Source organism: Pseudomonas sp. URIL14HWK12:I5 (assembly GCF_900176445.1).
Classification (GTDB): Bacteria; Pseudomonadota; Gammaproteobacteria; order Pseudomonadales; family Pseudomonadaceae; genus Aquipseudomonas; species Aquipseudomonas monteilii.
Map to the genome: position 1 here is coordinate 334,673 of NZ_FWXQ01000001.1, position 56,402 is coordinate 391,074.

The 56,402-nt window shown below is 62.7% G+C and carries 53 protein-coding genes and 1 other RNA gene (2 of these 54 running past the window's edge); 40 read left to right on the forward strand and 14 right to left on the reverse strand.

All coding sequences use genetic code 11. The features are described 5' to 3' along the window. The 4 genes from B9A31_RS01595 to B9A31_RS01610 form a co-directional block, all read right to left on the reverse strand. On the reverse strand, positions 1-522 hold the 5' portion of the coding sequence (locus tag B9A31_RS01595; RefSeq protein ID WP_025752146.1) for a 5-formyltetrahydrofolate cyclo-ligase. 87 nt of this gene lie to the left of the window's left edge; the window shows 522 of its 609 coding nt (coding positions 1-522); the start codon lies at positions 520-522; the stop codon falls past the left edge of the window. Positions 523-603: 81 nt separating this feature from the next. Further along, positions 604-783: non-coding RNA, 6S RNA (ssrS, locus tag B9A31_RS01600), on the reverse strand. A 17-nt stretch (positions 784-800) separates the two neighbouring features. Continuing rightward, complete coding sequence (locus B9A31_RS01605) at positions 801-1,121, reverse strand: cell division protein ZapA (protein WP_019098106.1); 321 nt, start codon at positions 1,119-1,121, stop codon at positions 801-803. Then, positions 1,118-1,300, reverse strand: coding sequence for a TIGR02449 family protein (locus B9A31_RS01610; RefSeq protein ID WP_029886233.1), 183 nt, complete (start codon positions 1,298-1,300; stop codon positions 1,118-1,120). Before B9A31_RS01610 ends, B9A31_RS01605 begins: the two co-directional genes overlap by 4 nt. Positions 1,301-1,481: 181 nt before the next feature. Between B9A31_RS01610 and B9A31_RS01615 the strand changes: the two genes are divergently transcribed. The 10 genes from B9A31_RS01615 (at position 1,482) to gcvP (ending at position 13,905) form a co-directional block, all read left to right on the forward strand. After that, positions 1,482-2,036, forward strand: coding sequence for a YecA/YgfB family protein (locus tag B9A31_RS01615; RefSeq protein ID WP_019098105.1), 555 nt, complete (start codon positions 1,482-1,484; stop codon positions 2,034-2,036). A 21-nt stretch (positions 2,037-2,057) separates the two neighbouring features. Continuing rightward, on the forward strand, positions 2,058-3,392 hold the full coding sequence (pepP, locus tag B9A31_RS01620; RefSeq protein WP_019098104.1) for a Xaa-Pro aminopeptidase: 1,335 nt from the start codon (positions 2,058-2,060) through the stop codon (positions 3,390-3,392). After that, entirely contained in the window at positions 3,389-4,588 is a 1,200-nt protein-coding gene (gene ubiH, locus B9A31_RS01625) for a 2-octaprenyl-6-methoxyphenyl hydroxylase (protein WP_019098103.1), read from the forward strand. Before pepP ends, ubiH begins: the two co-directional genes overlap by 4 nt. After that, positions 4,585-5,067 carry a DUF4442 domain-containing protein gene (locus tag B9A31_RS01630; protein ID WP_019098102.1) on the forward strand — a complete coding sequence of 161 codons (483 nt, stop codon included), beginning with the start codon at positions 4,585-4,587 and terminating at the stop codon, positions 5,065-5,067. Before ubiH ends, B9A31_RS01630 begins: the two co-directional genes overlap by 4 nt. A 9-nt stretch (positions 5,068-5,076) precedes the next feature. Then, complete coding sequence (locus tag B9A31_RS01635; protein ID WP_174244656.1) at positions 5,077-6,294, forward strand: 2-octaprenyl-3-methyl-6-methoxy-1,4-benzoquinol hydroxylase; 1,218 nt, start codon at positions 5,077-5,079, stop codon at positions 6,292-6,294. A 117-nt stretch (positions 6,295-6,411) separates the two neighbouring features. Then, positions 6,412-7,413 (forward strand): extracellular solute-binding protein, encoded by a 1,002-nt coding sequence (locus B9A31_RS01640; protein WP_025752158.1) that lies wholly within the window; start codon positions 6,412-6,414, stop codon positions 7,411-7,413. Positions 7,414-7,575: 162 nt separating this feature from the next. After that, positions 7,576-9,198 carry an ABC transporter permease gene (locus B9A31_RS01645; RefSeq protein ID WP_025752160.1) on the forward strand — a complete coding sequence of 541 codons (1,623 nt, stop codon included), beginning with the start codon at positions 7,576-7,578 and terminating at the stop codon, positions 9,196-9,198. Positions 9,199-9,321: 123 nt separating this feature from the next. Beyond that, positions 9,322-10,404, forward strand: coding sequence for a glycine cleavage system aminomethyltransferase GcvT (gene gcvT, locus B9A31_RS01650; protein ID WP_025752162.1), 1,083 nt, complete (start codon positions 9,322-9,324; stop codon positions 10,402-10,404). Between the two features lie 51 nt (positions 10,405-10,455). Next, positions 10,456-10,839 carry a glycine cleavage system protein GcvH gene (gene gcvH / locus B9A31_RS01655; RefSeq protein WP_084296612.1) on the forward strand — a complete coding sequence of 128 codons (384 nt, stop codon included), beginning with the start codon at positions 10,456-10,458 and terminating at the stop codon, positions 10,837-10,839. A 192-nt stretch (positions 10,840-11,031) separates the two neighbouring features. After that, positions 11,032-13,905: an aminomethyl-transferring glycine dehydrogenase gene (gcvP, locus tag B9A31_RS01660; protein WP_027609988.1), complete on the forward strand. Its 2,874-nt coding sequence runs from the start codon at positions 11,032-11,034 to the stop codon at positions 13,903-13,905. 94 nt (positions 13,906-13,999) lie between these two features. Here gcvP and B9A31_RS01665 read toward each other — a convergent pair whose 3' ends face one another. From B9A31_RS01665 to B9A31_RS01675, 3 genes are all read right to left on the reverse strand, one after another. Continuing rightward, positions 14,000-14,314, reverse strand: coding sequence for a DUF2388 domain-containing protein (locus B9A31_RS01665; RefSeq protein WP_019098663.1), 315 nt, complete (start codon positions 14,312-14,314; stop codon positions 14,000-14,002). Between the two features lie 88 nt (positions 14,315-14,402). Then, complete coding sequence (locus B9A31_RS01670) at positions 14,403-16,076, reverse strand: GspE/PulE family protein (protein WP_084296613.1); 1,674 nt, start codon at positions 16,074-16,076, stop codon at positions 14,403-14,405. Between the two features lie 96 nt (positions 16,077-16,172). After that, positions 16,173-16,478: a hypothetical protein gene (locus B9A31_RS01675; RefSeq protein ID WP_016712599.1), complete on the reverse strand. Its 306-nt coding sequence runs from the start codon at positions 16,476-16,478 to the stop codon at positions 16,173-16,175. Between the two features lie 126 nt (positions 16,479-16,604). On the opposite strand from B9A31_RS01675, the gene B9A31_RS01680 reads away from it, so the two are divergent. Then, on the forward strand, positions 16,605-17,075 hold the full coding sequence (locus B9A31_RS01680; RefSeq protein ID WP_019098661.1) for an Lrp/AsnC family transcriptional regulator: 471 nt from the start codon (positions 16,605-16,607) through the stop codon (positions 17,073-17,075). Positions 17,076-17,176: 101 nt separating this feature from the next. Here B9A31_RS01680 and B9A31_RS01685 read toward each other — a convergent pair whose 3' ends face one another. After that, positions 17,177-18,544: a CYTH domain-containing protein gene (locus tag B9A31_RS01685; protein WP_019098660.1), complete on the reverse strand. Its 1,368-nt coding sequence runs from the start codon at positions 18,542-18,544 to the stop codon at positions 17,177-17,179. A 114-nt stretch (positions 18,545-18,658) separates the two neighbouring features. On the opposite strand from B9A31_RS01685, the gene argE reads away from it, so the two are divergent. Together argE and argA are read left to right on the forward strand one after the other, a co-directional pair. Beyond that, positions 18,659-19,801 carry an acetylornithine deacetylase gene (gene argE, locus B9A31_RS01690; RefSeq protein ID WP_084296614.1) on the forward strand — a complete coding sequence of 381 codons (1,143 nt, stop codon included), beginning with the start codon at positions 18,659-18,661 and terminating at the stop codon, positions 19,799-19,801. Between the two features lie 123 nt (positions 19,802-19,924). Then, on the forward strand, positions 19,925-21,223 hold the full coding sequence (gene argA, locus B9A31_RS01695) for an amino-acid N-acetyltransferase (RefSeq protein WP_013974710.1): 1,299 nt from the start codon (positions 19,925-19,927) through the stop codon (positions 21,221-21,223). A gap of 89 nt (positions 21,224-21,312) precedes the next feature. Here the strand turns inward: argA and B9A31_RS01700 are convergent, their stop codons facing one another. After that, positions 21,313-22,689 (reverse strand): glutamine synthetase family protein, encoded by a 1,377-nt coding sequence (locus B9A31_RS01700; protein WP_016712594.1) that lies wholly within the window; start codon positions 22,687-22,689, stop codon positions 21,313-21,315. Between the two features lie 574 nt (positions 22,690-23,263). Between B9A31_RS01700 and B9A31_RS01710 the strand changes: the two genes are divergently transcribed. The 7 genes from B9A31_RS01710 (at position 23,264) to B9A31_RS01740 (ending at position 31,571) form a co-directional block, all read left to right on the forward strand. Continuing rightward, on the forward strand, positions 23,264-24,622 hold the full coding sequence (locus tag B9A31_RS01710) for a glutamine synthetase family protein (protein ID WP_019098657.1): 1,359 nt from the start codon (positions 23,264-23,266) through the stop codon (positions 24,620-24,622). A 46-nt stretch (positions 24,623-24,668) separates the two neighbouring features. Beyond that, on the forward strand, positions 24,669-26,030 hold the full coding sequence (locus B9A31_RS01715) for an aspartate aminotransferase family protein (RefSeq protein WP_019098656.1): 1,362 nt from the start codon (positions 24,669-24,671) through the stop codon (positions 26,028-26,030). A gap of 170 nt (positions 26,031-26,200) precedes the next feature. Next, entirely contained in the window at positions 26,201-27,298 is a 1,098-nt protein-coding gene (locus tag B9A31_RS01720; RefSeq protein WP_019098655.1) for a polyamine ABC transporter substrate-binding protein, read from the forward strand. Positions 27,299-27,456: 158 nt separating this feature from the next. Further along, positions 27,457-28,551, forward strand: a complete 1,095-nt coding sequence (locus tag B9A31_RS01725) for a polyamine ABC transporter substrate-binding protein (protein WP_019098654.1) — start codon at positions 27,457-27,459, stop codon at positions 28,549-28,551. A 70-nt stretch (positions 28,552-28,621) separates the two neighbouring features. Beyond that, on the forward strand, positions 28,622-29,764 hold the full coding sequence (gene potA / locus B9A31_RS01730; RefSeq protein WP_016392438.1) for a polyamine ABC transporter ATP-binding protein: 1,143 nt from the start codon (positions 28,622-28,624) through the stop codon (positions 29,762-29,764). A 35-nt stretch (positions 29,765-29,799) separates the two neighbouring features. Beyond that, positions 29,800-30,681: an ABC transporter permease subunit gene (locus B9A31_RS01735; protein WP_174244686.1), complete on the forward strand. Its 882-nt coding sequence runs from the start codon at positions 29,800-29,802 to the stop codon at positions 30,679-30,681. Beyond that, positions 30,678-31,571: an ABC transporter permease subunit gene (locus B9A31_RS01740; protein WP_019098651.1), complete on the forward strand. Its 894-nt coding sequence runs from the start codon at positions 30,678-30,680 to the stop codon at positions 31,569-31,571. The genes B9A31_RS01735 and B9A31_RS01740 overlap by 4 nt, the downstream gene beginning before the upstream one ends. 106 nt (positions 31,572-31,677) lie before the next feature. Here B9A31_RS01740 and B9A31_RS01745 read toward each other — a convergent pair whose 3' ends face one another. Next, positions 31,678-32,133 (reverse strand): REP-associated tyrosine transposase, encoded by a 456-nt coding sequence (locus B9A31_RS01745; RefSeq protein WP_019098650.1) that lies wholly within the window; start codon positions 32,131-32,133, stop codon positions 31,678-31,680. 523 nt (positions 32,134-32,656) lie between these two features. On the opposite strand from B9A31_RS01745, the gene B9A31_RS01750 reads away from it, so the two are divergent. The 19 genes from B9A31_RS01750 to B9A31_RS01840 all read left to right on the forward strand — a co-directional run bounded on the left by B9A31_RS01750 (position 32,657) and on the right by B9A31_RS01840 (position 50,673). Further along, complete coding sequence (locus B9A31_RS01750) at positions 32,657-32,935, forward strand: DUF3077 domain-containing protein (protein WP_050547871.1); 279 nt, start codon at positions 32,657-32,659, stop codon at positions 32,933-32,935. Positions 32,936-33,149: 214 nt separating this feature from the next. Then, positions 33,150-34,238 carry an efflux RND transporter periplasmic adaptor subunit gene (locus tag B9A31_RS01755; protein ID WP_019098648.1) on the forward strand — a complete coding sequence of 363 codons (1,089 nt, stop codon included), beginning with the start codon at positions 33,150-33,152 and terminating at the stop codon, positions 34,236-34,238. Next, positions 34,235-35,302: an efflux RND transporter periplasmic adaptor subunit gene (locus tag B9A31_RS01760; protein ID WP_019098647.1), complete on the forward strand. Its 1,068-nt coding sequence runs from the start codon at positions 34,235-34,237 to the stop codon at positions 35,300-35,302. The genes B9A31_RS01755 and B9A31_RS01760 overlap by 4 nt, the downstream gene beginning before the upstream one ends. After that, a complete protein-coding gene (locus B9A31_RS01765; RefSeq protein WP_019098646.1) occupies positions 35,299-38,361 on the forward strand; it encodes an efflux RND transporter permease subunit in 3,063 nt (1,020 codons plus the stop codon). The genes B9A31_RS01760 and B9A31_RS01765 overlap by 4 nt, the downstream gene beginning before the upstream one ends. A 193-nt stretch (positions 38,362-38,554) precedes the next feature. After that, positions 38,555-38,737, forward strand: a complete 183-nt coding sequence (gene oscA, locus B9A31_RS01770) for a sulfur starvation response protein OscA (RefSeq protein WP_016489716.1) — start codon at positions 38,555-38,557, stop codon at positions 38,735-38,737. Positions 38,738-38,786: 49 nt separating this feature from the next. Further along, complete coding sequence (locus B9A31_RS01775) at positions 38,787-39,794, forward strand: sulfate ABC transporter substrate-binding protein (protein WP_019098645.1); 1,008 nt, start codon at positions 38,787-38,789, stop codon at positions 39,792-39,794. 100 nt (positions 39,795-39,894) lie between these two features. Next, on the forward strand, positions 39,895-40,713 hold the full coding sequence (gene cysT / locus B9A31_RS01780) for a sulfate ABC transporter permease subunit CysT (RefSeq protein WP_012274724.1): 819 nt from the start codon (positions 39,895-39,897) through the stop codon (positions 40,711-40,713). A gap of 11 nt (positions 40,714-40,724) precedes the next feature. Then, entirely contained in the window at positions 40,725-41,597 is an 873-nt protein-coding gene (gene cysW, locus B9A31_RS01785; protein ID WP_004575843.1) for a sulfate ABC transporter permease subunit CysW, read from the forward strand. A gap of 3 nt (positions 41,598-41,600) precedes the next feature. Next, a complete protein-coding gene (locus B9A31_RS01790) occupies positions 41,601-42,590 on the forward strand; it encodes a sulfate/molybdate ABC transporter ATP-binding protein (protein WP_019098644.1) in 990 nt (329 codons plus the stop codon). A gap of 299 nt (positions 42,591-42,889) precedes the next feature. After that, positions 42,890-43,690 (forward strand): energy transducer TonB, encoded by an 801-nt coding sequence (locus B9A31_RS01795; RefSeq protein ID WP_025752181.1) that lies wholly within the window; start codon positions 42,890-42,892, stop codon positions 43,688-43,690. A gap of 29 nt (positions 43,691-43,719) precedes the next feature. Next, entirely contained in the window at positions 43,720-44,439 is a 720-nt protein-coding gene (locus B9A31_RS01800; protein WP_016712577.1) for a MotA/TolQ/ExbB proton channel family protein, read from the forward strand. A 1-nt stretch (position 44,440) separates the two neighbouring features. Continuing rightward, a complete protein-coding gene (locus B9A31_RS01805; protein ID WP_016712576.1) occupies positions 44,441-44,842 on the forward strand; it encodes an ExbD/TolR family protein in 402 nt (133 codons plus the stop codon). Between the two features lie 249 nt (positions 44,843-45,091). Next, the gene (locus B9A31_RS01810) at positions 45,092-45,673 is read left to right on the forward strand and encodes an alpha/beta hydrolase (protein ID WP_019097334.1); all 582 of its coding nucleotides are present in this window, start codon (positions 45,092-45,094) and stop codon (positions 45,671-45,673) included. Between the two features lie 57 nt (positions 45,674-45,730). After that, the gene (locus B9A31_RS01815; RefSeq protein WP_025752184.1) at positions 45,731-46,561 is read left to right on the forward strand and encodes a sigma 54-interacting transcriptional regulator; all 831 of its coding nucleotides are present in this window, start codon (positions 45,731-45,733) and stop codon (positions 46,559-46,561) included. Positions 46,562-46,736: 175 nt separating this feature from the next. Further along, complete coding sequence (locus B9A31_RS01820; RefSeq protein ID WP_019097332.1) at positions 46,737-47,522, forward strand: MetQ/NlpA family ABC transporter substrate-binding protein; 786 nt, start codon at positions 46,737-46,739, stop codon at positions 47,520-47,522. A 206-nt stretch (positions 47,523-47,728) separates the two neighbouring features. After that, positions 47,729-48,394: an amino acid ABC transporter permease gene (locus B9A31_RS01825; RefSeq protein WP_027609996.1), complete on the forward strand. Its 666-nt coding sequence runs from the start codon at positions 47,729-47,731 to the stop codon at positions 48,392-48,394. After that, positions 48,375-49,034 carry an amino acid ABC transporter permease gene (locus B9A31_RS01830; protein ID WP_027609997.1) on the forward strand — a complete coding sequence of 220 codons (660 nt, stop codon included), beginning with the start codon at positions 48,375-48,377 and terminating at the stop codon, positions 49,032-49,034. Before B9A31_RS01825 ends, B9A31_RS01830 begins: the two co-directional genes overlap by 20 nt. Beyond that, on the forward strand, positions 49,031-49,804 hold the full coding sequence (locus B9A31_RS01835) for an amino acid ABC transporter ATP-binding protein (protein ID WP_027609998.1): 774 nt from the start codon (positions 49,031-49,033) through the stop codon (positions 49,802-49,804). Before B9A31_RS01830 ends, B9A31_RS01835 begins: the two co-directional genes overlap by 4 nt. Continuing rightward, positions 49,801-50,673, forward strand: coding sequence for a transporter substrate-binding domain-containing protein (locus B9A31_RS01840; RefSeq protein WP_027609999.1), 873 nt, complete (start codon positions 49,801-49,803; stop codon positions 50,671-50,673). The genes B9A31_RS01835 and B9A31_RS01840 overlap by 4 nt, the downstream gene beginning before the upstream one ends. Positions 50,674-50,798: 125 nt before the next feature. On the opposite strand, the gene B9A31_RS01845 is transcribed toward B9A31_RS01840, so the two are convergent. After that, the gene (locus B9A31_RS01845) at positions 50,799-53,162 is read right to left on the reverse strand and encodes a penicillin acylase family protein (protein WP_027610000.1); all 2,364 of its coding nucleotides are present in this window, start codon (positions 53,160-53,162) and stop codon (positions 50,799-50,801) included. An 86-nt stretch (positions 53,163-53,248) separates the two neighbouring features. On the opposite strand from B9A31_RS01845, the gene B9A31_RS01850 reads away from it, so the two are divergent. Further along, positions 53,249-53,800, forward strand: coding sequence for a sugar O-acetyltransferase (locus B9A31_RS01850; protein WP_084296615.1), 552 nt, complete (start codon positions 53,249-53,251; stop codon positions 53,798-53,800). 38 nt (positions 53,801-53,838) lie between these two features. Here B9A31_RS01850 and B9A31_RS01855 read toward each other — a convergent pair whose 3' ends face one another. The 3 genes from B9A31_RS01855 to B9A31_RS01865 form a co-directional block, all read right to left on the reverse strand. After that, on the reverse strand, positions 53,839-54,114 hold the full coding sequence (locus tag B9A31_RS01855; protein ID WP_019097329.1) for a bacteriocin immunity protein: 276 nt from the start codon (positions 54,112-54,114) through the stop codon (positions 53,839-53,841). Further along, positions 54,114-56,288, reverse strand: a complete 2,175-nt coding sequence (locus B9A31_RS01860) for an S-type pyocin domain-containing protein (RefSeq protein WP_084296616.1) — start codon at positions 56,286-56,288, stop codon at positions 54,114-54,116. Before B9A31_RS01860 ends, B9A31_RS01855 begins: the two co-directional genes overlap by 1 nt. A gap of 85 nt (positions 56,289-56,373) precedes the next feature. Further along, positions 56,374-56,402, reverse strand: the final stretch of a protein-coding gene (locus B9A31_RS01865) for a DUF6436 domain-containing protein (RefSeq protein ID WP_084296617.1). The gene runs 535 nt beyond the window's last position; 29 of the gene's 564 nt are visible here — the last part of the coding sequence; its start codon lies off the right edge, out of view; its stop codon occupies positions 56,374-56,376.

The following is a 56,402-nucleotide window of genomic DNA, read 5'->3' on the forward strand; positions in this document are numbered from 1 at the left end:
CTGGCATTCATGCGCCAGCCCCAGCAGCAAAGGCTTCTTCCAGGTTTTGCGACGCCCCTGGTAGGCCAGGCTGCGATCATAAAAGCCGCCACCCATGCCCAGGCGCCCGCCCACTTCATCGAAACCGACCAGCGGCAGCAGGATCAGGTCCAGCGCCCAGATCGGCCGTTGGCGCTTGCGGTCGGTGACCGGTTCGGGAATACGAAAGCGGTTGGGCCTGAGCTTTTCGCCCTGCTCGAAACGCTGGAACACCATGCGTGTACGTGGCCAGGCGTGCAGCACCGGCAGGTAGGTGTGCTTGCCGCGGCGTTGAGCTTCCCGCAGCAGCAGCCCGGGGTCGATTTCGCCGTCGTTGGGCAAATACAAGGCAATGTGCCGGGCGCGGCGGAACAGCGGGTGTTGCGCCAGTTGGCGGTACAGGCCGAGGGTGGCCTGGCGTTGCTGGGCAGGGGTAAGGGCGCGGCGGGCGTTGCGAAGCAGGCGACGGAGCTGGGGGCGGGTGAGCGGCGCGGTGTCGGTCATGGCACGGGCGATCCCAGAAGTGATGGCCGACATTGTTGGCCAAAACGAATTGCCCGCCAGAAGGGGCGGGCAAGAAAATTCAGGCTCCCCGATAAGACCGCTATCGGTGTAGCCCTTGAACCCGAAAGTTCAAGGTGGAGATTGCAGGGGGCGTTAAGGCTTTCCGTCGGGCGGACATGCACACCGGCCCCAGCGTGCAACCCCCGTGGTTGTGCGTATCGGCTCAGGGACATAACCGACTGGCGCATCCCCCAGGGAGTGGCGCCAGTATACCAATGTCAGCCGATTTTGGTACCCGTGTCGTCGGACAGCGCCTGATCGACCCGCTCCAGCAGGTCGCGTACCTGTTCGCGGGTGGTGCCGCCGGCCGGCGCTTCATTGCGGTCTTCCTGGCGGTGCAGCATCTCGTGGGTAATGTTCAAGGCCGCCATCACCGCGATACGGTCGGCGCCAATCACCTTGCCGCTGCTGCGGATCTCGCGCATTTTGCCGTCCAGGTAGCGGGCGGCGCTGACCAGGTTGTTGCGCTCTTCCGGCGGGCAGATGATCGAGTATTCCTTGTCGAGGATCTGCACGGTGACGCTATTGCTTGAACTCATGAGTCTTGCTCCAGAGCCTTGAGGCGTAAAATCATCGACTCGACTTTGCGCTTGGCGATCTCGTTCTTTTCGATGAGGTGGGCGCGCTCTTCGCGCCAGGATTTCTCCTGCGCTACTAGGAGTGCATTTTGCCGTTTTAGTTGCTCGACGCGTTCGATCAGCAACTCGAATCGGCTCATCAGTGCCTGCAGGTCGTTCTCTTGCGTGGGTTGCACTCGATTCGCTCCGTCGTTGAGTCACCTGGCGATGATGCCTCTCCCTGGGCGGCGACGGCCAGTGCCGATGGTCTTGGCGCGCCTGCCGGTGCTAGGATACAAGGTCTCCATTCTAGTCATTGCGCCGTCTGGCGCCTAGCTGCCCATGCCCAATACCCAATCGCCCTACATCGCCTTCGCCATGCTGCTTTCGAGCAATGGCCACCCTGTTACCCCGGCCGAGCTGCACGGCCTGCTGATCGGCCGCAGCTGCGCCGGTGCCGGCTTTGACGCCGACGGCTGGCTGGCAGATGCCGCCCAGCTGCTGGAAACCGAGCCCGGTGATACCGTGCGCAATGCCCTGGTCGGCCTGCAGGAAATGGTCAAGGGCGAGCTCACCAGCGACGACATGGCCATTGTCCTGCTGTTGCCTTCCGACGACGCCGCACTGGGCGACCGCGCCACCGCACTGGGCCAGTGGTGCCAGGGCTTCATCACCGGTTTTGGCCTGAATGCCGGTGGCAAGGACCTGTCCGACGAAGCCAAGGACGTGCTGCAGGACCTGGTGGCCATTTCCCAGGTGCAGGAAGCGCTCGAAGAGTCCGAAGATGGCGAGAGCGACTACATGGAAGTCATGGAATACCTGCGCGTGGCACCGCTGTTGCTGTTCTCCGAGCTGGCCAAGCCGGCCGCACCCGCGCCCAAGCCATCGCTGCACTGATCAACCGGGGGTAGTCTGCCCATGAGCCACATTCCCAAGGCCGAGTATGCCCGTCGGCGCAAGGCGCTGATGGCGCAGATGGTCCCCAACAGCATCGCCATCCTGCCCGCCGCCGCAGTTGCCATCCGCAACCGCGACGTCGAGCACGTGTACCGCCAGGACAGCGATTTCCAGTACCTCAGCGGCTTCCCGGAGCCTGAGGCAGTGATTGCGTTGATCCCCGGGCGTGAGCACGGCGAGTACGTGCTGTTTTGCCGTGAACGCAACCCCGAGCGCGAGCTGTGGGACGGCCTGCGGGCCGGCCAGGAAGGCGCCGTGCGCGATTTTGGCGCCGACGATGCCTTCCCCATTACCGACATCGACGAGATTCTGCCGGGCCTGATCGAAGGCCGCGAGCGGGTGTACAGCGCCATGGGCAGCAATGCCGAGTTCGACCGCCGGCTGATGGACTGGATCAACGTGATCCGCTCCAAGGCCCGCCTGGGCGCGCAGCCGCCGAACGAGTTCGTTGCGCTGGATCATCTGCTGCACGACATGCGTCTGTATAAATCGGCGGCGGAAGTAAAAGTGATGCGCGCGGCGGCAGACATTTCTGCACGGGCCCATGTGCGGGCCATGCAGGCCTGCCGGGCCGGGCTGCACGAATACAGCCTGGAAGCCGAGCTGGATTACGAATTCCGCAAGGGCGGGGCGAAGATGCCGGCCTATGGCTCGATCGTCGCAGCCGGGCGCAATGGCTGCATCCTGCACTATCAGCAGAACGACGCCCTGCTCAAGGATGGCGACCTGGTGCTGATCGATGCCGGCTGCGAAATCGACTGCTACGCCAGCGACATCACCCGCACCTTCCCGGTTAGCGGGCGTTTTTCGCCCGAGCAGAAGGCCATCTACGAGCTGGTGCTCAAGGCCCAGGCGGCGGCCTTTGCCGAAATTGCCCCCGGCAAGCACTGGAACCACGCGCATGAGGCGACCGTGCGGGTGATTACCGAAGGCCTGGTGGAATTGGGCCTGCTTACCGGTGAGGTACAGGCGCTGATCGACAGTGAGGCCTACCGCGCCTTCTACATGCACCGTGCCGGGCACTGGCTGGGCATGGATGTGCACGATGTGGGCGAGTACAAGGTGGGGGGCGAGTGGCGAGTGCTTGAGCCCGGCATGGCGCTGACCGTCGAGCCGGGCATCTACATTGGCGCCGACAATCAGGCCGTGGCCAGGAAGTGGCGCGGCATTGGTGTAAGGATCGAGGACGACGTGGTGGTGACCAGGCAAGGTTGTGAAATCCTGACTTCGGGCGTGCCGCGCACGGTTGCCGAGATCGAGGCGCTGATGCAGGCCGCCCGCAAGGACGCGGCATGAACCGGGTGAACCTGGCGATCATCGGCGGTGGTCTGGTTGGTGCAAGCCTGGCTCTGGCCCTGCAAGCCGGGGCCAAGGCGCGTGGCTGGAAGATCCTGCTGATCGAACCGTTCGCCCCCGGCGACAGCTTCCAGCCCAGCTACGATGCGCGTTCTTCGGCGTTGTCGTTCGGCACCCGGCAGATCTACCAGCAGCTGGGCCTGTGGCAGGCCATTGGTCACCGTGCAGAGCCGATCCGTCAGATTCACGTGTCCGACCGTGGCCGCTTTGGCGCCACTCGCCTGGATGCCCTGGAAGAGGGCGTTCCAGCGTTGGGCTACGTGGTGGAAAACGCCTGGCTGGGCCAATGCCTGTGGCAGGGGTTGGACAGTGAGGTGGTGAGCTGGCGCTGCCCGGCGGAAGTCACCTCCATGCAGGCGATCGAAGGTGGTTACCGCCTGCGCTTGAATGACGATACCCAGCTTGAATGCGACCTGGCGGTACTGGCCGACGGCGGCCGTTCGGGTCTGCGCGAGCAGCTGGGTATTCACGTACGCCACACGCCTTACCAACAGAGCGCCTTGATCGCCAACATCACCCCGGGTGAAGCCCACGGCGGCCAGGCGTTCGAGCGTTTCACAGAAGAAGGCCCCATGGCCCTGCTGCCGCTGCCGGAAAACCGCTGCGCGCTGGTTTGGACACGCCAAGGCATGGATGCACGGCGTCTGGCCGACATCGACGAGCGCAGCTTCCTGCGTGAACTGCAGGGCGTGTTTGGCTATCGCCTGGGCGCGTTGCGCCAGGTTGGCGCGCGTCACCTGTACCCGCTGTCGCTGATCGAGGCCCAGGAGCAGGTGCGGCCGCACCTGGTGGTACTGGGCAATGCCGCGCACAGCCTGCACCCCATTGCCGGCCAGGGTTTCAACCTGTCGCTGCGCGATGTGCAATCGCTTGCCGACGCGCTGCTGGCCGGACCGCAGCAGCCTGGCGACCTGACCACGCTGCAGGCCTATCACCAGCGCCAGCGTCTGGACCAAGCCATGACCATCGGCTTTTCCGACCAGGTCACGCGCCTGTTCGGCAGCAACCAGCCGTTGCTGGCCGCCGGGCGTAACCTCGGCCTGCTCGGGCTAGACCTGCTGCCGCCGGCCAAAAGCTGGTTTGCCCGCCAGGCCATGGGCCTGGGTACCCGACCCGATCCGCGGGGCCAGGCATGAGCAACCCGCGTAAACTGGCGCGCCGGGCGCGCATGCTGCGCTGGCTGCTGAACCTCTACCCACCTTACCTGGGCGCCGGGATCCGTGTGCAGCACATCAGCCCGGACATGCGCAGCGTCAAGGTGGCGATGAAGCTGACCCGCTGGAACCGCAATTATGTCGGTACGCAGTTCGGCGGCAGCCTGTATTCGATGGTCGACCCGTTCTACATGTTGCTGCTGATCGAGCAGCTGGGCCGCGACTACATCGTCTGGGACAAAGCCGCCAGCATCGATTTCATCTCGCCGGGCAAAGGGCCGGTGTATGCCGAATTCCACGTCGATGACGCGCTGCTGGCCGACATTCGCCAGCAGACCGCCACTGGCAAGAAGTGCCTGCCGCGTTTGCAGGTCGATATCCGCGATGGTGCCGGGGAACTGGTGGCGCGGGTCGATAAAACCCTATACGTGCGGCTCAAGCCGCAAGCGAGGCTGGCGTAAGGCATGGAAATGCGTGCAGATCTGTTGATTGTCGGTGCCGGTATGGTCGGCAGCGCCCTGGCCCTGGCATTGCGCCACAGTGGCCTGCAAATCCTCTTGCTCGATGGCGGGCCGCTCACGGTCAAGCCATTCGATGCGCAAGCCCCGTTCGAGCCGCGTGTCAGTGCGCTTTCGGCGGCCAGCCAGCGTATTCTCGAACGCCTTGGCGCCTGGGACGGCATTGCCCAACGGCGTGCCACACCGTATTCCGACATGCATGTGTGGGACGGCAGTGGCACTGGGCAGATCCACTTCTCGGCCGCCAGTGTGCATGCACAGGTGCTCGGCCATATCGTCGAGAACCGGGTGGTGCAGGACGGCCTGCTGGAGCGCCTGCACGACAGTGACATAGGCCTGTTGCCCAACGCGCGTCTGGAGCAACTTCGACGCTCGGGTGACGAATGGCTGCTGACCCTGGCTGATGGCCGTCAGCTGCGTGCGCCGCTGGTGATCGCGGCCGACGGCGCCAATTCGGCCGTGCGGCGCCTGGCCGGCTGCGAAACCCGCGAGTGGGATTACCTGCACCATGCCATCGTGACAAGCGTGCGTTGCAGCGCCGGGCACCAGGGCACGGCCTGGCAGCGCTTCACCGATGAAGGGCCATTGGCGTTCCTGCCGTTGACCCGCAACGGCCAGCACGACTGGTGCTCGATTGTGTGGTCGACCACGCCAGAGCATGCCGAGCAGTTGATGGCGCTGGATGAAGCGGCCTTCTTGCAGGCCCTTGAGCGCGCCTTCGAGGGGCGCCTGGGTGATGTACTGCAGGGCGACCCTCGGGTGTGCGTGCCGCTGCGCCAGCGCCACGCCAAGCGCTATGTGGATGAAGGCCTGGCATTGATCGGCGATGCCGCGCACACCATTCACCCGCTGGCCGGGCAGGGTGTGAACCTGGGCTTCCTGGATGCTGCGGTGCTGGCCGAGGTGCTGGTCAATGCCTGCGAGCGTGGTGAACGGCTGGCAGATGTGAAGGTGTTGAGCCGCTACGAGCGGCGGCGCATGCCGCACAACCTGGCGTTGATGGCGGCCATGGAAGGTTTCGAGCGGTTGTTCCAGGCTGATCCGCTGCCGTTGCGTTGGTTGCGAAATAGCGGGTTGAAGCTGGTGGAGAAGATGCCAGAGGCCAAAGCGGTGTTTGTGCGGCAAGCGTTGGGGCTTTCCGGGGACCTGCCGGAACTGGCCAAGGCTTGAGATTGTTGGGGCCGCAAAGCGGCCCCTCTGCAACATCCGGTAACGGCTAGGTAGATGAGCCAGAAAATGGGATTCACTACCATTTGCACCTCTCAAACGATCCGAGGAGTGCTTCACATGTTGCCACGCAAGCCCCTACTGGCCGCCCTGGCCCTGACCCTGTTCGGCGGCGCCGCCCAGGCGGCGGACGAAGTGGTGGTGTACTCCTCGCGCATCGACGAGCTGATCAAGCCGGTGTTCGATGCCTACACCGCCAAGACCGGGGTCAAGATCAAGTTCATCACCGACAAGGAAGCCCCGCTGATGCAGCGCATCAAGGCCGAGGGCGAAAACGGCGTGGCCGACCTGCTGCTGACCGTCGACGCCGGCAACCTGTGGCAGGCTGAGCAGATGGGCATCCTGCAGCCGATCAAGTCCGACATCATCGACCAGAACATCCCGTCGCAGTACCGCGCCTCGTCCCATGACTGGACTGGCCTGAGCCTGCGCGCGCGCACCATCATCTACTCCACCGAGCGGGTCAAACCCGAAGAGCTGAGCACCTACGAAGCCCTGGCCGACAAACAGTGGGAAGGCCGCCTGTGCCTGCGCACGGCGAAGAAGGTGTACAACCAGTCGCTCACCGCCACCCTGATCGAAACCCATGGCGAGCCCAAGACCGAGCAAATCGTCAAAGGCTGGGTCAACAACCTGTCTACCGACGTGTTCTCCGACGACAACGCGGTGATCCAGGCCATCGAGGCCGGCCAGTGCGACGTGGGGGTGGTCAACACCTACTACTACGGCCGCCTGCACAAGCAGAACCCGAAGTTGCCGGTGAAGATCTTCTGGCCCAACCAGGGAGACCGTGGTGTGCATGTGAACCTGTCGGGTATCGGCCTGACCAAGCACGCGCCGCACCCGGAGGCCGCGAAAAAGCTGGTGGAATGGATGACCGGCGAAGAGGCGCAGAAACTGTTCGCCGACATCAACCAGGAATTCCCGGCCAACCCGAAGGTGAAGCCATCGGAGGAAGTGGCCGCTTGGGGCAGCTTCAAGGCCGATACCATTCCTGTGGAAATCGCCGGCAAGCGCCAGGCTGAAGCCATTCGTTTGATGGATCGCGCTGGCTACAACTAAGCGCCAGGCCTTATCCTTCCGGGGCCTGCGAGGGCCCTTTCGCGGGCAAGCCCGCTCCCACAGGAACTGCACAGAGTCCAGACCTTGTGCGGTCCGTGTGGGAGCGGGCTTGCCCGCGAACGACCGCAAAGCGGTCGCAAATCAGCCACAGAGACAGTCAACTTGCCCCACACCCTCCAACGCCGCTGGTACCTCCCGGTCTCCCTGATCGCCGCCCTGGTGCTGTTGCCCTTGAGCGTGCTGCTGCTGTCCTGGCAGTCGATCGATACGCAAATCTGGTCGCACCTGCTCGACACCCAGATGGCCCGTCTGCTCAGCAACACGCTGACGCTGGTGGTGGGCGTCGGCATCGGCGTCACCGTGCTGGGCGTCAGCCTCGCCTGGCTCACCAGCCTCTGCGAGTTCCCCGGCCGGCGCTGGCTGGACTGGGCGCTGATGTTGCCATTCGCCATCCCGGCCTACGTGCTGGCGTTCGTCTTCGTCGGCCTGCTGGATTTCGCCGGCCCGGTGCAAAGCGCCCTGCGCGAGGTATTCGGGCCCATGCGCCTGCCACGGGTGCGCTCCACTGGCGGGGTGATCATCGTCCTGGTGCTGGTGTTCTACCCCTACGTCTACCTGCTGGCGCGCACGGCCTTCCTGGCCCAAGGCAAGGGCCTGATGGAAGCGGCACGGGTATTGGGGCTGTCACCGGTGCAAGCGTTCTGGCGCGTGGCCCTGCCCATGGCGCGGCCAGCCATCGGTGCCGGCGTCGCCCTGGCCCTGATGGAAACGTTGGCCGACTTCGGCGCGGTGGCGGTGTTCAACTTCGACACCTTCACCACCGCGATCTACAAGACCTGGTACGGCTTCTTCAGCCTTTCCAGTGCCGCCCAACTGGCCAGCCTGCTGTTGCTCGCGGTCATGCTGGTGCTGTACGGCGAGCGCCGTGCCCGCGGTGCCAGCCGCAGCGGCAACGAACGTCCGCGCGCGCAGGCGCTGTATCACCTACGTGGGTTCAAGGCACTGCTGGCCAGCGGCTGGTGTCTGCTGGTGTTCGCTTGCGCCTTCGTCATCCCGCTGCTGCAGCTGCTGGCGTGGTTCTGGCTGCGTGGCCGACACGACCTGGACGAGCGTTATGTCGGCTTGGTGCTGCACACCCTGTACCTGGGTGGCATGGCAGCGCTGGTGACGGTGTGCGTGGCGCTGCTGCTGGCCTTTGCCCGCCGCCAGGCACCGACCGGTGGCATTCGCGCCGGGGTCGGCCTGGCCAACCTGGGCTATGCCTTGCCAGGCTCGGTGCTGGCCGTGTCGATCATGCTGGCCTTCAGTTACCTCGATAACCACCTGGTGATCCCGCTGTCCAGTTGGTTGGGCGGGGCCGGTAAGCCGCTGTTGCTGGGCAGCCTCTCGGCGCTGCTGCTGGCCTACCTGGTGCGTTTCATCGCAGTGGCCTACGGGCCGCTTGAGAGCAGCCTGGAACGTATTCGCCCGTCACTGCCCGAGGCCTCCCGCAGCCTGGGCGTCGGTGGCGCGAGATTGTTTTTCAGGGTGTATCTACCGTTGCTGGTCCCGGGCGCGCTCAGTGCCGCGCTGCTGGTGTTCGTCGATGTGCTCAAGGAAATGCCGGCCACCTTGCTGATGCGACCGTTCGGCTGGGACACCCTTGCCGTTCGGGTATTCGAGATGACCAGCGAGGGCGAGTGGGCGCGCGCCTCGCTGCCAGCATTGACGCTGGTGCTGGTGGGCCTGCTGCCGGTCATCGGCCTGATCCGCCGTTCGGCGCGTCGACCCGGTCACAGTCACTGAGGGTGCCAGCTTGCGACCTTGCGGCTACAATGCGCGGCATTCGCGCGGCGGGTCCTTACAACAAGAGCTGACGACCAACGTCATCGACCGCCGCCGCTTCGCCACGCCCGGAAGGAGAAACCCATGGGACAGCGCACGCTTTTGTATGACCTGCACCTGGCGCTAGGCGCCAAAACGGTCGATTTCGGTGGCTGGGACATGCCCCTGCACTATGGCTCGCAGGTCGAGGAGCACCACCAGGTGCGCAGTGACTGCGGCGTTTTCGATGTTTCCCACATGACCGTGATCGATGTCGACGGCAGCGACGCCACCGCTTGGCTGCAGCGCTTGCTGGCCAACGACGTGGCCCGCCTCGACGACACCGGCAAGGCGTTGTACAGCCCGTTGCTGCACGAGCAGGGCGGGGTTATTGACGACCTGATCGTCTACCGCACAGAAAGCGGCTACCGTCTGGTCACCAATGCCGCCACCCGTGCCAAGGTGCTTGACTGGTTGCAGCAGCAGCGAGCCGGTTTTGCCGTGGACTTCCAGGTCCGGCCCGACTTGGCCATCCTCGCCATTCAGGGGCCACATGCCCGCGAAAAAGTCGCAGCGCTGCTCAGCCCTGCGCGCGCTGCACTCATCCGCGAGTTGCGTCCGTTCGAGGGCGTCAGCGAAGGCGACTGGTTCATTGCCCGCACCGGCTATACCGGTGAGGACGGCCTGGAGATCATCTTCCCGGGTGAGCAGGCCGTAGCCTTCTTCAACGACCTGGTCGGCGCTGGCATCGCGCCCAGTGGCCTTGGCGCCCGCGACACCCTGCGCCTGGAGGCCGGCATGAACCTGTACGGCCAGGATATCGATGAAACCCACACACCGCTGACGTCCAACCTGGGTTGGAGCATCGCCTGGGAGCCGGCCGAGCGCGACTTCATCGGCCGCAGCGGCCTGCTGGCGGAAATCGAGCACGGCGTGCAGGAAAAACTGGTCGGCCTGGTGCTGGAAGAGCGCGGCGTGCTGCGTGCCCACCAGGTGGTGCGCGTAGCCGGGATTGGCGAAGGGGAGATCACCAGTGGTAGTTTCTCGCCTACGCTGAGCAAGTCCATTGCCTTGGCGCGCGTGCCCATGGCCACCGGCGACCGGGCCGAGGTGGAAATTCGCGGCAAGTGGTACCCGGTGCGGGTCGTCAAACCGACCTTCGTGCGCCACGGCAAGATCCTGATCTGAACCATTTTTAACCGGCGGGCGTACCGCTGAGCCAATCGAGGAATTCAACACATGAGCAATATCCCCGCTGACCTGCGTTTTGCCGAAAGCCACGAGTGGGCTCGCCTGGAAGCCGACGGCACTGTGACCGTGGGCATCAGCGACCACGCCCAGCAAGCCCTGGGTGACGTGGTGTTCGTCGAGCTTGCCGAAGTTGGCAAGGTGTTCGCTGCAGGCGACGCTGCTGGTGTGGTCGAGTCGGTAAAAGCCGCTTCGGACATCTACGCCCCGATCGGTGGCGAAGTGATTGCGGTCAACGAAGAGCTGGCCGACAGCCCGGAGCAGCTCAACGAAGGGCCTTACGGTGCATGGATCTTCAAACTGAAGCCAAGCAACCCGGCCGAGCTGGAGAAGCTGCTGGATGCTGCCGGTTACGCCGCTGCTATCGGCGAGTAAGACCACGTCGCCTGCTTCGCGGCTAAAGCCGCTCCCAGGAACTGCGCCGCAGCCAAAGCCGGTGCGATCCCTGTAGGAGCGGCTTTAGCCGCGAAGAGGCCGGGCCTGCAAACAAGTTTTCCCGCAGCATCCCCGATCCCTTCCTAGACTTATAAGTCTCCATGAGACCCGGTCTAGGAAGAGAGCGTCGTCATGTCACAGTCGCCATCCCTGCATCAACTGCAAGAGCTCAACCCTTTCCTGCGTCGCCACCTGGGCCCCGATGCCGCAGAGCAGCAGGCCATGCTCAACGCCCTGGGTATTGCCACCCGCAGTGAGCTGATCGAGCAGACCGTCCCCCCCGACATCCGCCTCAACCGCCCCCTCGACCTGCCGCCAGCGTTGGACGAACAGGCCGCTTTGGCCAAGCTCGCCGCCTACGCCGAACAGAACCAGGTGTGGACCAGCCTGATCGGCATGGGCTACCACGGCACCATCACCCCTACGGTCATCCTGCGCAACGTGCTGGAAAACCCCGGCTGGTACACCGCCTACACGCCGTACCAACCCGAAATCGCCCAAGGCCGCCTGGAGGCGCTGCTGAACTTCCAGCAAATGGTCATCGACCTCACCGGGTTGGCGTTGGCCAATGCCTCGCTGCTTGACGAAGCGACCGCTGCCGCCGAAGCCATGGCCCTGGCCAAGCGGGTGGCGCGCAACAAGAGCAACGCCTTCTTTGCCGACGAGCACTGCCACCCGCAAACCTTGTCAGTGTTGAAGACCCGCGCCGAAGGCTTTGGCTTCGAGCTGATCGTCGACGCTGTGGATAACCTTGGCAAACACGCGGTGTTCGGTGCTTTGTTGCAGTACCCCGACACCCACGGCGAAGTGCGCGACCTGCGCCCGCTGATCGACCAGTTGCACAGCCAGCAGGCCTTGGCCTGCGTGGCCGCCGACCTGCTCAGCCTGGTAGTGCTGGCACCGCCCGGCGAGCTGGGTGCCGATGTGGTGTTGGGCTCGACCCAGCGCTTTGGCGTGCCGATGGGCTACGGCGGCCCCCACGCGGCCTACTTCGCCTGCCGGGACGACTACAAGCGGGCCATGCCGGGGCGTATCATTGGCGTGTCGCGCGATGCCCGTGGCAACACCGCGCTACGCATGGCCCTGCAAACCCGCGAGCAACATATCCGCCGCGAGAAGGCCAATTCCAACATTTGCACTGCCCAGGTGCTGCTGGCCAACATTGCCAGCTTCTATGCGGTGTACCACGGCCCGGAAGGTCTTCAACGCATCGCCCAGCGTGTGCATCGGCTGACCTTTATCCTGGCGGCAGGGCTTGAGGCCAAAGGCATCAAGCGCCTCAACCAGCACTTTTTCGATACCCTTACCCTGGATGTTGGCGGGGCCCAGGCGGCCATCATCGAAAGCGCCGAAGCTGCGCAGATCAACCTGCGGATCCTCGGCCGTGGGCACTTGGGCGTGAGCCTGGACGAAACCTGCAACGAACAGACGGTGCTGCGCTTGCTCGACATTTTCGCGGGGGTGGATCACGGCCTGGAAATTGTCGCCCTCGACCAGTTGGCCCTGCCTGAAGGCATCCCTGCCAACCTGGTGCGGCGTACACCTTTCCTCGCGCACCCGGTGTTCAATCAGCACCACAGCGAAACCGAAATGCTGCGCTACCTCAAACAGCTGGAGAACAAGGACCTGGCGCTGAACCAGTCGATGATCCCTCTGGGTTCCTGCACCATGAAGCTCAATGCCACCAGCGAGATGATCCCTATCACCTGGCCCGGTTTTGCGCAGCTGCACCCGTTTGCCCCGGCAGGGCAGGCCACGGGCTACAAGGCGATGATCGACGAGCTGGAAAGCTGGTTGTGCGCGATTACCGGTTTCGATGCCATCTGCATGCAGCCCAACTCCGGTGCCCAGGGTGAATACGCCGGGCTGATGGCCATTACCCGCTATCATCGCAGCCGCCATCAGCCACAGCGCACACTGTGCCTGATTCCCTCGTCAGCCCACGGCACCAACCCGGCTTCGGCACAGATGGCCGGCATGGAGGTGGTGATCGTTGATTGCGACGATCATGGCAACGTTGACCTGGCCGACCTCAAGGGCAAGGCCCACGCAGCTGGCGAGCGCTTGTCGTGCCTGATGATCACTTACCCATCGACTCATGGTGTGTACGAAGAAGGCATTCGGGAAATCTGCGAGGTGGTGCATCAGCACGGCGGCCAGGTGTACATGGACGGCGCCAACCTAAATGCCCAGGTAGGCCTGGCGCGCCCGGCGGACATTGGGGCCGATGTTTCGCACATGAACCTGCACAAAACCTTCTGCATCCCCCACGGCGGTGGTGGCCCGGGCATGGGGCCGATCGGCATTCGCGCGCACCTCAAGCCGTTTGTCGCCAGCCACCCGGTGGTGCCGGTGCCTGGCCTGGACCCGAACAACAGCGCGGTCAGCGCCGCCCCTTGGGGCAGCGCGAGCATCCTGCCGATCAGCTGGATGTACATCGCCATGATGGGGCCGCAGTTGGCTGATGCCAGCGAGGTGGCCATTCTCTCGGCCAATTACCTGGCCAGCCAGCTGGGCGGTGCCTTCCCGGTGCTCTATCGCGGGCGCAACCAGCGCGTGGCGCACGAGTGCATCCTCGACCTGCGGCCGCTGAAAGCGCAGACCGGCATCAGTGAAGAGGATGTGGCCAAACGCCTGATGGACTATGGCTTCCATGCCCCGACCATGTCATTCCCGGTGCCGGGCACGCTGATGGTGGAGCCGACCGAGAGTGAGTCGAAGGCCGAGCTGGACCGGTTTGTCGAGGCGATGCTGGCGATTCGTGCAGAGATTGCCGAGGTGCAGGAGGGCAACTGGCCGGCGGAAAACAACCCGCTCAAGCATGCGCCGCATACATTGGAAGATGTGTTGGGGGTGTGGGATCGGCCCTATACCCTGGCGCAGGCGGTGGCGCCCAGTGCGCATGTGCGCCAGCACAAGTACTGGCCGGCAGTGAACCGGGTCGACAACGTGTATGGGGACAGGAACCTGTTCTGTTCGTGTGTGCCGGTGGAGGCGTATCGCTAAAATCGGTGTTGGATTCTTCGCGGGCATGCCCGCTCCCACAGGAATTGCACAGGGCTCAAACCTCGCGCGATCCCTGTGGGAGCGGGCGACGCGGTTATTCGGCTACCGCATTCTTGGCCAGGATGGCATTCGCCAGCTCCATGTCAGAAGCCTGCATCCCCGGGTTCTCCGCCCGCACCTGCTTCAACGCCGCCTCCAGAAACGGCCCGCGAATGGCGCCTTCGCTGGCCACGAAGCTGCCGGCATCATCCTGTGCCGCTACTACCAGCTTGTGATCGTGCGAGGTCAGGTAGCTCGATGCCGTGGTAGCACCGGAAGTCATCACGTTACGCCAAAAGGTATCGGCCATGGCCGAGCCAATAGGCAGAGAAAGCAAGGCAGCGGCGGCGATGGCGGTTTTGAGACGCATGTTGAAACACCTCGAAGGGTGAGGGTTGAAGATGCGCCGTTGGATCTTTTCCGGTGAGGCAAGTTCCTTGAATACAAAGGACTTTTCGTCAGGTGCAGACGCGCAGCACTTCCTCTGGGCGGGTTTGCCCGCTAGCCACTTTGGCCTCCCCGCAACGGCGCAGGTCAATCAGTCCATCGGCCAGCGCCTGGCGCCGTAGATCGGTCAGATCGGCGTTCGGGCCAATCAAGGCGCGCAGGTTTTCGCTGGGTTGCAGCAGTTCGAACAACCCAGTGCGCCCGTGAAAGCCAGTGCCACGGCAGGTTCGGCAGGTTGCTGATGCATGGGCCTGGCAGTCGGTGCACACAGTACGCACCAAGCGCTGAGCCATGACCCCGACCAGGGTCGCCTTGATCAGGTAATCGGCCACACCCAGCTCTTGCAGGCGGGTGATGGCCGAACAGGCATCGTTGGTATGCAGGGTCGACAATACCAGGTGCCCGGTCAGGGCTGCCTGCACTGCCACCAGCGCGGTTTCGCGATCGCGGATTTCACCGATCATGATGATGTCCGGGTCCTGGCGCAGCATGGCGCGCACCCCGTTGGCAAAACCCAGGTCCAGCGCGGGCTGCACCTGCAACTGGTTGAAGGCGGGTTCCAGGCGTTCGATCGGGTCTTCGATGGTGCACAGGTTGACCTGTGGCGTGGCCAGCAGCTTGAGGCTGGCGTACAGCGTGCTGGTCTTGCCGGAACCCGTGGGGCCGGTGACCAGAATGATGCCCTGGCGCTGGCGCAGCAGGCTTTGCCAGCGGGCCAGTTGCGGCCCTTCCAGGCCGAGGCGGTCGAAGCCCTCGTGCACCTGGTGCGGGTCGAACAGGCGCAGTACCAGTTTTTCGCCGAACGGGGTCGGCAGGGTAGACAGCCGCAGCTCCACCTCGCCGCCGCCCGGCTGCCGGCTTTGCAGGCGACCGTCCTGTGGTCGGCGCTTTTCTGCGACATCCATGCGGCTCAGGTGTTTCAGGCGGCTCACCAGCGCCAGGGTGACATTGGCGGGAAAGGTGTAAACGGTATGCAGCAGGCCATCGATGCGGTAGCGCAGTTGGCCCTGTTCGCGGCGTGGCTCCAGGTGGATATCGCTGGCGCGTTGCTCGATGGCGTACTGCAGCAGCCAGTCGACGATATGCACGATGTGCGCGTCGTCCGCGCTGGCCTCGGATTGACGCTTGCCCAGCTCCAATAGCTGTTCGAGCTCGCCCAGACTGGCCGACTGCTGGTGTTGCGCGCCTTTCACTGACTGCGCCAAGCGCTGGAACGATTGCCCTGACTGGCGGATCTGCGCCGGGCTGGCCAGCACGCGGCGGATTGGCCGGCCCAGGCTGCGGGCCAGGTCTGCCTGCCAGTCATCCTGGTAGGGCTGGGCGCTGGCGACGGTGATGCTGGACGCGTCGGCGGCGACAATGAGGATGCCGTGGCGCTGGGCGAAGGCCGGGGAGATCAGGCCGGCTACCTGGGGCAGGTCGAGCTGCATGGGGTCAATGCGCAGGTAGGGCTGGCCGACCTTGCCGGCCAGCCATTGGCAGAGGCGGTCCAGGTCCAGAACCTGGCCGGGGTGTTGGCGGTCTTGCAGTCCGCAGGCGGCGATCAGCTCCAGCGGGTGGCTTGCCGGGTGGGCGGTTGCGTGTTCGAGGACTTGCAGGGTGTCGTTGGCGTGCAGGTGCTGGTCGGCGAGCAGGGCTTCGAGCACGCGCTTGAGGTCGAGTGCTGGATTTTCGGGAGAGTGCATGTTGGCGTCCGTGCCTGATGAGGGAGTCCTGACCAAGGCTAGACGGATGGGGGAGGTGCACCGAAGCTGAAGGGTTTCGGGATTTTGCTGTGGCTGTCAGACCACCGCCAGTTCCACCCGTTGCTGGTTGGTCAGGCTCACTTCGCCCACACACACCAGGTTACGCAGTTTCTGCGCAATCACCTCGGCCCGGTGCCAGCTCAGCCCGCCAATGCCGACTTCGATATTCAGCCAGTCGTCCTGCTGGCTGACCTGCACGCTGTGCGGCGTCAGGAACTGCAGGGCAAACAGGTTGAGCACCCGGCACAGGCTGTCGGGCTCGGCTTCCGCTTGCAGGCGGTAGTGCACGGTGCTGTGGGCGTTGCTGGCGGCCCAGGTGTCGGTACGAGGTTGTGCGTTCATGCTGGTCTCCGCGAATGTGGGAGAAATTCTTGCACGTTGAGGGCGGTATTTTTTCGCTATGATTTGGTGGTTTTTTGGATTTGTCGAATAAATCTATTCGAAAATTACCCATTTGGAGAATCATCAATGCAAAGCGAGCTGGATGCCTACGACCGTCGCATTCTTGAGTTGCTACAGGAAGACGCTTCGCTGTCCAGCGCCCAGATCGCCGAGCGTGTGGGGCTGTCGCAATCGCCGTGCTGGCGGCGCATTCAGCGGTTGAAGGAGGAGGGGGTGATTCGTGGGCAGGTGACCTTGCTTGACCGCAAGAAGGTCGGCCTGAACACGCAGATTTTCGCCGAGGTGAAGCTCAATGCGCACGGGCGCTCCAACTTCACCGAGTTCACCGAGGCGATTCGCGGGTTCTCGGAGGTGCTGGAGTGTTATGTGCTGATGGGCTCGGTGGACTTTCTGCTGCGGATCGTCACATCGGACATCGAGGCCTATGAGCGCTTCTTCTTCGAAAAGCTGTCGAACGTGCCGGGTATTCAGGAAGTGAATTCGATTGTGGCACTATCGGAGATCAAATCCACCACCAGCCTGCCACTGTCGCGTTGAAGCATTCGCGGGCATGCCCGCTCCCACAGGTATTGCGCCAAGCCTGAGGCCTGCGCTGTACCTGTGGGAGCGGGCGAGCCCGCGAAGAAGGCGACGCGCTATCACGCCTTGAGCAGATGCTTCCAGCCGCGGCTCTGGTCTACCGCCCGAGCCTGCTCGATACGCGCCTCCAGCACTTCATCGCTGATCGGCAGCTCAGCCAGCTCATGCAGCTTCTTCAGGTCGCCATACAGGCGGTCCATCTGCGGCGCTTCGAGCGCCTGGCGGGCATGGTGCAGCCAGGCCAGCAGCTGTTCGATACGTGGTAATTGCTCGGCCAGGTCTTCCGGGCGCTGGGTGTACAGCGGCAGCTTCAACGCACGGCCTTCCTCGCCCAGCAGGTGTCCCAGCCAGCTGGCCAGCTGCGCCTTGCCCTGACGCTCGCCACGGCCCTTGCGCTCGGCAGTCCAGGCGCGGGCCAGCAGCCAGCGCGAAGTTTCCAGCGAGAACTGGCCCCAGCGCACGTCTTCCAGCTCTTCGGCGAACTGCTCGGGCGCGGCGCGGCGGATGTCTTCGTCATCGTTGCCCGCCTGTACCAGCGGGCGCCAGTCTTCCAGCAGGGCGTCCAGGCTGCTGCGCAGGTCGCGGGTAGTGGCGCGTGGCGCGGCCTGGCCCAGGCTGGCGGTGATGGCGCGCAGCTCGCTCAGGCACTCGACCCAGTCCTGCAGCAGGCGCCAGTGGCCGTTGTGGCGGTATTGCTCGGCCAGACGCTGGCTGCTGCCCAGCAGTTGCCAGGCCAAGGCGGCGTAGGCATCGTCCACGGCCATTTCGGCGTCCAGCTCGGTGTGCGGCAGGCCCAGCTCGTAGCTGTCCGGCTCCAGCAGCCGGTAGCCACGCTCGGCCTTGCTGATGTCGCAGGGCATCAGGGGCAGGCTGGCGGCCAGCTCGGCGGCCAGCTCCAGCAGGGCTTGCGGTTCACCTTCGCGCAGTTCCAGCTCCAGCTCGCAGATTTCTTCCTTGCGCTTGCCTGCGATCACGAAGCCCTGGTCCAACGCAGCCTCGATCACGACTTTGCTCTTGCCACGGCCCCAGGCGATTTCGGCGTATTCACGGCTGAAGTCGGTGGTGAACAGCGGCTTGATGGTTTTCTTGTCCAGGTTGGCCAGTTGCTCGGGCCAGCAGGTGGCGTCCAGCTTCTTCAGGTCGAGCTTGACCTTGTCCAGGTTCCACTCGTACTCGTTGCGCTCGGACAGGCCAGCCACGCTGGTGCCGCGGCACTTGAGGGTCTGGATGACGGCGTCGCCGTCGCGGCGCAGGCGCAGGGCAACACGGGCGGCGGACAGCTCACGCTCGGGGGTGTCGAAGTACTGGTTGAGCAGTTCGCGGGTCTGCCAGCCGGACTTGTTGCGCTTTTTCAGCAGAGGGTGCTCGCGCAGGGCGGCAAGGGTCTCGCGGCTGGCGCGGAGCTTCAGTTCGGTTTCTTTGTGCATCACAGACTCGAAGGGGGGCGTGGTTGACGCAGAGTCTACAGCAGTCCGCCGCCAACGGTTTATTCCAGACAGCGGATAGTCCTATGATGGGCAACGCTTCCGAGGAGTATGCGCATGCCGTTGCCGACGCTGAAAGACCAGTTTGCCGCCTTGATCGCCGCGCCTTCGGTCAGTTGCACCCAGCCCGCGCTGGACCAGTCCAACCGCCAGGTCATCGACCTGTTGGCCGGCTGGCTGGGCGACCTGGGTTTCACGTGCGACATCCAGCAGGTCAGCCCCGGCAAGTTCAACCTGCTGGCCAGCCGTGGCACAGGCCCGGGCGGCCTGGTGCTGGCGGGGCACAGCGACACCGTGCCCTATGACGAACAGCTGTGGGCCAGCGACCCACTGAAGCTGACCGAGGTCGATGGCCGCTGGGTCGGCCTGGGCAGCTGCGACATGAAGGGCTTCTTCGCCCTGGTCATCGAAGCCGTCATCCCGCTGCTGGAGCACGACTTCAAGCAACCGCTGCTGATCCTCGCCACTTGCGACGAAGAAAGCTCCATGTCCGGCGCCCGCGCCCTGGCCGAAACCGGCCAGCCGCTGGGCCGCGCGGCGGTAATCGGCGAGCCGACCGGGCTACGACCGATCCGCATGCACAAGGGCATCCTCATGGACCGCATCGACATCCTCGGACGCAGCGGCCATTCGTCGGACCCAAACCTGGGCCGCAGCGCCATGGAGGCCATGCACGCGGTAATGGGCGAACTGATGGGCCTGCGCCAGCAATGGCAGCAAACCTACCGCAACCCGCAGTTCACCGTGCCGACGCCGACCCTGAACTTCGGCTGTATCCACGGGGGTGACAACCCCAACCGCATCTGTGGCCAGTGCGCCCTGGAGTTCGACCTGCGGCCGTTGCCGGGCATGGACGTGGAGCAGTTGCGCGCCGCCATCCGCGAGAAGCTGGTGCCGGTGGCCGAGCGCCATGATGTGCGCATCGACTATGCGCCGCTGTTCCCGGAGGTGCCGCCGTTCGAGCAGGCCGCCGATGCCGAGCTGGTGAAAGTGGCGGAGCGCCTGACCGGCCACCGCGCCGAAGCGGTGGCGTTCGGCACCGAAGCGCCTTATCTTCAGCAGCTGGGCTGCCAGACCATCGTGCTGGGCCCTGGCGACATCGCCTGTGCCCACCAGCCCGGCGAATACCTTGAAATGTCACGAATCGAGCCTACCGTGCGTCTATTGCGTGACCTGATCCGGCACTATTGCCTGAACTAAACGTCCATTGAGCTGATTCGTTCCTGCCTAGAGGAGACCGCGCGTGACCGCAAGCCTGTTCCGACGATGATCCTGAACGCCCCTGTACCGCCGTTCTCCGTCCACTTATCCACAGGCCCTGTCATGCCCGACTACGTCAACTGGCTGCGTCATGCCTCCCCGTATATCAATGCTCATCGCGACTGCACCTTCGTGGTCATGCTCCCTGGCGATGGGGTGGAACACCCTAATTTCGGCAACATCGTCCACGACCTGGTGCTGCTGCACAGCCTGGGCGTGCGCCTGGTGCTGGTGCATGGCTCGCGCCCGCAGATCGAAAGCCGCCTGGCTGATCGCGGCCTGACCCCGCACTACCACCGTGGCCTGCGCATCACCGATGCCGCCACCCTGGATTGCGTGATCGATGCCGTCGGCGCTCTGCGCCTGGCCATCGAGGCACGCCTGTCGATGGACATCGCCGCTTCGCCCATGCAGGGCTCGCGCTTGCGCGTGGCGTCCGGCAACCTGGTCACGGCGCGGCCGATCGGCGTGCTCGAAGGCGTGGACTACCACCACACCGGCGAAGTGCGCCGGGTCGACCGCAAGGGCATCAGCCGCCTGCTCGACGAGCGCTCCATCGTGCTGTTGTCGCCGCTGGGCTACTCGCCCACCGGTGAAATCTTCAACCTGGCCTGCGAAGACGTGGCCACCCGCGCTGCCATCGAGCTGGGCGCCGACAAGCTGCTGCTGTTCGGCGCAGAGCCGGGGCTGCTGGATGCAGATGGCAAGCTGGTGCGCGAGCTGCGCCCACAGCAGGTTGCCCCACATCTTCAGCGTTTGGGCAGTGATTACCAGGGCGAATTGCTGGATGCCGCGGCCGAAGCCTGCAAAGGCGGCGTGGCGCGCAGCCATATCGTCAGCTATGCCGAGGACGGCGCCTTGCTGACCGAGCTGTTCACCCGTGGCGGTGGCGGCACGCTGGTGTCGCAGGAGCAGTTCGAAGTGGTGCGCGAGGCGACCATCGAGGACGTGGGCGGTTTGCTGGAATTGATCAGCCCGCTGGAAGAGCAGGGCATTCTGGTGCGCCGTTCGCGTGAGGTGCTGGAGCGGGAGATCGAGCAGTTCAGCGTGGTCGAGCGCGAAGGCATGATCATCGCCTGTGCGGCGTTGTACCCGATTGCCGACTCCGACGCCGGTGAACTGGCGTGCCTGGCGGTGAACCCGGAGTACCGACATGGCGGGCGTGGCGACGAGCTGCTGGAGCGCATCGAAAGCCGGGCGCGGCAGTTGGGGTTGAACACCCTGTTCGTGCTGACGACGCGTACCGCGCACTGGTTCCGCGAACGCGGGTTTGCGCCGAGCGGGGTCGAGCGGCTGCCAGCGGCGCGGGCTTCGCTGTACAACTACCAGCGCAATTCGAAAATCTTCGAGAAGCCTCTGTAAGCCTGTACCGGCCTCCTCGCGGGCTCGCCCGCGAAGCAGGCGACACCGATCTTGAACGAAAACGCCGCCCTTGGGGGCGGCGTTTTTGTTTACACGGTATGCAGGTACCAGTTGTACTCGAGGTCGGAGATCGAGTGTTCGAACTCCTCCAGCTCGCTCTCCTTGCACGCGACGAAGATGTCGATGTACTTCGGATCGATGTACTTGTTCAGGATCTCGCTGTCGTCCAGCTCGCGCAGGGCATCGCGCAGGTTGTTCGGCAGGCTCTGCTCCAGCTGCTCGTACGAGTTGCCTTCAATCGGCTCACCCGGCTCGATCTTGTTGGTCAGGCCATGGTGCACGCCCGCCAGCACGGCAGCCATCATCAGGTACGGGTTGGCGTCGGCACCGGCCACGCGGTGCTCGATGCGCACGGCGTCCGGCGAGCCGGTCGGCACGCGCAAGGCCACGGTGCGGTTGTCCAGGCCCCAGCTCGGCGCGTTCGGTACGTAGAACTGCGCGCCAAAGCGGCGGTACGAGTTCACGTTCGGGCAGAGGAACGCCATGGACGCTGGCAGGGTCTCGAGCACACCGCCGACAGCGTGACGTAGCGCGGCGTTCTGCTCGGGATCCTCGCTGGTGAAGATGTTGTTGCCATCTTTGTCCAGCACGGAAATGTGTACATGCAGGCCGTTGCCTGCCTGGCCCGGGTAGGGCTTGGCCATGAAGGTGGTGTCCATTTCATGGTCGTAGGCGATGTTCTTGATCAACCGCTTGAGCAGTACCGCATAGTCGCAGGCCTTGAGCGGGTCGGCCACGTGGTGCAGGTTGACTTCGAACTGCGCCGGGGCGCTTTCCTTGACGATGGCGTCGGCCGGGATGCCTTGCTCTTTCGCGCCTTCGAGGATGTCCTGCAGGCAGTCGGCATATTCGTCGAGGTCGTCAATCAGGTACACCTGGGTCGACTGTGGGCGTTTGCCCGAAATCGGCGAGCGCGGCGGCTGCGGGCGGCCGTTCACGTTCTCCTGGTCGATCAGGTAGAACTCCAGCTCGAACGCGGCACAGATGGTCAGGCCCATTTCGGTGAACTTGCTCACCACCTGGCGCAGCACTTCACGCGGGTCGGCGAAGAACGGCTCGCCTTCCAGCTCGTGCATGGTCATCAGCAGCTGGGCAGTCGGGCGTTTTTGCCAGGGTTCGTTGGAGAGGGTGCCAGGGATCGGGTAGCAGATGCGGTCAGCATCGCCGATGTCCAGGCCCAGCCCGGTGCTTTCGACGGTGGAACCGTTGATGTCCAGGGCGAAGAGGGAGGCAGGCAGGTTGATGCCTTTCTCGTAAACCTTGTGGAGGCTGGTGCGCTCTATGCGCTTGCCACGCACCACACCATTCATATCTGCAATCAGAAGGTCAACGTAGAGAACCTCAGGATGTTCCTTAAGGAACGCGTTCGCTTCGTTAAGCTGAACGGCACGCGGGGGTACCGACATGATGCAACACCTTTGTTGTTAAAAATATCAATCAAGGGGGGCTTGCAGGACCAGTCAATCGAAAAGCCATACTGATGTCAAGCCAACCCCATGATGCCCTGAAATGGCACATCTACGGCAGATTTGCTGCATATCGGGGCAAGCCATTATCCGCTATTTCCCGCGTAAAGGGCTATCTCCGAGGCGCCGTGTTTTATTTTTTACGGAGGTGTTGTGTAAAAAAATGAACAAGGCTAAGCTCGGCCTCAACCCAAAACACAATAATACGAGGGTCATATGGTCCGCTTGCCGCGACCTGAAAGCACTGCCTGGGCAGTGCCATCGGGTACCTCCGCCGTTTTTGCAAGCTTCGTCAATGGCATGGCCGCCCTGGCCGCAATAATTGACGTTTGGCGCTCCCGGGCCCGCCCTCGTAGCGGCTTGCCGCTCTTCGCTTCGTCTTCCTGCCTTTCGAACTCATTACGGACACAGCTGTTTTCAGTGTATCCACTGTGGCTCTGCGCGGGGGTTTTTGCTTTAGCAATGTACTCCATCCAGAATCAGAGCGTGGACCACCTTACCTCCTGAGGTATTTATGAGTAACAACCTCGACCAGCTCACCGATTGGTTGAAAGAGCACAAGATTACCGAAGTCGAATGCATGATCAGTGACCTGACCGGCATCACGCGCGGCAAGATTTCGCCTACCAACAAATTCATCGCCGAAAAAGGCATGCGCCTGCCTGAGAGCGTGCTGCTGCAGACCGTGACCGGCGACTACGTCGACGACGACATCTATTACGAACTGCTCGATCCGGCAGACATCGACATGATCTGCCGCCCTGACGAGAAGGCCGTGTTTCTGGTGCCGTGGGCCATCGAGCCGACCGCGCAGGTGATCCACGACACCTACGACAAGAAGGGCAACCCGGTCGAACTGTCGCCACGCAACGTGCTGAAAAAAGTGCTCAAGCTCTACGCCGACAAGGGCTGGCAGCCGATCGTCGCGCCCGAGATGGAGTTCTACCTGACCAAGCGCAGCGAAGACCCGGACTTCCCGCTGCAGCCACCGGTTGGCCGTTCGGGCCGCCCGGAAACCGGACGTCAGTCGTTCTCGATCGAAGCCGCCAACGAATTCGACCCGCTGTTCGAAGACGTCTACGACTGGTGCGAACTGCAACAGCTGGACCTGGACACGCTGATTCACGAAGACGGCACGGCGCAGATGGAAATCAACTTCCGTCACGGCGACGCGCTGCATCTGGCCGACCAGATTCTGGTGTTCAAGCGCACCATGCGCGAAGCGGCGCTCAAGCACAACGTGGCCGCCACCTTCATGGCCAAGCCGATGACCGGCGAGCCGGGCAGTGCCATGCACCTGCACCAGAGCGTGGTCGACGTGGCCACCGGCAAGAACATCTTCAGCAACGAAGACGGCAGCATGAGCGCGCTGTTCCTCAACCACATCGGTGGCCTGCAGAAGTTCATCCCCGAGGCGCTGCCGCTGTTCGCCCCCAACGTCAACTCCTTCCGCCGCTTCCTGCCCGATACCTCGGCGCCGGTGAACGTGGAATGGGGCGAGGAAAACCGTACCGTCGGCCTGCGAGTGCCGGACGCCGGCCCGCAAAGCCGCCGGGTCGAGAACCGCCTGCCAGGTGCCGACGCCAACCCTTACCTGGCCATCGCCGCCAGCCTGCTGTGTGGCTACATCGGCATGGTCGAAGGCATCGATGCCAGCGCGCCGGTGCAGGGCCGTGGCTACGAACGCCGCAACCTACGCCTGCCACTGACCATCGAAGATGCCCTGGAACGCATGGAAAACAGCCGTGCACTGGTGCAGTACCTGGGCAAGAAGTTCATCACCGGCTACGTCGCCACCAAGCGCGCCGAGCACGAGAACTTCAAGCGAGTCATCAGTTCCTGGGAGCGTGAGTTCCTGCTGTTTGCTGTCTGATCAACTTGGTGCCGCAGGACGCGGCTGTCGAACAACGGAGAAGCACATGAGCGTCAACAACCCGCAAACCCGTGAATGGCAAACCCTGAGCGGGGAGCATCATCTCGCACCTTTCAGTGACTACAAGCAGCTGAAAGCCAAGGGGCCGCGCATCATCACCAAGGCCCAGGGTGTGCATTTGTGGGACAGCGAGGGGCACAAGATTCTCGACGGTATGGCCGGCCTGTGGTGCGTGGCGGTCGGTTACGGCCGCGAAGAACTGGTGCAGGCGGCAGAAAAGCAGATGCGCGAACTGCCGTACTACAACCTGTTCTTTCAGACCGCTCACCCGCCTGCGCTGGAACTGGCCAAGGCGATCACCGACGTGGCGCCCGAAGGCATGACCCATGTGTTCTTCACCGGCTCCGGCTCTGAAGGCAACGACACCGTGCTGCGTATGGTGCGCCACTACTGGGCGCTGAAGGGCAAGCCGGACAAGCAGACCATCATCGGCCGCATCAATGGCTACCACGGCTCCACCGTGGCCGGTGCCAGCCTGGGCGGCATGAGCGGCATGCACGAACAGGGCGGCCTGCCGATCCCGGGCATCGTGCACATCCCGCAGCCTTATTGGTTCGGTGAAGGTGGCGACATGACCCCGGACCAGTTCGGTGTGTGGGCAGCCGAGCAGTTGGAAAAGAAAATCCTCGAAGTCGGCGAAGACAACGTCGCCGCCTTCATCGCCGAGCCGATCCAGGGCGCCGGCGGCGTGATCATCCCACCGGAAACCTACTGGCCGAAGGTGAAGGAGATCCTCGCCAAGTACGACATCCTGTTCGTCGCCGACGAAGTGATCTGCGGTTTCGGCCGTACCGGCGAGTGGTTCGGCTCCGACTACTACGGCCTCAAGCCCGACCTGATGACCATCGCCAAGGGCCTGACCTCCGGTTACATCCCCATGGGCGGTGTGATCGTGCGTGACAAGGTTGCCCAGGTACTCAGCGAAGGGGGTGACTTCAACCACGGCTTCACCTACTCGGGTCACCCGGTAGCGGCTGCAGTGGGCCTGGAAAACCTGCGCATCCTGCGCGACGAGCACATTATCGAGAAGGCGCGCACCGAAGCGGCACCGTATTTGCAAAAGCGTTTGCGTGAGCTGCAGGACCACCCGCTGGTGGGCGAAGTACGCGGCCTGGGCCTGCTTGGCGCGATCGAGCTGGTCAAGGACAAGGCCACGCGCAGCCGTTACGAAGGCAAGGGCGTGGGCATGATCTGCCGTAACTTCTGCTTCGAGAATGGCCTGATCATGCGCGCAGTGGGCGACACCATGATCATCGCCCCGCCGCTGGTGATCAGCCACGCGCAGATCGATGAACTGGTGGAAAAGGCCCGCAAGTGCCTCGACTTGACGCTCGAAGCGATCCGTTGACAGTTTGCTAGGCTAGCGATGTGACATTAAGTCGTTACAAGGCCCTGCTTTCCTTGAAACAGAGCCTTGTAACTTGCCAGACTAGCGACTGCTTCAGTCGCCCAAACGCGTGTACTGCGGGACCTGGCTGCTGAACGGATGGCTAATCAAAAAAATCTGGAGCATGACGCATGAATAAAATGGGCAAGACGTTGCTGGCCGCAGCCCTGATGGGTGCCATGGCTACTGCTGCACAGGCTGAAGACAAGGTGTTGAACGTCTACAACTGGTCGGACTACATCGCACCAGACACCATCGCCAAGTTCGAGAAGCAGACCGGTATCAAGGTCAAGTACGACGTCTTCGACAGCAACGAAACCCTCGAAGCCAAGCTGCTGGCCGGTAAGTCGGGCTACGACATCGTGGTGCCGTCCAACAACTTCCTGGCCAAGCAGATCAAGGCCGGTGTGTACGAAGAACTGGACCGCTCCAAACTGCCGAACTGGAAGAACCTCGACACCGATCTGCTCAAAGCCGTTGGCGACGCCAGCGACAAGGACAACAAGCACGCCTTCCCGTACATGTGGGGTTCGATCGGCATCGGCTACAACCCGGAGAAGGTCAAGGCCGCGCTGGGCGTGGACAAGATCGACTCGTGGGACGTGGTGTTCAAGCCTGAGAACATCGCCAAGCTCAAGAGCTGCGGCGTGAGCTTCCTCGACGCCCCGACCGAAATGCTGCCAGCCGCGCTGCACTACCTGGGCCTGCCGACCGACAGCACCAAGAAAGAAGACCTGAAGGCCGCCGAGGACCTGTTCCTCAAGATTCGTCCTTCTATCACCTACTTCCACTCGTCCAAGTACATCGGCGACATGGCCAACGGCAACATCTGCGTGGCCGTCGGTTACTCGGGTGACCTGGAGCAGTCCAAGGCCCGCGCCCACGAAGCTGGCGACAAGGTCAAAGTGGACTACGTGATTCCGAAAGAAGGTGCCGGCACCTTCTACGACATGGTCGCCATCCCGAAAGATGCCGAACATAAAGACGCTGCCTACCAGTTCATGGACTTCCTGATGCAGCCAGAAATCATGGCTGAAATCACCAACGCCGTGCGCTTCCCGAATGGCAACGCTGCCGCTACCCCGTTCGTGGACAAAGACATCACCAGCGACCCAAGCATCTACCCGCCAGCCGAAGTGAAGAAGCAGCTGTACGCAATCGCTGCGCCTGAAGCTTCTGCCCAGCGTGTGATCACCCGCAGTTGGACCAAGATCAAGTCGGGCAAATAACCCCGATGCGGCACCTCTGGGCCGGGGTTTCCCGGCCCAGAGCCAGTGAAAGGCAATTGATGATTGCGGCATCGAAGCTGCGAAGGTAAGTTGCGCGCCGGTTTTGCGTGTGCGGCAGCATTGTCGCTACCCAGGCACTGATTGTGAGGAGCACCCACTTGTCTATTTCTGTATTCCGCAAGGCCTTGATGGCTGGTGCGGGCCTGACGCTGGCATGCAGCGTCCAAGCGGCGCCTACGGTGCACTTCTACAACTGGTCCGACTACATCGGCCCAACCACACTCGCGGACTTCGAGAAAGCCACGGGCATCAAGCCCGTGCAGGACGTGTTCGACTCCAACGAAACCTTGGAAGGCAAGCTGCTGGCCGGTAACACCGGCTATGACGTGGTGGTGCCGTCCAACCATTTCCTCGGCAAGCAGATCAAGGCGGGCGCGTTCCAGAAGCTCGACAAGAACCTGCTGCCCAATTATTCCAACCTCGACCCGGCGCTGATGAAACGCCTGGAAAAGAACGACCCGGGCAACCAGTACGCCGTTCCCTACCTTTGGGGCACCAACGGCATTGGTTACAACGTCGACAAGGTGAAGGCCGCGCTGGGCGTGGACACCATCGACTCCTGGGCCGTCTTGTTCGAGCCCGAGAACATGAAGAAGCTCTCCAAGTGCGGTGTGGCCTTCCTCGACTCGGCGGATGAAATGCTCCCGGCGGTGCTCAACTACATGGGGCTCAACCCCAACAGCACCGACCCCAAGGATTATGTAAAAGCCGAGCAGAAGTTGCTGGCCGTACGCCCCTACGTGACCTACTTCCACTCGTCCAAGTACATCACCGACCTGGCCAACGGCGACATCTGCGTCGCGGCGGGCTTCTCGGGTGATGTGTTCCAGGCCAAGGCCCGCGCTGAAGAAGCGAAGAAGGGCGTGAACCTGGCCTACGCCATTCCCAAGGAAGGCGGCAACCTCTGGTTTGACGTGCTGGCGATCCCCAAAGATGCCAAGAACGTCAAAGAGGCGCATGCCTTCATCAACTATTTGCTGAAGCCTGAGGTTATCGCCCAGGTCAGTGATTACGTCGGTTACGCCAACCCGAACCCCAAGGCTGGCGACCTGATGGACCAGGCCGTGAGGACTGACGCCGCGGTTTACCCACCGCAGGAAGTGCTGGACAAGATGTTCGTGAACTCAGAGTTGCCACCCAAGGTGCAACGGCTGATGACCCGTAGCTGGACCAAGGTCAAGTCGGGCAAGTAATTATCCAGACCCGCAGCGCACCTGCAGACCAGGCCGCGCGGGCACAAAAATCTTGTTGGGAGTTTCACTCATGGCAGTTGCCTCCGGTGCCTATAAAAAAGCCCTCGAGGGTGGCCAGCAACCCAAGCAGGTGCTGGTCAAGATCGACCGGGTTACGAAAAAATTCGACGAAACCGTAGCCGTGGACGATGTGTCCCTGGAAATCCGCAAGGGCGAGATCTTCGCCCTGCTGGGTGGCTCCGGCTCGGGCAAGTCCACCTTGCTGCGCATGCTGGCCGGCTTCGAGCGCCCGACTGAAGGGCGGATTTTCCTCGATGGCGTCGACATCACCGACATGCCGCCCTACGAGCGGCCGATCAACATGATGTTCCAGTCCTATGCGCTGTTCCCGCACATGACCGTGGCGCAGAACATCGCCTTCGGCCTGCAGCAGGACAAGATGCCCAAGGCCGAGATCGACGCCCGCGTGGCCGAGATGCTCAAGCTGGTACACATGACCCAGTACGCCAAGCGCAAGCCGCACCAGCTGTCGGGTGGCCAGCGTCAACGTGTGGCCCTGGCACGCTCCCTGGCCAAGCGCCCCAAGCTGCTGCTGCTCGACGAGCCGATGGGCGCGCTGGACAAGAAACTGCGTTCGCAGATGCAGCTGGAACTGGTAGAGATCATCGAGCGCGTGGGTGTGACCTGCGTAATGGTGACCCACGACCAGGAAGAGGCCATGACCATGGCCCAGCGCATTGCCATCATGCACCTGGGCTGGATCGCCCAGATCGGCTCGCCGGTGGACATCTACGAGACCCCGACCAGCCGCCTGGTGTGCGAGTTCATCGGTAACGTCAACCTGTTCGAAGGCGAAGTGGTCGACGACGCCGAAGGCCACGCGATCATTGCCAGCCCGGAGCTTGAGCGCAAGATCTACGTGGGCCACGGCATCACCACGTCGGTGGAAGACAAGCACATCACCTATGCCCTGCGCCCGGAGAAGATGCTGGTCACCAGCCAGCAACCGACCTGCGAGCACAACTGGTCGCGCGGCAAGGTGCACGATATTGCCTACCTGGGTGGTCATTCGGTGTTCTACGTGGAGCTGCCGAGCGGCAAGATCGTCCAGTCGTTCGTTGCCAACGCCGAGCGCCAGGGCACCCGCCCGACCTGGGGCGATGAAGTGTACGTGTGGTGGGAAGACGACAGCGGCGTGGTGCTGCGGTCATGAAACCTCGCAAGCTCAAGCGAGCACTCCAGCGCATCATTCCGGAGGGGCGGCACCTGGTGATCGGCGTGCCGTTCATCTGGCTGTTCCTGTTCTTCATGCTGCCGTTCTTCATCGTGTTGAAGATCAGCTTTGCCGAAGCCGACGTGGCGATCCCGCCGTATACCGAGATCTATAGCTACGTCGAAGACAAGATCCAGTTGGTGCTCAACCTGGCCAACTACGGCCTGCTGACCGAGGATGAGCTGTACCTCTCGGCCTACCTGGGCTCGCTGAAGATGGCCTTCTTCAGCACCCTGCTGTGCCTGCTGATCGGCTACCCGATGGCCTACGCCATTGCCAACGCCAAGAAGGAGACGCAGACGGTATTGCTGCTGCTGATCATGATGCCGACCTGGACCGCGATCCTGATCCGTGTCTATGCCTGGATGGGCATCCTCAGCAACAACGGCCTGCTCAACGGCTTCCTGCTGTGGACCGGGTTGATCGACCAGCCGCTGCAAATCCTCAACACCAACCTGGCGGTGTACATCGGCGTGGTCTATTCGTACCTGCCGTTCATGATCCTGCCGCTGTTCGCCAACCTGGTGAAGCATGACCCTTCGTTGCTGGAGGCCGCTTCGGACCTGGGTTCGAGCACCTTCAACAGCTTCTGGAAGATCACCGTACCGCTGTCGAAGAACGGCATCATCGCCGGCTGCATGCTGGTGTTCATCCCGGTGGTGGGCGAGTTCGTGATCCCTGAACTGCTCGGCGGCCCGGAAACCCTGATGATCGGTAAGGTGCTGTGGCAAGAGTTCTTCAACAACCGTGACTGGCCGGTGGCCTCTGCCCTGGCGGTAGTGATGCTGGCGATCCTGATCGTGCCGATCCTGCTGTTCAACCGCAGCCAGGCCAAAGAAATGGAGGGCCGCGCATGAAACGCTTCAGTTTCTCCAAGCTGATGCTGGTGCTGGGCTTGCTGTTCATCTACCTGCCGATGCTGATCCTGGTGATCTATTCGTTCAACGCCTCCAAGCTGGTGACGGTGTGGGGTGGCTGGTCGATCAAGTGGTACGTCGGCTTGCTCGACAACACCCAGCTGATGGGTTCGGTGATGCGCTCGCTGGAAATCGCCTGCTACACGGCGGTGGCCGCGGTGGCGCTGGGGACCCTGGCGGCCTTCGTGCTGACCCGGGTCACCCGCTTCAAGGGCCGCACGCTGTTCGGTGGCCTGGTCACCGCGCCCTTGGTAATGCCCGAGGTGATCACCGGCCTGTCGCTGTTGCTGCTGTTCGTGGCCATGGCGCAGATGATCGGCTGGCCGCAGGAGCGCGGCATCGTCACCATCTGGATCGCCCATACTACGTTCTGTGCGGCGTATGTGGCGGTGGTGGTGTCGGCACGCCTGCGTGAGCTGGACCTGTCGATCGAGGAAGCGGCAATGGACCTGGGTGCCAAGCCGTGGAAGGTGTTCTTCCTGATCACCATCCCGATGATCGCGCCGTCGCTGGCGGCGGGCGGCATGATGTCGTTCGCGCTGTCGCTGGATGACCTGGTACTGGCCAGCTTCGTGTCAGGCCCGGGCTCGACCACCTTGCCGATGGAAGTGTTCTCCGCGGTGCGCCTGGGCGTGAAGCCAGAGATCAACGCTGTGGCTAGCTTGATCCTGCTGTCGGTGTCGCTGGTGACCTTCTTTGTCTGGTACTTCAGCCGCCAGGCCGAAGAGCGTCGTCGCAAGGCGATTCAGCAGGCGATCGAAGAAGGTGCGGCGGCCAATGCTTCGCAGCCGCAGGTCAAGCGCTCGGCGCAGGTGGCTGCTTCGGCCTGACCTGGCCCTTTCGCGGGCTTGCCCGCTCCCACAGGGTTCACCACTGGCTTGAAAGCTGTGATGTACCTGTGGGAGCGGGCAAGCCCGCGAAGGCCCCAGCACCGATTCAAAGCCATACCGCATCCCAGTGTGGATAGTCCCTGACACTCTTGACCAGACCAGCCCTCAAAGGATTGGCCACAATGTAGCGGGCCACATGCACCAGGCTTTCTTCCCGCCGCAGTGCATGGTCCTGGTAACCCGGTTGCCATATCCGTGTATGCCCCAAACCTGCTTTGCGCAATGCAATGGCTGTGCGTGATTTGAACTTGCGCATCAGTGTTCCCAATGTCACGTCCCTCAGTTCGATCAGCCAGTGCAAGTGGTCAGGCATGACTACCCAGGCCAGAGAGTGGCAGTCCCGAATGTCATGTGAAACTCGCAGGTGTTTGACCACCAGACGAGCATGGTGGAAATCATGAAACAGTGGCTGTCGTTGGTGCGTCACAGTAGTCAGCATGTAGAGCCTGCCTGGCTCGGAAAAGCGCCCTTGGCGGAGCCGGTGGGATTCAGCTAACGGCATCGCAAGCTTCCTTGAAATTGAAACGCTCCTTGAACGGTAGCGGTTCAACTGCCACTGCCGAGTGGCTGATCATTTCTGGATATGGCAGAAGTATTTGGGTGGATGTGCCGGCCTCTTCGCGGGCTCGCCCGCTCCCACAAGTACGGCACAGGCCTTAAGGCCGGCGCTTTCCCTGTGGGAGCGGGCAAGCCCGCGAAAGGGCCCTCAAGCCGTACGACTTTTCATCAATTCAAACCCAATGCTTCAGTCAGAGCAGCTTGGGAATTATCCTACGAGCCGTGTGGAAGCTGCTCTGTTGTAGGGGAAATGCCCCAGGGATAACGTCGTTGGGTCGCCATCTGTGGTGATCGGGTGTGAGAACCCGAACGATGTTGTATGGGTTTCCAGTCATGGCAGCCTACGTGGGCAGGCTTCGGCCTGGCCGGGTTCAATGTCCTCGGTTTCTCACCCCGCGTATGGCTGCCACCCCTTGTCCGTGAGAAAGACGAGTTGGCGGTTCAATAAACGACATTGGATTCCAACCATGACAACGCACGATCTTGATGCTCACCAAGTAAGTAACAGCACCACCGTCGGCCAAGAAACCTGCATGGACCTCTTCCGCGTCCAGGCCAATATCCCGTTCAACCATGCCTTCTCCGAACTGTCAGTCATGCTCGGATGCATCAACCACCTGACGACCGAAGCCGAGATGGAAAATGACCGATTGGCAGGTAGCGCAGCAAGAATCCTGAGTGGCTTTGCCAAAGCACTGATCGATGACATTGAGTTGGGGCTGAACAGGACTTCAGTTCAGGTCTGACCTGTACCGGCCTCTTCGCGGGCATGCCCGCTCCCACAGGTACAGCGCAGGTCTCAAGGTGGGCACTTAGCCTGTGGGAGCGGGCGAGCCCGCGAAAGGGCCCGCGTAGGCGTCGAAAATGCCCGGTTGTTCCCCGCCAGTGATGTTTATCGAACCCTGAACTACGCTGACAGTCGCATCCCACAAATCATTTGTGCGCAAGCAAGGAGCCAGCATGGCGTTGGTGCGTCCGCTGTCGGTCGTTTGCCTGGGGCTGCTGTACATGCTCACCGGCTGTAGCAAGGAAGAGGTCCCCGAGACGCTGCCTCGGGTGGGTGTGCAGCAAGTCCAGCCCACTGATTTCGCTGCCAGGGTCACCCTGACCGGTGATGTGCAGGCGCGGGTGCAGACCGACCTGTCTTTCCGGGTGGGCGGCAAGATCATTTCGCGCAGCGTCGATGTGGGCGACCACGTCAAGGCCAACCAGGTGCTGGCGCGGCTGGACCCGAAAGACCTGCAGAACAACGTCGACTCGGCGAAGGCCGAGGTGTTCGCCGCCCAGGCGCGGGTCACCCAGACCAGCGCCGCCTTTGTACGCCAGCAAAAACTGCTGCCCAAGGGCTACACCAGCCAGAGTGAATACGACTCCGCCGAAGCCGCGCTGCGCAGTAACCAGAGCGCGCTCAAGGCCGCCCAGGCGCAACTGGCCAACGCCAACGAACAGCTCAGCTACACCGCACTGGTCTCCGAGGCCGCCGGGGTCATCACCGAGCGCCAGGCCGAAGTGGGCCAGGTGGTGCAGGCCACCATGCCCATCTTCAGCCTGGCCACCGATGGCGACCGCGATGCGGTGTTCAACGTGTACGAATCGCTGCTGGTCGCACCGCCCAGCGATGCCGGGGTGATCGTCAGACTGCTGGATAACCCCAACGTCCAGGCACATGGCTTCGTGCGTGAAATCACTCCCACGGTGTCGGCGCAAAGCGGCACAGTGCAGGTCAAGGTAGGCCTCAAAGACGTGCCACCGGGCATGCAGTTGGGCGCACCGGTCACCGCCACCACCAATGCCCAGGGGCGGCCCAGCGTCGAGCTGCCGTGGTCGGCACTGACCAAAGCCCTGCATGAGCCCGCTGTATGGGTGGTGGGCGAGGGCGACAAGGTTGAACTGCGCAAGGTCGAGGTCAGCCGTTACCTCACCGGCAAGATCGTGGTCGCCAGTGGCCTGAAAGGTGGCGAGACCGTGGTGGTCAATGGCGGCCAATTGCTGCACCCCGGCATGCAGGTGCAGAAGGTCGATGCCAAGGCCGAAGGGGGTGAGCTATGAAGCGCCTGCTGCTGATGCTGTCGGCTGGCGTGCTGCTGGTGGGGTGCAGCAGCGAGGACGAGGTGCCAGAGCCGATTAGGCCCGTGCTGTCGGTGAAAGTCGAACCCCAGGTGCAGTCGCAGCTGGGCCGCTTTGCCGGCAGTATTCAGGCACGCTTTGAAAGTACCCTGGGCTTTCGGGTTTCCGGGCGTATCGCCCGTCGCTGGCTGGATGTGGGCGCCCAGGTAAAACCGGGCGACACCTTGGCAACCCTCGACCCGACCGACCAGCAAAACCAGCTGCGTGCTGCCGAAGGCGACCTGGCCAAGGTACAGGCCCAATGGATCAACGCTCAGGCCGACGCCCGCCGCCAGCAGCAACTGTACGACCGCGGGGTAGGCGCCCAGGCCCAGCTGGACATCGCCCAGACCAACCTGAAAACCACCAGCGCGGCGTTGGAGCAGGCGCGCTCTGCGCTCAGCCAGGCGCGTGACCAGCTCGACTACAGCACCCTGCGCACCGACCACGCCGCGGTAATCACTGCCTGGCAGGCCGAAGCCGGGCAAACCGTCACCGCTGGCCAGGCCGTGGTAACCCTGGCCAGGCCGGATGTGAAGGAAGCCGTGATCGACCTGCCGATCGGCTTGGCCGAGCAGTTGAGCAAAGGCCTGACCTTCACCGTTGCTTCGCAGCTGGACCCGACCATCAACACCACCGCCAGCCTGCGGGAACTGGAACCCCAGGCCGACGCCACCACGCGCACCCGCCGTGCGCGCCTGACCCTGGCGAGCACCCCGGCGGCCTTCCACCTGGGCACCGCCATCAGCGTGACCCTGAGTTCGGAGGTGTCGCCGCGCAGCGAACTGCCCTTGAGTGCCTTGCTCGAGCGCGACGGCAAGACCCAGGTATGGGTGATCGATACGCAGCAGAAGACCGTGGCCACTCGTGACGTGGCCCTGATCGGCCGCACCGCCGACAGCGTCGTCCTGAGCTCGGGCGTACAGCCCGGCGAGCGGGTGGTGACTGCGGGCGTGAACAGCCTCAAGCCCGGCCAGAAGGTCACCTTCGACGAGGATGCGCAATGAAAGGAAGCTTCAACCTGTCCGACTGGGCACTCAAGCATCAATCGTTCGTCTGGTACCTGATGTTCGTCGGCCTGCTGATGGGGATCTTCTCCTACTTCAACCTGGGCCGTGAGGAAGATCCGTCGTTCACGATCAAGACCATGGTCATCCAGACCCGCTGGCCCGGCGCGACCCAGGACGAAACCCTGTACCAAGTCACCGACCGTATCGAGAAGAAGCTCGAGGAACTCGACTCCCTCGACTACACCAAAAGCTACACCCGCCCCGGTGAATCCACGGTCTACGTGTACCTGCGCGATACCACCAAGGCCAAGGACATCCCGGACATCTGGTACCAGGTGCGCAAAAAGATCCAGGACATTCGCGGTCAGTTCCCTCAGGGCATCCAGGGGCCTGCGTTCAACGACGAATTCGGTGATGTATTCGGCTCGATCTATGCCTTTACCTCCGATGGCCTTACCCTGCGCCAGTTGCGCGACTACGTGGAGCAAGCCAGGGCTGAGGTCCGCGATGTGCCCAACATCGGCAAGATCGAGTTGGTCGGTACCCAGGATGAAGTGCTGTACCTGAACTTCTCCACCCGCAAGCTGGCCGCGCTGGGCATTGACCAGCGCCAGGTCATGCAGGCCTTGCAATCGCAGAACGCCGTGACCCCGGCCGGGGTGATCGAGGCCGGCCCCGAGCGCATTTCGGTGCGCACCACTGGGCAGTTCGCCTCGGAAAAAGACCTGGAAACGGTCAACCTGCGCATCAATGACCGCTTCTTCCGCCTGGCGGATATTGCCGATATCGAACGCGGGTATGTCGACCCGCCGTCACCCATGTTCCGCTACAACGGCCAGACTGCGCTCGGGCTGGCCATCGGCATGAAAGCCGGTGGCAACATCCAGGTGTTCGGTGCCGCGCTGAAAAAGCGCATGGACAAAGTGGTCGAGGACTTGCCGATAGGGGTTGGAGTACACACCGTGTCGGACCAGGCAGTGGTGGTGAAGCAGGCTGTCGGCGGCTTCACCAGCGCGCTGTTCGAGGCGGTGGTGATCGTACTGGGGGTGAGCTTCATCAGCCTGGGCGTGCGCGCAGGCCTGGTGGTGGCCTGCTCGATCCCGCTGGTGCTGGCCATGGTGTTCGTGTTCATGGAGTACAGCGGCATCACCATGCAGCGGATTTCGCTGGGCGCCTTGATCATTGCGCTTGGCCTGCTGGTGGACGATGCGATGATCACCGTGGAGGTGATGGTCACGCGGCTGGAGATGGGTGAAAGCAAGGAGCAGGCGGCAACCTTTGCCTACACCTCCACAGCCTTCCCCATGCTGACCGGCACCCTGGTGACTGTGGCCGGTTTCGTGCCGATCGGCCTGAACGCCAGTTCGGCCGGTGAATATACCTACACCCTGTTTGCCGTGATTGCCGTGGCGCTGATCGTGTCGTGGGTGGTGGCGGTGTTCTTCGCGCCCGTGCTGGGCGTACACATCCTTAGCAGCAAGGTCAAAGCCCATGAAGCCGAGCCTGGCCGCCTGGGCAGGGCGTTCGAACATGGCCTGCTGTGGTGCATGCGCAACCGCTGGTTGACCATCATCGGCACCGTGCTGTTGTTCGTGCTGGCCATTTTCTGTGAGCGTTTTGTGCAGAACCAGTTCTTCCCGTCCTCGGACCGCCCGGAAATCCTGGTCGACCTCAACCTGCCGCAAAACGCCTCGATCGAGGAGACGCGCAAGGTGGTCGACCGCTTCGAGGCACGGATCAAGGATGACCCGGACCTGGTGCACTGGAGCACCTACATCGGCCAAGGTGCCATTCGTTTCTACCTGCCTCTCGATCAACAATTGCAGAACCCCTACTACGCGCAGTTGGTGATCGTCAGCAAAGGCTTCGAAGAGCGTCAGGCCATGATGGATCGCTTGCAGAAGATCCTGCATGAAGAGTTCGTCGGCATCGGTACCAACGTACAGTCGCTGGAAATGGGCCCGCCGGTAGGGCGGCCGATCCAGTATCGGATCAGTGGTGGCAACATCGACGAGGTGCGCAAACACGCCATCGAACTGGCCACCTTGCTCGACCAGAACGAGCACATCGGCGAGATGATCTACGACTGGAACGAGCCGGGTAAGGTACTGCGGGTGGAAATCGCCCAGGACAAGGCACGTCAGCTGGGGCTGTCGTCGGAAGACGTGGCCAATGTGATGAACAGCATCGTCAGCGGTGTGCAGATCACCCAGGTCAACGACAACATCTACCTGGTCAACGTGGTGGCCCGTGCCGAAGACAGCGAGCGCGGCTCGCCTGATACCCTGCAAAACCTGCAGATACTCACCCCCAACGGCACCTCGATCCCTCTGCTGTCGTTCGCCACGGTGCGTTATGAGCTGGAGCAGCCGCTGGTGTGGCGCCGGGACCGCAAACCGACCATCACCATCAAGGCCTCGGTCAATGGCGACATCCAGCCCACCGACCTGGTGGCCCAGCTAAAGCCGAAGATCGACGAATTCGCCAGCAAGCTGCCAGTGGGCTTCGAAGTGGCCACCGGCGGTACGGTGGAGGAGAGCGCCAAGGCGCAAGGGCCGATCCGCAAGGTGATCCCGCTGATGCTGTTCCTGATGGCGACGTTCCTGATGATCCAGCTGCACAGCGTGCAGAAGCTGTTCCTGGTGGTGAGCGTGGCGCCGCTGGGGCTGATTGGCGTGATCATCGCGTTGGTGCCCACGGGCACGCCCATGGGCTTTGTGGCGATTCTCGGCATCCTGGCGCTGGCGGGCATCATCATTCGCAACTCGGTGATTCTGGTGACCCAGATCGACGAGTTCGAGGCCCAGGGCTTCTCGCCGTGGGACGCGGTGGTGGAGGCCACCAACCACCGGCGTCGGCCGATATTGCTGACGGCGGCGGCGGCTAGCCTGGGCATGATCCCGATTGCCCGCGAAGTGTTCTGGGGGCCGATGGCCTACGCCATGATTGGCGGGATCATCGTGGCCACCCTGCTGACGCTGCTGTTCCTGCCGGCGTTGTATGTGGCCTGGTACAAGATCCGCGAGCCTGAAAACAGCACTGAAACCCAACATTGAACCCTGTGGGAGCGGGCACGCCCGCTCCCACGGAGGCATTTGGGCGCCTGTAAAATCGCGAATTGAATTTGGTTATATAAACATTCTTAAACAGTATTTTTAAGAATAACTCCGCCTCACTATTATTGCCCTCAAGCCAGGCGCAAATCCCCTTCAAACCTCTGCCCGGCACCTCACTCCAAGGAGAACGAGCATGAGTGCATCTCTGCGTAGCATCGACGGTCAGGACGAAGCCACCATTCTGCGTGAAATCCAGAGCGCCTTGCGCGACCTGCGTTTCGGTGCGGTGGAGATCACAGTGCACAACGCTCAGGTCGTACAGATCGAGCGCAAGGAGAAGTTCCGCCTGCAACAGCCCGGCAACAAGTCCGGCTGATCGCACCACAACATTCAAAACTAGAAAAATGCCAATCGGGAGCTTCACCATGTCCATCCGCCGTTATGCGCTTGCCGCTCTGGCCAGTGCTGTTTTTGCCGGTTCCGCCATCGCCAAGGACTACGAACTGCTGAACGTGTCCTACGACCCGACCCGCGAGCTGTATCAGCAGTACAACGCCGAGTTCATCAAGCACTGGCAGCAGGCCCACCCGGGCGACAAGGTGAAGATCCAGCAGTCCCACGGTGGCTCGGGCAAGCAGGCCCGTGCGGTCATCGATGGCCTGCGTGCCGACGTGGTGACCCTGGCACTGGCCGGTGACATCGACGAAGTCGCCAAGCTCGGCAAGACCCTGCCGGATAACTGGCAGACCCGCCTGCCGGACGCCAGCACCCCGTACACCTCGACCATCGTGTTCCTGGTACGCAAGGGCAACCCGAAAGGCATCAAGGACTGGGGCGACCTGATCAAGAAAGACGTGTCGGTCATCACCCCCAATCCGAAAACCTCCGGCGGCGCCCGCTGGAACTTCCTGGCTGCCTGGGCCTACGGCCTGAAGACCGGCGGTAGCGAAGAGAAGGCCAAGGCCTACGTGCAGGAACTGTTCAAGCACGTACCAGTGCTGGATACCGGCGCCCGTGGCTCGACCATCACCTTCGTCAACAACGGCCAGGGCGACGTGTTGCTGGCCTGGGAAAACGAAGCCTTCCTGGCGCTGAAGGAAGACGGTGGTGCCGACAAGTTCGACATCGTCGTGCCGTCGCTGTCGATCCTGGCCGAGCCGCCAGTGGCCGTGGTGGACAAGAACGCGGAGAAGAAGGGCAATACCGACATTGCCACCGAATACCTGAAGCACCTGTACAGCCCGGCCGGGCAGAAGATTGCCGCAGAGAACTTCTACCGCCCGCGTGACGAGAAAGTCGCTGCCGAATTCGGCAAGCAATTCCCGAAACTGGACCTGGTAACCATCGACAAGGACTTCGGTGGCTGGAAAACTGCACAACCGAAATTCTTCAATGATGGCGGTGTGTTCGACCAGATCTATCAGGCACAGTAATCGCCAAGGAAAAACGGGGCTGCGCAGCAACCCCGGGATTCAGAGTCTTGCACCAGCCCGGGATTGATTCCGGGCTTAGTGCGTTCAACCAGGGATATTTATGTCACGCCGCATTTCTCCCGTCATACCCGGCTTCGGGCTGACACTGGGCTACACCTTGGTGTACCTCAGCCTGATCGTGCTGATACCGCTGGCAGCCATGTTCATTCATGCCTCGCAGCTGACCTGGGAGCAGTTCTGGAACATCATCAGCGCGCCGCGGGTAATCGCCGCGCTCAAGCTGAGTTTCGGTACTGCCCTGTTCGCCGCCATCATCAACGGGGTGATCGGCACCCTGCTCGCGTGGGTGCTGGTGCGCTACACCTTCCCTGGGCGCAAGATCATCGACGCGATGATCGACCTGCCGTTCGCCCTGCCTACCGCCGTTGCCGGTATCGCCCTGACCGCCCTGTACGCGCCTGCGGGCTGGGTCGGCCAGTTCGCCACCGACCTTGGTTTCAAGATCGCCTACACCCCGCTGGGCATCACCCTGGCGCTGACCTTCGTCACCCTGCCGTTCGTGGTGCGTACGGTGCAGCCGGTACTGGCAGACATCCCGCGTGAAGTGGAGGAGGCCGCCGCCTGCCTGGGCGCCAAGCCGCTGCAGGTGTTCCGTCATATTCTGGCGCCGGCCCTGCTACCGGCCTGGCTCACCGGTTTTGCCCTGGCCTTCGCCCGCGGCGTGGGTGAGTATGGTTCGGTGATCTTCATTGCCGGCAACATGCCGATGAAGACCGAGATTTTGCCGCTGCTGATCATGGTCAAGCTCGACCAGTACGACTACACCGGCGCGACCGCCATCGGCGTGCTGATGCTGGTGGTTTCCTTCATCCTGCTGCTGCTGATCAACCTGCTGCAGCGCCGCATCGAAACCCCTTGAAGGAGGCCGGCATGTCCAGTTCATCCCTGAGTGCAAGCGCGGCCGCCAACGCCGCCCGCCGTGGCAGCGCCACTTCGCGGCGCATCCTGATCGGCCTTGGCTGGCTGGTGTTCGCGCTGTTTCTGCTGCTGCCGCTGGTGATCGTGGTATCACAGGCGCTGAAGAACGGTTTTGGCACCTTCTTCGAGGCGATTTTCGAGCCCGACGCGCTGTCGGCATTGAAGCTCACCCTGCTCGCCGTGGTCATTTCGGTGCCGCTGAACCTGGTGTTCGGTGTCAGCGCCGCCTGGTGCGTCAGCAAGTACACCTTCCGTGGCAAGAGCATTCTGGTCACCCTGATCGACCTGCCGTTCTCGGTGTCGCCGGTGATCGCCGGCCTGGTCTACGTGCTGATGTTCGGCGCGCAAGGCCTGTTCGGGCCATGGCTGCAGGACCACGACATCCAGATCGTGTTCGCGCTGCCGGGGATCGTCCTGGCGACCATTTTCGTCACCGTGCCGTTCGTGGCCCGTGAGCTGATCCCGCTGATGCAGGAGCAGGGCACGCAAGAAGAGGAGGCCGCGCGACTGCTCGGCGCCAACGGCTGGCAGATGTTCTGGCACGTGACCTTGCCCAATATCAAATGGGGCCTGATCTATGGCGTGGTGCTGTGTACCGCACGGGCCATGGGCGAGTTTGGCGCGGTGTCGGTGGTGTCGGGCCACATTCGTGGCGTGACCAACACCTTGCCGCTACACGTGGAGATCCTCTACAACGAGTACAACCACGTCGCGGCCTTCAGCGTGGCCAGCCTGTTGCTGATCCTGGCGCTCTTCATCCTGCTGCTCAAGCAGTGGAGCGAGAACCGTATTAACCGCCTGCGCCACAGCGCCGCGGAGGAATGATTCATGTCGATCGAAGTTCGTAACGTCAGCAAGCGCTTCAACAGCTTCCAGGCCCTGGACAACATCAACCTGGACATCAACAGCGGCGAGCTGGTGGCTTTGCTCGGCCCGTCCGGCTGCGGCAAGACCACGCTGCTGCGCATCATCGCCGGCCTGGAAACCCCGGACCAGGGCAATATCGTGTTCCACGGCGAAGACGTGTCCGGCCATGACGTGCGTGACCGCAACGTCGGTTTCGTGTTCCAGCACTACGCGCTGTTCCGCCACATGAGTGTGTTCGACAACGTCGCTTTCGGCCTGCGCATGAAGCCCAAGGGCGAGCGCCCGAGCGAAAGCAAGATCGCCGAGAAGGTGCATGAGCTTCTGAACATGGTGCAGCTGGACTGGTTGTCCGACCGCTACCCCGAACAGCTGTCCGGTGGCCAGCGTCAGCGTATCGCCCTGGCCCGCGCGCTGGCGGTGGAGCCCAAGGTGCTGCTGCTGGACGAGCCGTTCGGTGCACTGGATGCCAAGGTGCGCAAAGAGCTGCGCCGCTGGCTGGCTAGGCTGCACGAAGACATCAACCTGACCTCGGTATTCGTGACCCACGACCAGGAAGAAGCCATGGAAGTGGCCGACCGTATCGTGGTGATGAACAAGGGCGTGATCGAGCAGATCGGCTCGCCGGGCGAGGTGTACGAGCAGCCGGCCAACGACTTCGTCTACCACTTCCTGGGCGACTCCAACCGCCTGGCCTTGAGCGAAGGGCACCATGTGCTGTTCCGCCCGCACGAAGTGTCGCTGTCGCGGCATGAGACCGAAGGGCACCATGCGGCCGAGGTGCGGGATATTCGGCCGTTGGGGGCTACAACGCGGGTGACCTTGAAGGTGGAAGGGCAGAGCGAGCTGATCGAGGCCGAGGTGGTCAAGGACCATGACAGCCTGACCGGGTTGGCGCGGGGGGAGACCCTGTTCTTCCGGCCGAAGGTTTGGCAGAAGGTGGCGGATATCTGACCCAGCTTTGATGATGAAAACCCGGGCTTGGTCCCGGGTTTTTTATGCCTGCCAGATTGCCGGGGCTGCTTAGCAGCCCTCGCGGCAATCTCATGCCTTGCACGAATATTTTGCATGCCTGCAATGCATCGTTTTTGCACCGACCAGTTGCAGCCCGCACAATCCGTGGCTTTCACACTACCTCTCAAAAGCAATATTCAATTAAGTTCTAATCATAATTTTAAACATTACTTTAAGAGATAAGCCTCTGGCCCCGATGATTCAGCCATACCTGAATCGAGACCCCAGGAGTTTGATCAATGGGTAATGTCCAGTCGGCCGTCAGGGCCTACGACCAGCCATGGCGCCCGGCCCCGGGCGACCTGGTCGAGCTTGGACGCACGCTTCGCCTCCCGCTGGGCCAGCTGCGCCTGCAACGCACGCCTGTCAGCGGGCTCAAGCGCCGCGACAAGCTGGTGTTGGGCCTGCTGGTGCTGGCCCTGCACGGCGCTGCGGCGTACTGGGTAAGCCAGGCACCCACGCCAGAGCTACCCGTGGTGCCACCGCAAGTGCCGCCCATGACCATCGAGTTCGCAGCGCCAGCGCCGCCTGTGGTCGAACCGCCACCGCCTGCGCCTGCACCGCCTGTCGTCGAGCCGCCGCCACCACCACCCGTGATCGACGAACTGGCCGCCAAGCCCAAACCCAAGCCAAAACCCGTGCCCAAGCCGGTGGTCAAGCAAGCACCCAAACCACAGCCCAAACCGGTCGAAGCACCACCGCCAGCCCCAGTGGCCGCCCCGGCACCACCTGCGCCCGCACCACCCGCGCCGGCCCCGGTTACGCCCGCTTCGGCCAACGCCGCGTACCTGAAAAACCCGGCGCCGGAGTATCCGCAGATGGCCCAGCGGCGGGGTTGGGAAGGCACCGTGCTGCTGCGGGTAGAGGTGCTGCCCAGCGGTAAACCCGGGCAGATCCAGGTCCAGAAGAGCAGCGGCCGTGATGCCCTCGACGCCGCCGCGCTGGCCGCGGTGAAACGCTGGAGCTTCGTGCCCGCCAAGCAGGGCGACGTGGCCCAGACCGGCTGGGTCAGCGTGCCGATCGATTTCAAGCTTCGCTAACTTTTCGCAGAACACAGGAAGACATCATCATGAGCCTGCTGGCATCCCCCCTCGAATCCGTTGAAAGCGCAGTCATCTGGCTGCTGGTTGGTTTCTCTGTCGTCACGTGGGGCCTGGCCCTGGTCAAGGTCGCGCAGTTCGTGCGGTTGAAGAACCAGGACAAACGCTTCCACCAGCAGTTCTGGGCGGCCTCCAGCCTGGACTCGGCCGCCGAGCTCAGCCACGAGCTGCCCGGCCCGGCTGCCCGCGTTGCCCAGTCTGGCTATGCCGCGATTGCCGTCGGCGACACCCAGGCCAACGACCTGAGCCACGCCATCAACCACCAGGACCGCCTGGAGCGTGCCCTGCGCCAGCAGATCGTGCGTGAGCGCCGCTCGCTGGAAACCGGCCTGGCAGTGGTCGCCAGTATCGGCAGCACCTCACCTTTCATCGGCCTGTTCGGCACTGTGTGGGGCATCATGGAAGCACTCAAGGGCATCAGCGCGGCCGGCTCCGCCAGCCTGGAAACCGTAGCAGGTCCAATTGGTGCGGCATTGGTGGCAACCGGTGTGGGCATTGCCGTCGCCGTGCCTGCGGTGCTGGTCTACAACTACTTCCTGCGCCGCCTCAAGCTGACCGCTGCCGACCTCGACGACTTCGCCCACGACTTCTACAGCCTGGCGCAGAAGAGTGCCTTCCGCGTGCTGGTGCACCCCGCCGTGCACAAGCCACAGGCCGGTTTCACCCAGCCCGTGAAGGAGGCGTCCTGACATGGCTTTTTCGACCCAGGACAGCGACGAAGTCCTCAGTGAAATCAACGTCACGCCGCTGGTGGACGTCATGCTGGTGCTGCTGGTGGTGTTCATCGTCACCGCGCCGCTGTTGACCAACGCCATCCCCATCAACCTGCCCAAGACCGAGGCCGTAGCCCCTGTAGAGCAGAAGGACCCGCTGGTGGTCAGCATCGACGGTGAAGGCAAGCTGTTCATCAACAAGGACCAGATCCAGCCCGACCTGCTGGAAACCAGCCTCAAGGCCGCCAAGGACAAGGACGCAGACGTGCGCGTGCAGCTGCAGGCCGATGACGGCGTTAACTACGGCGAAGTGGCGCGGGCCATGGCAGCCATCGAACGTGCAGGCATCAGCAAGCTGGCGGTGATTACCGCACGCTGATACCCGCCAAACCTCTTCAGGCAAGTGCTTATGGGCCACATCTCTTGGCAGGGGGTGGCCCTTTTTTTTGCCGTGACAGGTCCAGCGCCTGTGAGGTCGAGCGCCGCCCGCGCGGCGCTCGGTCTCACAACCGACAATTCTCTCAAGGTGTACATTTAGGTTATTAATAAATAGCTTCTTATTCCTTTACGAATATAACTCCCTCCCTATACTGGTCTCCAAGCACGCAAACTTACTGGAGGCGTCCCCATGCGCAATGAGTCGATTCGCTACCTGATTGTGCCGGGCTGGCAAGGATCGCCAGACAACCATTGGCAAAGTCACTGGCAGCGCACCCTGCCCAACAGTGCCAGGGTGGAGCAGCACGACTGGCTGACCCCGCAGCGCCAGGACTGGGTGCAGGCACTGGAGCAGGCGATTGTTGCCGAAGAGTCGCCGGTGATCCTGATTGCCCACAGCCTGGGCTGCATCACCGTCGCCCATTGGGCTGCGCAGGCCAGCCCGGCCTTGCTGCGACGTGTGCGTGGCGCGCTGTTGGTGGCACCAGCGGACGTCGAGCGGCCCACCTGCGCGCCAGCCTTGCGCAACTTTGCGCCGATCCCGACCGACGCACTGCCGTTCCCCAGCCAGGTGGTCAGTTCGGACAACGACCCGGCCGTGAACGTGCCACGGGCGCTGTACCTGGCCCAGGCCTGGGGCGCCGAGGCGGGGTTGCTGAGCAACGCCGGGCACATCAACGTCAAGTCCGGCCATGAGCGCTGGGAGCAAGGCTTCGCCTACTTGTACCGCTTGCAAAGCCGGGTTGAGCAGCGCGCACTGCGCCGCGCCTGATCGCCTTTAACGCTTACCTGACGCCCGGCCAATGAAGGCCTGGGGCGGGAGTTTGTCATGACTTTTCAAAACCCGTTTGGCCAGCCGCTGCTGACCTTTCCCGAGCTGGACAAGAGCCCGCTGAGCATCCGCGCCAAGGCGCTGGTGTTCATCGACCCGCGTTCGCAGCAACTGCGCGAAGACCTTGAGCGCCTGGCGCCGCAACCCTTGCCCGTGCTGATCCGTGGCGAAACCGGCACCGGCAAGGAGTTGCTGGCACGGCAGATCCATCGTGCCAGCGACCGCAGTGGTTTGTTCGTGTCGGTCAACTGCGCGGCCATCAGCCCCACCTACGCCGATGCCGAACTGTTCGGCTACAGCGCCGGCAGCCAGGGTGGCACGGCCAGCAGCCGCGCCGGCTGGTTCGGCTCGGCCAATGGCGGCACGTTGTACCTGGACGAGATCGCCGACTTGCCGCTGGCCATCCAGGGCAAGCTGCTGGCCGCCCTGGAAAACCGCGAAGTCACCCGGGTGGGCGCGCAGCAGCCGCAGCCGGTGGATGTGCGGCTGGTGGCCGCGACCAGCATCGATCTGGCGCGGGTGGTGCGTGCGGGGCGCTTCAACGAGCGCCTGTACCAGTACCTGCGCGAGGGGGCGCTGGAGCTGCCGCCGCTGCGCGAACGGCCGGGCGATATCCTGCCATTGGCCGAGTACTTCGTGGGCATCTACAGCGTGCGGCTGCAGCGGCCTGTGGCGCTGGTGAGCGAGGCGGCGCAGCAGGTGCTGGAGGCGCATCCCTGGCCCGGCAACACCCGTGAACTGGAGAACGTCATCCACTTCGCCTTGCTGGTCAATGACGGCGAAGAGCTGCAGCCAGAGGACCTGGACCTGCCCAACCCCGCGCGCTAGACATCGCTCATAAGCAAAGTGGCTGATGGCGATTTGTTTTTGGAATAAGCAGCTAAGTAAAAGGTATTGTTGCGGCATAAAAAATCCAGCTATTGTCCGCCTCACGCCCGCTGGTGAACCGGTTGGGCACCCAATTCGCCATCGTCGATGGCCCAGAACCAGAACAAGGACCACCATGAAGAAGACCCTGCTGACCACTGCCCTGGCCGCTGCCCTGTCGTTCGCCGGCCTGGCTGCCGCCGCCGAGAAACTGGTAGTTGCCGCAACCCCGGTACCGCACGCCGAAATCCTCGAGCTGATCAAGCCGACCCTGGCCAAAGAAGGTGTGGACCTGCAGATCAAGGTCTTCACCGACTACGTGCAGCCGAACGTGCAGGTTGACCAGAAGCGCCTGGACGCCAACTACTTCCAGACCCTGCCGTACCTGAAGAGCTTCAACGAAGGTAAAGGCACCCACCTGGAAACCGTGATCGGCGTGCACGTTGAGCCGTTCGGTGGTTATTCGAAGAAGATCAAGAACCTGTCCGAGCTGAAGGAAGGCGCTACCGTTGCCATCCCTAACGAAGGCAGCAACAGCGGCCGCGCCCTGATCCTGCTGCAGAAGGCTGGCCTGATTACCCTGAAAGACCCGAAAAACGCGCTGGCCACCCCCAAGGACATTGCCGAGAACCCGAAGAAGCTGAAGTTCCGCGAGCTTGAATCGGCCATGCTGCCGCGTGTGCTGGACCAGGTCGACCTGGACATGATCAACACCAACTACGCCCTGGAAGCTGGCCTGAACCCGGCCAAGGATGCGCTGGTGATCGAAGGCGCCGACTCGCCGTACGTGAACTTCCTGGTTGCCCGCCCGGACAACAAGGACAGCGAGGCCATCCAGAAACTGGCCAAGGCCCTGACCAGCCCCGAGGTGAAGGCATTCATCGCCAAGAAGTATCAAGGTGCTGTGCTGCCGGCGTTCTGATGCGGTTGGAGATTCTTGCGTGACCAAACGCCGACACCCTTGTGTCGGCGTTTTTGTTTCTGGGGCTGCTTTGCAGCCCCAGGATGTATGCCCCGGTGAAAATGCTCGGTGATATGCATATGCAATAAAGGTATTTATTAAAAAGTTTTTAGATCATTAGAGTCTAGTCATTGTGCCCCCGCGCACTCTGCAGACTTGCTCTACCCATGACATTCGACACCGCATTCATCCTCAGCACGCTACCCGCCTTTCTGAAGGCCGTGGGCGTGACCTTGCAGGTAGGCCTGATCGCCATCGCCACCTCGCTGCTGGTCGCCCTGGTCAATGCCACCCTGCTGGTCCTGCGCGCCCCCTACCTGTGGCGCCTGGTCAAAGCCTATGTGGAGCTGGCCCGCAACACGCCGCTGCTGATCCAGCTGTTCTTCGTCTACTTCGCCTTGCCGAGCCTGGGCCTGAAGATTTCCGGTTTTTCTGCAGCGATCATCACCATGACCTTCATGGGCGGTGCCTACCTCACCGAAGTGTTGCGGGCCGGCATCGAGGCGGTGCCTCGTGCCCAGCTTGAGTCCGGGCGCTCCATCGGCCTGTCCGAGGGCCAGCTGCTGCGCCATGTGGTGCTGCCCCAGGCCGGTATCCTCAGCCTGCCAGCGCTGTTCGCCAATTTCATCTTCCTGCTCAAGGAAACCACCGTGGTGTCGGCGGTGGCCGTGCCGGAAATCCTCTACACCACCAAGAACTACATCGCGTTGTACTACAAGACCTACGAAATGCTCGCCGTGCTGACCTTGCTCTGCGTGCTGTTGTTCCTGCCGCTGTCGTTGCTGCTGCGCTACGTGGAAAGGAGGCTGCAACATGGCCAGTTCGGGGTTTGACCTTTTGCTGCAGGCGCTGCCGCAGCTGGCCGGTGGCGCCGCGCAGACCCTGGCCATCTCGGCGCTGGGCATCCTGTTCGCGACGCTGGGTGGCGTGCTTTACGGCGTGCTGGCAACCCTGGGCAACCGGGCCCTGAACATCGCCTTGCAGGTGTACCTGGAGTTGTTCCGCGCCATCCCGGTGCTGGTCTGGTTGTACCTGGTGTTCTTCGGCCTGCCGATTTTCTTTGCGCTAAGCATCCCCAGTTTCTGGTGCGCCGTGCTGGTGCTGGCCCTGTGGGGCGCCAGCGAGGTGGGCGAGGTCGTGCGTGGTGCACTGGCTTCCCTGCCGCGTGGCCAGCGCGAGGCCGGGTTGTCCATCGGCCTGGCCGGCTGGCAGCTGTATGGCTACGTGCTGCTGCCGCAGGCGCTCAAGCGCATGACTCCACCGACCATCAACATCTACACGCGGATCATCAAGACCAGCTCGCTGGCCGTGCTGATTGGCGTGGTCGAGGTGATCAAGGCCGGCCAGCAGATCATCGAACGCACCTATGAATCGGTGCTGATCTACGGCGCCTTATTCCTGTTCTTCTTCATCGTCTGTTATCCGCTGTCCGCCGCCTCGCGCGTGCTGGAACGCCGCTGGGCACACTCATGAGCGCATTGATCGAATTTCAGGGTTTCAACAAGTTTTTTGGCGAGCACCAGGTGCTCAAGGACGTCGACCTCAAGGTGGCGGCCGGCGAAGTGGTGGTCATCCTCGGCCCCAGCGGTTGCGGCAAGAGCACGCTGCTGCGCTGCCTCAACGGTCTGGAACAGGCCCACAGCGGCCACCTGCGCCTGGCCGGGCAAGAGCTGCTGGCCCCGCGCACCGACTGGCGCGACGTCCGCCAGCGGGTGGGCATGGTGTTCCAGAGCTATCACCTGTTCGGCCACATGAGCGTGATCGACAACCTGCTGCTCGGCCCGCTCAAGGTGCAAAAGCGCGAACGTGCCGAAGCCCAGGCCCAGGCCGAGGCGCTGCTGGCACGGGTCGGCCTGCTGGACAAGCGCGACGCCTTCCCCCGGCAGTTGTCCGGGGGCCAGCAACAGCGCATCGCCATTGTGCGTTCACTGTGCATGAACCCCGAGGTGATGCTGTTCGACGAGGTTACCGCAGCCCTCGACCCCGAGATGGTCAAGGAAGTGCTGCAGGTGATCCAGGGCCTGGCCCGCGACGGCATGACCTTGCTCATCGTCACCCATGAAATGGCCTTCGCTCGCGCGGTGGCCGACCGCATCGTGTTCATGGAGGCCGGCAGGATCCTTGAACAGGGCAACCCCGAGAGCTTCTTCACCCAACCGCGGACCGCACGCGCGCAGCAGTTCCTGGAGAAATTCTCCTTCGTAGAAAGCCTGCCGAAAACACTGCACAAGGAACTGTCATGAAAACTGCCAACCTCTCCAAACTGCTGGCGCCGCTGTTCGGCCTGGCGCTGCTGGCCGGCTGCAACAAGGCCGAAGAGCCACCCAAGCCTGCGGCGGCCTCGCCGGCCACCAGCTACCTGGAAACCATCAAGGCCCGCGACAAGCTGATTGTCGGGGTGTTCACCGACAAGCCGCCGTTCGGCTTCGTCGATGAAAAAGGCCGCTACGTGGGCTTTGATACCGACATCGGCCGTCGCCTGGCCAAGGACCTGCTGGGCGATGAGAACAAGGTCGAGTTCGTTGCCGTGGAACCCGCCAGCCGTATTCCATTCCTGCAGAGCGACAAGGTTGACCTGATCCTCGCCAACATGACCGTTACCCCGGAGCGCAAAGAGGCGGTGGACTTCACCAACCCCAACCTGCGTGTTGCTGTGCAGGCCATCGTGGCTGATGGCAGCCCGGTGCAGAAACTCGACGACCTGGCCGACAAGACCATCATCGTCACCACCGGCACCACGGCCGATATCTGGCTGACCAAAAATCACCCTGACTGGAAACTGCTCAAGTTCGAGAAGAACAGTGAATCGCTGCAAGCCCTGGCCACCGGTCGCGGCGATGCCTATGCCCAGGACAACCTGATCCTGTTCAGCTGGGCCAAGCAGAACCCGGGCTACCGTGTGCTGCCTGAGTTGCTGGGTGAAGAAGCACCGATTGCGCCGGCGGTGAAGAAGGGCAATACCGAGCTGCGTGACTGGGTGAATGCCGAGCTGGCGAAGCTTGGTGAAGAGAAGTTTCTGCTGAAGCTGTATGACCAGTATGTGCGCAAGGAGCTGAGCGATGACACCAGGCCGGAAAGCGTAATTGTGGAAGGGGGCAAGTGGCAGGGCTGACCATGTAAACGGGGCCGCTTTGCGGCCCAATCGCGACACAAGGCCGCTCCCACATGGGCCGGTGTATGCAGGACCTTGTGGGAGCGGCCTTGTGTCGCGATTGGGCTGCAAAGCAGCCCCCTCGGTTATCTGGCCGGCACTAATCTCAGCGTGCTCTGCGCCGGAATCACCCCCATCTGTGCCCGCTGGTACTGCCCCTGCACATACCCCTCGGCCTGGTCCGCATAATGCCTGTCAAACGGCACGCCACTCTGCCCGACCGGGTTGGTGGTCAATGCCTGCCCTGCATCGGCAAAGTCGATCAGCCGCCGCGTCGACGGCCCATAGGTCACCGGCCATGGCGCCGGGCCGATCTTTGCCGAGAGGTTGTTCGGCACCTCATGGGTGCCGGGCGCAGCGAACGGCCCGACGTTGAACAGCAGGTTCAGTGGCTTTTTCACCCCCAGCGGGTGGTTGTGGGTCAGGGTATGCGCCTTGCCCCATTGCCAGCTCGCCGGGTCGTTGCTCAAGGTGTCGCGCAGGTGCTTCAAGCTGTGCTGCCAAGCCTGGCGCACGATGGCAGTGCGGTCGGTACGCAGGTTGCCTCCGCGGGTGTTCCACCAGGGTGAGTCGGCATCTGCCGCCAGGCGCGGCAAAGCGGCATCGATGGCGCGGGTACTGATCAGCACCGGGAACCAGGTGTCGCCCAGTTCGTCATGCAGGGCAGCAAATGCCAGTTCGTAGAGGAACTGGTTGAACAGCGTGGCGCTGGTCGAGTCCAGCGGGTAGTCGCCGCGCCAGGCAGCCAGCTGCTCGACCAGTTCCTTCTCCTCGTCACCCTCGGCCACGGCGCGCAGGGTTGCCAGTAGCGGCGCAAGGGTGCGCGGGCCGTGGTCACTGGCGGTATCCAGTTGCAGGGCCTGGCTGTTCTGCATGTCCCATTTCACCTCAGGGTTGGCCAGCTGGCGGTCGAGCTGGCGGCCACGGTCGGGCAGGTTGTAGTAGCCCGGTACCGGCACCACTGCCGGTGGCTGATAGTTGGCCGAGACGATATAGCCGCGCGCCGGGTTCTCCTGCTGCGGGTTGACGTTGAAGGGGGAGAAACCGAGCTTGTCGGCCTGCACGCTGGCGCCGTCGAGGATGAACGCGGGGTCGACGCCGTCGGGGCGGATCGGCAGTTTTGCCGCCGCCCACCAGCCGATATCGCCACGGGCATTGGCCCAGACAAAATTCAGCCCCGGCGCGTGAACCTTGGCCGCGGCTTCGCGCATCTTGCCCAGGGTGTCGGCACGGTTGAGCTGGTAGAAGCCTTCGAGGATCGGGTTTTCGGTTTCCAGAAACGCCCACCACATGGCGATTGGCGTAGGCCCCGCCGTGGCGCCTAGCACGTCGTTGACGATCGGGCCATGGGGCGAGCGGCGCAGGCTGAGGGTGATCGGCGCTTCGCCTTTCACCGCGATCTGCTGTTCGGTCTTTTCCAGCGCCTGCCATTTGCCATCGACCATGACCTGGTTGGCGTCGGCCGGGTTGGTGCGCTCGGCGATCAGGTCGACGTCATCGTTCTGGAACATGGTCAGGCTCCAGCCGAAGTCGCGGTTGTGACCAAGCAGGGCAAAGGGGTTGAGCGCCTGGAAGTAGCCATACAGGTTGAACCCGGGTGCCGAGAGTTCGGCCTCGTACCACACCGCCGGCACTGCGAAACCGATGTGCGGGTCGCCAGCCAGCAGCGGTTTGCCGCTGCGGGTATGGTTGCCGGCCACCGCCCAGGCGTTGCTGCCTTCAAACTGCGGGATGCCCGCCTCACCCAGCGCCTGGTGGCTGAGGCGGGCTAGGGCTTCCAGGCTTTGCCAGTCCGCAGCGGCCAGTGGCGTGCCCAGCGCCCCCTCGGGTTTCCAGCCGAGGTCGAAGATGTTCAGGTAGTCGGGGCCAAGCTGGTCGCGTATGTAGGTCAGTGCGGGCTCGGTGCGAAACGCAGCGGCGAAGCTGTAAGCGAGGTAACCGGCAATGCTCAGGGTATCTTCGGCGGTAAACGGGCGAGGGGTGATACCCAGCAGGTCGAACTCCACGGGCTTGGGATGGCTGGCTTGCCAGCCGTTGACCCCGTCGAGGTAAGCTTGCAGGGCCTGCCAGGCAGGTGACTGGCGGTCCTGACGCTTGGCCATCAGTGCGGCCTGTTCGCGGATGCGCAGGCTGCGGAACAAGGTATCTGTGGGCAGCAGCTTGTCGCCCAGCACCTCGGCCAGTTCACCTCGGGCCAGGCGGCGCAGTATTTCCATCTGGAACAGCCGGTCCTGGGCATGCACGTAGCCCAGGGCGCGGTACAGGTCTGCCTCGTTTTGCGCCTGCAGGTGCGGCACACCGCGGGCGTCGTAGCGCACGCTGACTGGCGCCTGCAAGCCAGCCAGGGCCACTTGGCCCTCGCGCTGCGGCAGCTTGCCCTGCACGTACCAGTAACCGGCGCCGGCGGCCACGGCAACCACCACGGCCAACAGGGTCAGGCTGCGCTTCATGCAAGCTCCTTGTGCGTCAAAGCAGAAAATGTGGTTCGATCATCGGCGGATTCGCGAACAGAGCATAGCCCCGGGAAGGAAATTCCATGTCACTCAGCGAAAAACAGAAGATGCTTACAGGCCAGCTCTACCACGCTGGCTGCCCCGAACTGCAGGCCGAGCAGATCGCCAACAAGCACTGGATGCACCGCTACAACAGCAGCGTCGACTTGCTCAACGACGCACGCCATGGGCTGTTGCTGGAGCATTTCGGCCAGGTGGGCGAAGGCGCGGTGATTCGCCCGCCGTTCTATTGCGACTACGGCTACAACATCAGCGTTGGCCGCAATACCTTCATGAACTTCAACTGCGTGATCCTCGATGTGATGCCGGTTCGCATCGGTGACGACTGTCAGATCGGCCCCAACGTGCAGATCTACACCGCCGACCACCCGCTCGACCCTGACCTGCGGCGCAGCGGGCTGGAGAGCGGGCGGGCGGTGACCATTGGCAACAACGTGTGGATTGGTGGCGCGGCGATCATCCTGCCGGGGGTGAGCATTGGCGATAACGCCGTGGTGGGTGCCGGCAGTGTGGTGACCCGGGATGTGCCGGCGGGGGCCACGGTGGTGGGTAACCCGGCGCGGGTGCGTGGGTGATATGAAAAGCCCTGCGGTGTTGGCCGCAGGGCTTTGGGTCAGGCGGGTTTGAAGCCGGGTTTGCCGTTGGCGGCGCGCCAGGCTTTGATACGATCTAGCACGCCACTGGGGCTGTCTTCCGATCCGGGAGGCGGATAGCAGATGACGTCCAGACCATCAGGGTGTTCTGTGATCTTTTCGAAATGATGAACAACCTTGTCTCGAAGCTGTTCCAGTTCGAGACCATGGAGTCCGGTGCGATTTTCAAAAAGTACTGACACCAGCATGACAAACTCATGCTCCGTGTAATCCTCAAGCTTGTCCTTGAAAATCATCAATTGCTCCCCCTGTGCTCGTTGATATGGACCTTGGGAGTCATGAGGACGAGATTATCCAGGTCATACACGGCCCCGCCACTGGCGATCTCATGTTTATGATGTATTTCTAACTTTATGCGTTTTCCCACCCGGTCCTCTTTTCTCGAATAGGGTGCGGTTCCATTCTCCATGTTCTGAATGTCTACGCGAGTAAGGTGCTTTCTGAACACTTCATCTGCAGCAATCTCCATCCAGATAGCTTCTCGAAGTCTATCGAACCGGCTAAACCGCCGCCCCTTCAGCCTTTCCGCAATTCGTGTAGGAATCGGCGCCCCCGCCGCCGTGGTGGCTGCATCCAGCACCCGGTCTGGTGTGACAACGCCGTTGCCGCTGGCAACCCCCGGCAAATTCCGTGGGTTGCGCAGCATCACATAGATCGGCGCCAGCCCTGAGTCTGCGGGGAAGATGATGACGTAGTCATCGATATGCAGGTCGGGCAGTTCAGGAAAGGTACGAATATCAGGCTGTGGGGGAACGATGATGTTGCCCGGCAAGTGCTTTTGCAGATCTTCGACGATGGGGAAGCCCGTGGTGAAGCTTGCGTCCTTGGGGTTGAAGGTGCTCAGGGTCGATGGCGGCGTTGCCGGATGCCACAGCAGTGTTGCGCCACCCGGCCCTTCGGCGGTGAAACGATAGGCCCCCTGAGTCGTATCCCACTGTGCCTGACGCACCCGTACGTCCCGCAGGATGCCGCTGCCGTCCGTGGCGGCCAGGTACACCTCGGTCTGAGTCCCATCGGGTACTGCATTCATCCGTAGCGGCAACTCAAGGGTCTGACCAACCTTGCGGTTCGCCTCTTGGGTGAGGTCTGCACCGGGTGTCATCAGGGCAAGCGGAACAGTGACCCCCATGCGTTCGCCATCGCCCAGTCGGGCGGCATAGAGCATCAGCGGCAGGTGTCCGGCCGCACGGGCCAGCAGCCGAGCAGCAGCGCTGTTGATAGCCGTGCCCAGCGCACGCCAGATTGGCTCGAAATGCGCCGTGCCGCCGCGTGAAGTAGCCAAAATCAGCGGGTGTAGGGTGCTGGCGACCCAGGCGTTGAAGGTGACGGGGGTGTTGCTTGGCGTACGGCCTGACAGAGCGCTGAGCAGACACTGCTCATCGAAGGCTGCTTCGACGGCACGGTTTGCCTGTAGATGCAGTTGTTCCCCTGCTGCCTCTTCAAGTGCTGAAGTGCTTGCATGCTCGGCGGCGTGGGCAGATGCCTGAGCTTTCAAGTCAGCGGCTTGCGCCCTGTGAGCTTCAGTGGCTGTGGGGCCATGAAACTTCCGGTCGAAGTCGAGCAAGCCAATCTCCGATGCCAATCGGCGATACTGCACGCGCTTGTTGGAGACTGTGGCGCGCAGATGTTCGCGCATCTTGAGCAGGTCGGATGTTTCCCGCTCAAGCTCGTGGCTATGCTCCAGCGCTGTTTCTTCGGCAATGTCCTCATGCTGGTGCCGTTCGAAGGCCGTGAGCACGCGCTGTATCGTGCTGGTGGCCATTTGTAGCTCGTGATGGGCGGTGAGTGTGCGGACTATCGCTTGCTCTACCTTGTCCAGCGCTCGGGCAATCGCTTCGTTACTCTTTTCCCTGGTTTTGGCACTGGACAACTGGCTGCGCAGAAGATGCTGGCGCTTGATCAGCAGGCTGTGTTGCTGTTCAAGGTACTTGACCTCGAACGCTGCCCGGTAGGACTCAAGCCAGGCCTGGCGGGGATCAGCCTGGGTGCGTGAAGCGTTCAGGAACTCGTGAAAGGAGCGATGCTCCGGGTCTGTGCCAAAGAAACGGTTGGCTTGCTGGCGCACAGCGTCCAGACGTGGGCCAAGCTGTGCCTGAAGCTGGTTGACCGCTGCAATTGTCAGTTCGAGCGCCTGGACTTCTCCAAGGCCGGCCAGTGAGCCCGCCTCACTGGCAATAGCGTGTTCGAGGTCTTGATCAAGTGTGGCCTCGCGCTGAGCATGTGCCTGCTTGACCTGGCGCTTGTCGTTTTCGATTTGCGGTATCAGTTCGATGACCAGGCTGCCTGGCCGAAAGGTCGATGCCAGTTGATACGGTATGCGGTTATGGCCCCAGAAAACGCCAGGGATGAAGATAGGGCGAGTGCCGTGTACATAGCTGTGGGGAAGCTCGGTGAATCCGTGCTGCGACATACAGTTTCTCCATTGGTCTGTATGTCGTGACGGTAAAAATCTTCCTTTGGGCCGAAGCTGTAGATAAGTATCGGGTGTTCGCTAACTACCAGGGGCAATAGCACCCTACGGCTA

Coding starts and splice junctions, on each gene's coding strand:
- B9A31_RS01605 (WP_019098106.1), bottom strand. CDS start 1,121: ATGAGTTCAAGCAATAGCGTCACCGTGCAGATCCTCGACAAGGAATAC.
- B9A31_RS01610 (WP_029886233.1), bottom strand. CDS start 1,300: ATGAGCCGATTCGAGTTGCTGATCGAACGCGTCGAGCAACTAAAACGG.
- B9A31_RS01615 (WP_019098105.1), top strand. CDS start 1,482: ATGCCCAATACCCAATCGCCCTACATCGCCTTCGCCATGCTGCTTTCG.
- pepP (WP_019098104.1), top strand. CDS start 2,058: ATGAGCCACATTCCCAAGGCCGAGTATGCCCGTCGGCGCAAGGCGCTG.
- ubiH (WP_019098103.1), top strand. CDS start 3,389: ATGAACCGGGTGAACCTGGCGATCATCGGCGGTGGTCTGGTTGGTGCA.
- B9A31_RS01630 (WP_019098102.1), top strand. CDS start 4,585: ATGAGCAACCCGCGTAAACTGGCGCGCCGGGCGCGCATGCTGCGCTGG.
- B9A31_RS01635 (WP_174244656.1), top strand. CDS start 5,077: ATGCGTGCAGATCTGTTGATTGTCGGTGCCGGTATGGTCGGCAGCGCC.
- B9A31_RS01640 (WP_025752158.1), top strand. CDS start 6,412: ATGTTGCCACGCAAGCCCCTACTGGCCGCCCTGGCCCTGACCCTGTTC.
- gcvT (WP_025752162.1), top strand. CDS start 9,322: ATGGGACAGCGCACGCTTTTGTATGACCTGCACCTGGCGCTAGGCGCC.
- gcvH (WP_084296612.1), top strand. CDS start 10,456: ATGAGCAATATCCCCGCTGACCTGCGTTTTGCCGAAAGCCACGAGTGG.
- gcvP (WP_027609988.1), top strand. CDS start 11,032: ATGTCACAGTCGCCATCCCTGCATCAACTGCAAGAGCTCAACCCTTTC.
- B9A31_RS01665 (WP_019098663.1), bottom strand. CDS start 14,314: ATGCGTCTCAAAACCGCCATCGCCGCCGCTGCCTTGCTTTCTCTGCCT.
- B9A31_RS01670 (WP_084296613.1), bottom strand. CDS start 16,076: ATGCACTCTCCCGAAAATCCAGCACTCGACCTCAAGCGCGTGCTCGAA.
- B9A31_RS01675 (WP_016712599.1), bottom strand. CDS start 16,478: ATGAACGCACAACCTCGTACCGACACCTGGGCCGCCAGCAACGCCCAC.
- B9A31_RS01680 (WP_019098661.1), top strand. CDS start 16,605: ATGCAAAGCGAGCTGGATGCCTACGACCGTCGCATTCTTGAGTTGCTA.
- B9A31_RS01685 (WP_019098660.1), bottom strand. CDS start 18,544: ATGCACAAAGAAACCGAACTGAAGCTCCGCGCCAGCCGCGAGACCCTT.
- argE (WP_084296614.1), top strand. CDS start 18,659: ATGCCGTTGCCGACGCTGAAAGACCAGTTTGCCGCCTTGATCGCCGCG.
- argA (WP_013974710.1), top strand. CDS start 19,925: ATGCCCGACTACGTCAACTGGCTGCGTCATGCCTCCCCGTATATCAAT.
- B9A31_RS01700 (WP_016712594.1), bottom strand. CDS start 22,689: ATGTCGGTACCCCCGCGTGCCGTTCAGCTTAACGAAGCGAACGCGTTC.
- B9A31_RS01710 (WP_019098657.1), top strand. CDS start 23,264: ATGAGTAACAACCTCGACCAGCTCACCGATTGGTTGAAAGAGCACAAG.
- B9A31_RS01715 (WP_019098656.1), top strand. CDS start 24,669: ATGAGCGTCAACAACCCGCAAACCCGTGAATGGCAAACCCTGAGCGGG.
- B9A31_RS01720 (WP_019098655.1), top strand. CDS start 26,201: ATGAATAAAATGGGCAAGACGTTGCTGGCCGCAGCCCTGATGGGTGCC.
- potA (WP_016392438.1), top strand. CDS start 28,622: ATGGCAGTTGCCTCCGGTGCCTATAAAAAAGCCCTCGAGGGTGGCCAG.
- B9A31_RS01740 (WP_019098651.1), top strand. CDS start 30,678: ATGAAACGCTTCAGTTTCTCCAAGCTGATGCTGGTGCTGGGCTTGCTG.
- B9A31_RS01745 (WP_019098650.1), bottom strand. CDS start 32,133: ATGCCGTTAGCTGAATCCCACCGGCTCCGCCAAGGGCGCTTTTCCGAG.
- B9A31_RS01750 (WP_050547871.1), top strand. CDS start 32,657: ATGACAACGCACGATCTTGATGCTCACCAAGTAAGTAACAGCACCACC.
- B9A31_RS01755 (WP_019098648.1), top strand. CDS start 33,150: ATGGCGTTGGTGCGTCCGCTGTCGGTCGTTTGCCTGGGGCTGCTGTAC.
- B9A31_RS01760 (WP_019098647.1), top strand. CDS start 34,235: ATGAAGCGCCTGCTGCTGATGCTGTCGGCTGGCGTGCTGCTGGTGGGG.
- B9A31_RS01765 (WP_019098646.1), top strand. CDS start 35,299: ATGAAAGGAAGCTTCAACCTGTCCGACTGGGCACTCAAGCATCAATCG.
- oscA (WP_016489716.1), top strand. CDS start 38,555: ATGAGTGCATCTCTGCGTAGCATCGACGGTCAGGACGAAGCCACCATT.
- B9A31_RS01775 (WP_019098645.1), top strand. CDS start 38,787: ATGTCCATCCGCCGTTATGCGCTTGCCGCTCTGGCCAGTGCTGTTTTT.
- cysT (WP_012274724.1), top strand. CDS start 39,895: ATGTCACGCCGCATTTCTCCCGTCATACCCGGCTTCGGGCTGACACTG.
- cysW (WP_004575843.1), top strand. CDS start 40,725: ATGTCCAGTTCATCCCTGAGTGCAAGCGCGGCCGCCAACGCCGCCCGC.
- B9A31_RS01790 (WP_019098644.1), top strand. CDS start 41,601: ATGTCGATCGAAGTTCGTAACGTCAGCAAGCGCTTCAACAGCTTCCAG.
- B9A31_RS01795 (WP_025752181.1), top strand. CDS start 42,890: ATGGGTAATGTCCAGTCGGCCGTCAGGGCCTACGACCAGCCATGGCGC.
- B9A31_RS01800 (WP_016712577.1), top strand. CDS start 43,720: ATGAGCCTGCTGGCATCCCCCCTCGAATCCGTTGAAAGCGCAGTCATC.
- B9A31_RS01805 (WP_016712576.1), top strand. CDS start 44,441: ATGGCTTTTTCGACCCAGGACAGCGACGAAGTCCTCAGTGAAATCAAC.
- B9A31_RS01810 (WP_019097334.1), top strand. CDS start 45,092: ATGCGCAATGAGTCGATTCGCTACCTGATTGTGCCGGGCTGGCAAGGA.
- B9A31_RS01815 (WP_025752184.1), top strand. CDS start 45,731: ATGACTTTTCAAAACCCGTTTGGCCAGCCGCTGCTGACCTTTCCCGAG.
- B9A31_RS01820 (WP_019097332.1), top strand. CDS start 46,737: ATGAAGAAGACCCTGCTGACCACTGCCCTGGCCGCTGCCCTGTCGTTC.
- B9A31_RS01825 (WP_027609996.1), top strand. CDS start 47,729: ATGACATTCGACACCGCATTCATCCTCAGCACGCTACCCGCCTTTCTG.
- B9A31_RS01830 (WP_027609997.1), top strand. CDS start 48,375: ATGGCCAGTTCGGGGTTTGACCTTTTGCTGCAGGCGCTGCCGCAGCTG.
- B9A31_RS01835 (WP_027609998.1), top strand. CDS start 49,031: ATGAGCGCATTGATCGAATTTCAGGGTTTCAACAAGTTTTTTGGCGAG.
- B9A31_RS01840 (WP_027609999.1), top strand. CDS start 49,801: ATGAAAACTGCCAACCTCTCCAAACTGCTGGCGCCGCTGTTCGGCCTG.
- B9A31_RS01845 (WP_027610000.1), bottom strand. CDS start 53,162: ATGAAGCGCAGCCTGACCCTGTTGGCCGTGGTGGTTGCCGTGGCCGCC.
- B9A31_RS01850 (WP_084296615.1), top strand. CDS start 53,249: ATGTCACTCAGCGAAAAACAGAAGATGCTTACAGGCCAGCTCTACCAC.
- B9A31_RS01855 (WP_019097329.1), bottom strand. CDS start 54,114: ATGATTTTCAAGGACAAGCTTGAGGATTACACGGAGCATGAGTTTGTC.
- B9A31_RS01860 (WP_084296616.1), bottom strand. CDS start 56,288: ATGTCGCAGCACGGATTCACCGAGCTTCCCCACAGCTATGTACACGGC.